A 57,671-nucleotide genomic window follows, 5' to 3' on the forward strand; every position below is an offset into this window, starting at 1 on the left:
ATTGCGTGAACGGACAATGGAACTACCTCGTCGATCCAAATGGGTTCGCTTGTTAAAATGTTTAACTAGTTTTTGAACCGTTACTTTCACTATTGCTCAAAGAACTCTTTTTCGACATCTGTTTTTCCTCTCAATTGAGAATACGAATTTGCAGGGCGTTGTAGTCGTGCCCGAATTCGACTTTGACCTTCCCGCCACACTTGATATTGATCACCGAGCCAATCGTAGCTTTACGCAATTCAAGGGCGGTTTTAATGTAGCCGTTGACCCACACCGACCAAATATCGTCGTTCTTCTCTTGGACAACGATCACGTCCTGCATGACGCCAGAAACGTTCGGTCTCGTTTCCATGGCTTTGATTATGCCGGTCAATTGTTCTCCATCCAGACAGCGCCAATAGGGCGGATAGCTTTCGGATGATAACGAATGCTGGAATCGGGCGATTTTGCCTTTCTCCTCATCACTCAGCGGCTTTTTCACCATCGCGTTTCTCCTCTAAAAATGATGCGCGAACGCAACAATAGGTCAAGGGATAGGTGACCGGCGAAGAAGTCGAGGTATGAGCAAGAGGATCACTAGCGCATCGCCTTGGGTGAGATGATAGAAGGAAGCGCGGCAGAGTCAAGAGCAAAACCGAAAGAAACTTGCATTGAGCACGAATCGGCAACCCAATCGCAAGCCACAGATTACGCGAATGATTTTAACTGGATTCATTAACTAGCGTTAACACCAGCGATACTTGAAATCGTTATTAAGAGATCTCCACTTCACCCTATTAGTTGGTCGTTAAGTGCATTATTCGACTGTATACTCCCGTGACATTTCGGCTCGTTTTTTTGATTCGTTATTTTGACCGGATCGACCGAAAGAACACGATAAGTGCTTGTCGAGGGTTGCCGACCCCGCCCGGACTGCCCTGCTAAGGGGCTTGAGCACGCCGTTGACCTCTATCTCGCACCAGCAGCACCAGGGCTTGGCGTAAGGTTCCAACGGTCGACTTCCCTGCTCAGTGCACGCCGTGCACTGGATCGGGCGTACTACCGACAGCCACAAAAAAAAGGACTCACGCTTGCGTGAGTCCAGCGACGAGCCTCATCTAAGGAGCAACTTCTCGGCGACCTTGAACAGCTCGTTCTTCAGATCGGCAATATCGTCGATCCGTACCGCGACGGGAAACAGCCGGCCTACATAGACACCGATGCCGACCCCGATACACTCGATTCCGGCTTGGGTGGCGCGGGTGACCAGATCCTTGGCACTAAGCACGTCGTTGGGCGCACCATCGGTCAAGGTCAGGAGCACTTTGCGGTCTTCGGACCGAGACAGCAGGTCCGCAGCCCCGAACCAAAGTGCTCCGGTCATGGGCGTGCCTCCCCTGGCGTCCTGCACGAAGGCACCGGCTCGGCTGGCGACCCGCTCTCCATGGCCGAGAATCGCCGTCACGTTCTGATCTTGACCCCGAAGACCAGGGAATGCCGAGACGGCCCGCGAAACATGATTGATTGGCTCCAACGCAAGAGCCAACGCCATTGCAGCATCCAGTGCGATTCGGTCTTGCCCGCCAGCCATCGAACCCGATAAGTCCACCAGCAGATGCAGCGCCGTGTTTGGTGCGACCTTGTCGTTCTTGGTCCTGAAGATACGCGGGTCACCGACACCGGCCCGATGCAGGCGCGCCGGGCTCAAGTCGCGACCGCGTTGCACGGTGCGATGACGAGTCAGAGTGCGGGCTTGGACCAGCCCCTGAAGACGGGCGGTTAGTTTTGAGGAGTGGATCTTGACGCGCTGTAGGGCGGTTCGACCCACGTGAGGATTACCGACATAGTGCTCCTTGGTCGGCAGCAGTGTCGGCGACGAAATGCTCTCGGCACTGAGAGTTTCGGCAACGGTCGCAAAGACATCTTCGGGAAGTTCCTCCTCGGTGGCGTTCAGTGCGGACTGAAGGGCATTCTTGATATCGGAACCTACAGGCTGAGCGTCTGAAGTTTGGCTCTCGGCGCCTTGAGCTGGATTCTCGGTGCTTTGAGCTGGATTCTCGGTGCTTTGCTGTTCGCCCCCGGAACCATCATCTATGTCCTCCCCTTGTGGATTGTCAGTGTCGGATTCCGTGCCATCAGCACCATCATCCGCGCCCTCCCCTTCTTGATTCTCAGCTTCGGATTCTTCGCCTTCGGAACCTTGAGCTGATTGCTCGTGCTCCTGATCGTCATCTTCTGAGTGCTTGTCGTCCTCTGATGTTGTCGGGTGGGGTGTTGGGTTCTGTGCCTCCTCCTCGACCAATGACACAATCTTCCGGGCCAGCGCCATGGAGTCAGTGGTACTCGCCAGCGTCGGGATCTCGGTCAGAAGTCCATGTAGCCGATGAACAAACCTCGTACCCAGCACTCGGCGCATCACTTTATCTGCTTGCTTCGCATGGGTGCGCAGTGCCTTCTGATGACGGTACCGATGTCGGCTCAGATGAAGGAGGCCGTTGCCGAAGATCTCGACGGGATCGGCTTGAGCGTTTACTGGAACCAACGTGTTGTCCGCAATCAGTGCGTCCATGACGCTGTCGAGAGTGGTACGCGTACCGGGATAAATCCTAATCATGGCATTCTCAATCCGGACATCTTCCAAGATGCCCTCGACGAATCGACCGAGCGGCTGAGTATGTCGGGACAGGGTAAAGTCCGTGAAGCGAACATGACCGGCCTCGTGGGCGAGATACCCGTAGGCGAGGCTTTTGGCGGTGTCGGCAACGGCGGGTATTTGGATGACCTTACCGTTGGTCTTCGCCTCGTTACCGCCGATCGCAATTTGCACTCCGAACTTGCGCCCGTAGGCTGCGGCAACGATGGGCAGTGCGTTGGTGAGTGTCGAGTTGCTGTTCATTTGATGCACCTTTTGTTAGGTGCGGAAGCTGACGACCCTTGCGGGGTCGAAAGACCCCCGCAAAGTCGAAGAATAGGACCCGGTTGTTGGCCAGGTCCAAGAGCGGCTAAAAGTAGAAGCTAGTATTTTCGGGTTTCACAAACGGCCGTTTCGACGGAATGATTGGATCCATATCGGCATCGGCATCGGCATCCTTTCCGAAATTGTCGACCGATGGCGGAAAATTCGCCGTAGCAATTGCTTCCGTTGTCGCATCCATCAGGCTAAGTTGCCCAGCGCCATGCAACGACATTAAGCTGGAATCAGACAGCAACAGCGCCAGACCCATGCCTTCGTTGAAGATCGGACCCTCAATGGCTCCTGATTCCGGCAAACGACGCGTCCAGTCATCCAGTGTTTTGACGATCGGAGCAATTCGAATATCGAGAAACGACAGACACGCCAATTTCTCTCGAATGCGGGCGAATGTCGCCAGTGACTTACGATGCAGCTTCTGCCGACCGGCAAAACTACCTTCCAAGTCCCGCGCCATCAGTTCGATCTCTCCGAAGAGGGAATCACCGAGACCGGCAACCTCTTCATGCAGCGTCCCTGCATTGTCGGAGGGGTTGATTTGGATCAGTTGAAACCCGAATTTCAGGCGATTGGCAACGGATTCGGCGGGCTCGATTGCCCGTCGTATCGGAGCTTCCCAAGCGGGCAAACTTTCGATCCATTGCGCAAGCGCCGAATCGTAGTTCTTGAGAAACACGTCGGATGCTTGGTCGTACTCGGCCTTGAGCCGATACAGTTCGGACGCCACCGCATCAGCTTCGTTGTTGGGAACGGCAAATCCGCTCAGAAACCGCGTGCCGACACCAAGACAGATCCGTTCGGCGTTTTGCTTGAGCCGGAAAAACGGCTTCAGCAGTTCCGGATCGCAAATGCGCTTTGATCCAAGCGTGATCAGCTCTTCCGGAGGCGTTTCGCCAGGCGAGAGATTGAGGTCTTCCGCACTCAGCTTTTTCCGTCCCGACCAGATTCGAACATCCAGTACAACGAGCGTAATCTGATCGGTAATGGTTGTTGTCGAGGTCGTCATGTGTGATCTCCGACCCTCACGACGCACGCGCCCGCCTTGCGGCGAACGTGGCGCCGCTCGGGTTTTGGTTGGTGGTGGTGGCTAGAAGTAGAATCCGCCGTCCTCGGAACCGAGGAGGTTCGAGAGGTCAACGGCTGGTTTGGTATTGCGGCGGTTGGAGGGAGTGAGCTTTACGTGCGCGCCCGACTCATCGAGCATGACGATGCCGACCTTGACATAGCCCTTGCGGACTTTCTGTAACGCACGCTCCCATGCTTCGCGCAGCGGCTTGACTTGCGCGTGACGAAGCTGGTTTTGCGGACCCCAACGAATCTCGGCGTCTCCGGTGCCGAGATCGCAGTAGGCCCACTCCTTGGCGGTTCCGTTCGGATGCGTGAATCGGTAGAGTTCAAACGCCTTCACGGTGTCGCCTCCCAGTAGTCGCCGAACACGTCGGCGGCAATTCGGTGGATGGCTTCACGTTGCTCCGGTTCTGCTCTGGCGGTCAGTGCTTGCTCCAGGGCGTAGTGAAAGACATTCGGCGCACCCTTGAACGTCAAACTCAGCGATGCCCAACGCACCAGCGTGCGAGTGCTCATGGTCACGGTCAGCTCGCCGGCCTCCCGGTCCGAGCCCAGAAAAAGGCGTCGAACTTCTTCGGCGACGTGAAGCATCTTCTCGACGATAGTCTCCGGCATGCTCGGCACAGCACTCAGAACGACCTGCTTCTCGATCACGGCATCCGGATAGCCGACGTGAATCACACGAAAGCGATCCATAAAGGCCAGATTCTGGCGAAGCACGCCTTGGTACAGACCGGAACCGTCACCGGAGCCGGCACTGTTGCCGGTGGCGAACACCCGAAACTGCGGATGCGGCTTGATGACCTCTCCACCGTTCTCGGCGATAACCAAGGGTTGACCTTCCAGAATATCGTTCAGGCCGGCCAGCTCGGACGGGTCCATCAGGTCCGACTCGTTGAGGATGAGTAGATGCCCGTCGCGTGCAGCGACGGACAACGGACCATGCACGAACTGCGTCGAGCCGTTGATCAGCACGAATTGACCGACAAGCGCACCGATCTCCATGCGTCCGTGACACGTCACCGACTGCACGGGCCAATTCAGCCGCGCGGCAACCTGGTTGATCAGGGAGGTCTTACCCGCACCGGTAGGACCGGTCAGAAACATCCCGTCACCACCGGCGTCGTGCAGGTAGGCCAGCACGTCGCGCAGCAGCTCGGGGCGAAACACATAGGGCTTGCGGACGGGAATCTGCGGATGGGTGTCGTCGGCGAAACCCTGGACCTCAAGTCCGGGGCGCGCGTTGACACCGAAGGTCGTCGCAACATCGTAGCGTTGTGTCTGAATCATCATGGTGGATGTCCAACAGTCGGGCGTTTACAAACGAAAATGCGCAAGTCAAAGCGACTGCGCCGTTCGATTCCGCAAACAGCGAAACTAATCAGACATCTACATATAAAAAGCCGAAATACGGAGTAAAAAAACGACTCTCTTGCGGGAGTCGTCAAGGGGGGTCGAGCGGTCTTCCTAAGCGGCTATGGATTGTTGCGCGGTCTTCTGTGACGCCTGAAATTGGTCACAAAACGCAGCACAGGGACAAAAGCGTTCACACCGAATGGATTCACCCGAACGCACCTGTAGCGCACTTCCAGGCGTTGCCTCAACCAGCGTTTCGGCCTCTTCACGCGTCGTAAACACACGAAGAGCCCGTGAGCGACCGGGTTTGACGACAGCATAGGTTGCGTCTTTTTCCCACCGCTCAGCCGGCGTACACTCCGGCAATGTTTGCTCGGTTTCCGCCTGTTGATGCAGTTTCACACGCGAGACAATGTAGTCCTCGGTGTCGACCAGATCCCAGACCGGAACCTCGATCCGGACAACCGGAATCGCTGGATAGGACGGATCACGCAGCGCTTGTGCCGATTGCCAGTCTCGCAACACGGCGATGATTTCCAGGCGATCGACGCGGTACCGATTCAGCGCGAGAAGATACCGCAGCACATTGAGTTGTTTCTCCCACTCCGGTTTTACACCGTTCAGAACGCCGTAGACCGACGTGACTTTGTAGTCCGAGAGCAACCCGATCGCGGTATCAAAGCGATCGAATTGGCCGGAGACGTTCCAGCCGTTGATGTCGACGGACATGCGTTGCTCCGTCAGAACGTCCTCGTTGTCGGTATTCCAGGCGAGGACCTGATGCAATGCCGATCCGAGCAAGGCCCAAAGCTGATCGGTGACATCGGCGGTCAGTTGTTCCCCGTAACGTTTCTGAAGTTGTACGATACGGGGAGAGTCGATCAAGCGCGTGACACTGATCGCGTTGCGCTTCGAATCGATGGGTTGGCGGACGTTCTCAAGAAAGCGCACCGCGTTGCGGAAGGTTTCCGGTAGCGCATGGACATTGGTGATGTTCATCGATGTGAGTCTCCGAAGGGTTCGGGATGCCCTTCCGTGGGCTGTGAAATTGACTTATCCGGCGCGATTCTCGATCGGACGCTGCTGCTCGGAGGCCCAGGCGTTCAGATTCTGCCAAAGCTGCGACGCTTGTTGAGCGGTCAGATCGGACAGCCGAGTGACACTCCATTTGCGTCGCGTCCAATTCAGGACGCGGGTTTCTTGAAGGTTTAACGCATGGATTCGCGTTTGCAGGCGTTGCACCTGCTCGACCGTGATGGTCGAAATGCTCGAAGAGGCGGCAGGTTTGATTGAACGAACGACGGATGCTTCGGCGGGCATGTCTTCGATGTCTTGAGTAAAGACTTCAGACAAACCACCGAGTCGCAGTACCGCGTCGATGTGAGCGGATTTCTCCGCCATCTTCAGCGCCTTGTTCAGGTCGCCGTAGTCCTTTTTCAGACTGCGTGCACCGACACCTTGCGCAAGGACGCGAGACGTCGTGTCGACGAGCTGGCAATGCACGACGACATACTCGGGTATGACGCCTTGCGCCAACAGCGAATCCAGATCCTGAAAGGTGAAGCGCCCGACAACGCCGAGCATTCCGGCAATCTTTTCGGCACCCGGTTTCCAAAGTGACTTCTTCGCGTTGCCGTTCTTCGTCGGAATAATTCCGAAATCGACACCCTCCGTAAGCGCCGAACGAATCCAGCTCAACAGCATGGCTCGATTGTTGGACCGCCGTTCGAGACCCTCCTTAAAAAGTTCGATTGGAAGATCCAGTGGCGATGCCAAGTCGACCGACTGTCCGACCTCGTTCTCGGACATCTGCGGTATAAGATTCAGCTCTTGTGACATAGCGATACTCCTTCATCCGTTATGATGGCATTGAGTTCAGTCGGAAATCGTGACAGCTCCGCTTGATCAAGGTCTAAGTCTTGCGTTTGATCGGCGAAAAGCGACAGTCGGAAACTTCCCGAGACGCTGTGAATCAGAATCTCACGGGCGTAGAACAGACGCTTGTTGTCTCGGCAGAAATAACTGCGAACGCAACCCAGATCGATGTTCTGAACATCGTGGACATTTAGACTGAGCATCAGAAGGACTCCTTCTCCGAAGCAGACGTTGAAGACACTGAGTTCTTCCAGCCAGGCAAATCGTCGATCATTGATCGATCTCTTGACTTGCCTTCTTCCTCTGGTTCCCGAGGATCGTCCAGAACAGCGTCGGATAATTCGGGTAATCGGTCATGCATATCCAGCCAGCACTTGATTCGAGACATAATTTGAATCTCCAACCAAAAAAGCCGCACGACACCGAAACGGCGTCAATGCGGCTTTCTTGAATAGCAGAAGGGATTGGGGTTTGGACGATAATGGTACCGTCCATTACTATATTTACATATTACTCGGCCAATTCCTGCGTGTGACAACAACGACGTGATGACATCGTGTAGATGTGATGGCCAATCATCTGATGCTGAGCATCGCAGAATAGTGCCAACAACTACGCCGGTGATGCGTTCAACACCCGTGCGATCGCTTCCACGTCTTCGAGTGCGGGGCGTCGGATGCCCTGCTCGTAGTTCGCCAGTCGACTCGGACTGATTGATCCATCTAAACGTGCACTGACATCCTCGCGCGTTAATCGGGCATGATCACGCGCTGTGCGAAGACGCTCACCCATCACTTGATCCCGCGATTGTACTTTGTGCATCGTCACATCCTCCCCGTGTATGTCGCGGTGACATCCACTTTCTAAATGTGTGCGTTGTGAAATCGATTATCTCGATCGATCAGCCCCTTGTCCCTAACCTGCTACAATCGCTTCAGCCATCTGCGGTCTTTGTCAGGTGGATGATTCGGCAACGTGCTCGTGTCTTCTGCACGTTGATCTGACATCGACGATGCATCCGTTCGTCTCGTCGGTTGACTGGGTCATGTCTGCCGGACTGAGCGACGTGGACCTTTCGTCTGACGGATCGACCGTTGGTGTTCGACTTGTCACGTTAGAACGGGCACAAGAAAGCCGCCCTTTGTGAGGGCGGCTGGTTGGGTGAGATTCGAGGATCGCTTACGCGGCTTCCTTCCGGTTCTCGTCCTTCAGTTCTTCCTTAAGAAGTGTTTCCAACAGGATAATGCGAACAGCTTTCGGATACTCATGCCATTTCGGCTTCATCGTCTCCTCCCAGAGGTGGTACAAGGCATCCCCCTGCTGTTTTTCCTTCTCTGAAAGGTTCGTCGAATCAAGACCACGCGAGCGCAGATCCGCCAGCTCTTCAAGCGCCTGTGTTGGGCTCGGAAGGCGGACAATTCCGTGCTTGGCCAGATCCGCCTGGTCAGTTGGCGTGTTTGCGTCCTCGGTCGTTGGAGCGATCGCCTCCGTGTGCTCCGCTGCTGGTGGATCTTGACGTTCCTCGGTCCCAAGCGCTGTTGGTTCGGCCTGATCCGTGTCTGGCCGATGCATCACGGCCGTCTGCTCCGTCCCTGTTACAGCACTGGCCGAAGCCTGGGCCGATCCGGTGGCAGTTGCTGTTGTCGCATCCGCTTCTGGTTCATTGGTCACCTGAGTGGATGAACCACCGTCATCCGGTGCCGTCGGTGGCACTGAATCACTTGTGGTTTCGGTGCTCGTCGTCGCAGTCGGCTGCTCCTGTTTGGCCGGCTGATCCAACGCTGGAATCAGCCCGATCCAAAACGCTCTGTCGTGCAGATCGACTTTATCCCCTGCATTGATCCGAGCTTGCACCTGCTGGACGGCGGTTAGAACGAGGTTCTTATCCTTGACACTCGCCAGGAGATTCAGCAGCGCGACACTGCCCGGCAAAAACGAACTGTAGTTCGGATTTGCCAGCGTCGGGTGTTCGGCAATTCGTTTGTACTTCTCGGCTTGGCGTGCACCGAATTGGATCTTGGTCTTGATCATCTTTGTAAAATTGCCATGACCCAAGGCTTCCTTGGCTTGGGAAAGTTGCGTTCCGATCTCGATGATGGCGCTGACACCCTTCGCGTGAGCCGTGTTGATCTTAGCGGCCCACATTTCGATCTTCGCCTCAGGTTCTTCGATCGTCTCGGTTGGAGACACTGACGCTTGCGCAGCCGTCGTCTCGTCTGGTGCGATCAGAGAGGGGACAGAACCGAAGCAAGAGCTGGTGTTCTCCGGCAATGCGGAGGACATCGCTTCGGCCAGGACAGACTTCTTACCTAAGTAGGGAGTAGACTCTTTGTTAAGCATGGAAAATATCTCACTGGCCGTTGATGCCCATCGGCCAAAAAAAAATGAGATACACTATAGAAAGGAGGGCAAACCTTTGATAATCCAGCCACCGCATGACGGTCACTGACGATATAAGGCTTATTTGTTAATTGGGTGACTTAGTTCCCGAGAAGGGTTGTCACCGCTTATATAATGCTCGGCTTGGCCGAGCCAGATGGGAAAGTGTGATTAGAGAATCACTACCATCAGTTTAGTCCGTCGTCTGTCGTTGTCAAGCCGACATTTGTTGTTTTGACGCAACTCCACCGCTTCGCGTTCCTGCGTCGGCAGTGTAGCCGAATCGGCGAAAGCGGGCCTCAAACCTGATGACTGTCGGCTGGCACATTGCGACGATCAGTGTACACACTGTCCTACCCGTCATATCACCTCGCATAAATTATGGATCATATGTCGGGACATAGCGCTTCGGAAAGGACAGCATGTTGAACTGAATCTTTTCTCTACCTCGCAACCAACACTCGGTCGGCTTCGGATGCACTGCATGTCAGAATCGCAAGTATCGCTCCGGTCGTTTTTTTGAACTTATATCGAAGGTTCAAAGATGGTTCGTCGCCCTGCGATGCCCGCAGAAGGTAACCTTTAGTTTCAAATCCGCCGTTCGATCACCATCGTCCTGGATCTTGCCAAAAGGAGTAGTCAATGAATCCACCAAGTATTCCTAACAGACTTCGCTTCCTGTTGGCAACCGCCCTACTCTTTTCAGTAACTGCTCCTTACGCCCAGCACAATGCTAACATGCAATCTCTGGATGATTGGCAAACGTTCTGCCCGACTATGATGACATTGAACAGCCACTGGAGATTCATTTCGGGCTACTAAAAGATCGCCCAGCCTTCATACCCGGCCCGACAGACAGCGTTTTATATCGGGAGTATGTCGAAGGAATGCCGTTACATAAATGGCACAGTATCATCGAACTCGGCAAGAGCCTGGCTTCGGGCTAAGCGATTTCGTACTGACGTCCCCAATGGGCATCGAGCAAACAGCAGTTATCGACTTCCTTAAATGGTGTACGGATGAACTGCGGTTGCGTCGGGCGGAACTGGTTCAGCTCGTTTTTGTGCCAGCCGCTAACTGTCGTCGGCCGTTTCAGAAGTAGCCGACCGGTCGATCGAGTTGAACCTGCTGCTGGTGCTTACCCCTGACCCTCGCGGCATTCTTGTGCACGTTGTGCACTTGGTGCACTTGGTGCACTGTCCACGGCAGTTTTCGGGTCGAAGCTAAAAGGATGCAAAGGTCCTGCGTCCTGCGCATAAACGATTCGCTCACGTTTGGCTTAGCTGGAAGCCGGGCTAACTAAATCCATCAGCTTGGCAAAATCGGTAACGACATCGTACTTCACCTTATCCTCGGTGATGCGCTGGCCGATCTCATCGAAGAACTTCCGCGCACAGGCGATCTTGGTCTGCTCGATCTCGCGCAATTTCATCGACGACATGCTACCCTTGGTCTCGGCGACGAAGTAGATGTGCCGCACGCTCCCGGCGCGGAATGAAATCGCCCAGTCCGGGTTATAGTCACCGACCGGTGTCGGAATCAGGAAGCCGCGGGGCAGTTTGGCGTAGACCACCACTTCGGTGCTGGTATCCAGCTCGTTGACAAAACCCCGCTCGACATTGGAATCGACGATGGCGTAGTCGTAGATATGGTGCTTCAGCTTGGCCGTGGCGCGGGAGAAATCCTGCCCGGTCTGGCTGGCTGTGAAGATGTCGACGTCATAGTGTTCGTCGACCTCGTCATAGGCCAAGCGCTCGATTACCATGGCGGCCTTCTGCTCGGTGATCAGCCGTGAGGCTTCGGCGATGAAGTGCTCCGGGTTCTGCGGGAACTGATGGAACACGGCGGGCTGGATACCGCTTAGAATATCAGCCACGGTCTGTCGAACGAGCTGGGTGTTTTCGGCGACCTTGCCCAAGAGGTCATAACTCACCCGCGAGTGGATGGAGTCGCCCTGTTCGGTCGTCGTTTCCGAGACCTTGAAGCCATCCCCTTTGCGCAACTGCTCGTCGGTTAGCCCATCCTGCTGCAGGCCTTTCTGCACGATGTACTGCAGTGGCGTGACTCGTAGCTGGCGATCGAGTGCGCTGATGCACTTGTCGACCAGCTCATCGGATTCGAAGTCAACGCGATAAACGGCCTTGCGGTTGATGCGTTGCCAGAGTTCCTGAAAGGCATGCTTCTCGAAGTTGGCGTTGAGCGGATTGGTCTTTGGTTTGCGACCATCCTCGGGTGTCGGCAGCTGCTTTTCGCTGAAGACACTGTCGATGAGCTCGAAGATCTGGTCGGCGTGGGGCTGTAGGTCAGCCGGTAGTGCTGCCAGAGTGCCCGCTGCCTTGGCCTCGTGATAGGCATCGGCAACGTGATCGGAATCGTCTGTATAGTCGTTCTTGACCAGATAGCGGTAGAGCTGTTTCGCCATTGCAGGGGTCAATTCGACCGGCCCCTGCTTGGTCTGCAGCACCTTGCCGGTGAAATAGGTTTCAGTGGCCTGCCGCGGGCGCGAGGATAGGGTCTCGACGATCTCCTGCTGCAAGCCCGCGACGAAGTCCTTGTAGCTTTCGCTGGCGACCACGGTCAGCACGTTGATGTCATGCACCAAGCCCGGGTGGTCCATGCGGTCGCCCTGCTGGTCAACGCTCAGCCGCAGCCCGCGCCCGACCTCTTGCCGGCGGGAGATGCTGTTGTCGCTGTGCTTGAGCATGCACATCACGAAGACGTTCGGGTTATCCCAGCCTTCGCGCAGTGCCGAGTGAGAGAAGATGAAGCGTACCCGTTTCTTGGCGCTGTCCTCCGGGCTGTCGTGCGGGCCAGGGAACGCCAGTAGGCTCTCCTTGTCCCTCAGGATCAGGTCGTAGGCGTCGACATCGTCGGAGTCGACGGATCGGGCACCAACCTCCGGGTCCTTGAGGCGTTTGGTCTTCTTATCGATCGCGAAATAGCCCTGATGGGTCTTGGCTGGGTCGATCTCGCCGAGGTACTTGCGGTAGTCCTCGTTGTCGATGGCCAGCTCGGACAGATACTCATCCTTGAGCAGCGCGTATTCCTCCTCGAAGACCCGGGCATACTCGCCTTTTTCGTCGGCCTGACCGTAGTCGCGGTACTTGATCACCTCGTCAATGAAGAACAGCGACAGCACCTTGATGCCCTGGGCGAAGAGCTGCTTCTCCTTGTCCAGATGGGCCTTGATCGTCTCGCGGATCTGAATGCGGCGAATGTCGCGCTCCGAGACATCACCGTTGGCCTCGCCCGCCGCCAGCACGACGCCATTGGTGAACTCGACGCTGTCGATGTTGTAGTCGATTTGACTGATGGTAAAGCCTTTGTACTGGTCCAGCCCACCGGACGCCACGAACAGGTCATCGCGGAAGCGCAGCCGGCGTAGCTGCCGCTTGATCTCGCCGGACTTCAGCTTGACCTCCAGCTCGATGCGCGCCACCGGTGCCTGCTTCGAGATGTCGATGCCTTCGAGGTAAAGATAGGCATTGGTCCCTGCGAGCCCGCGGGTCTGGATGCCGCGCACGGCGATCTTCTTGACCAGCTTCTGGTTGAATGCATCCAGCGCATCCAGCCGATGCACGCGGTGGTGTTGGGTGCGATGGGTGGCTGAGTAGCGCAGGATAAATAGCGGCTTGAACTGGGGCAGCGCCTCCAAGGTCGCCTTGCCTTCCATCTTCTGCGGCTCGTCGATGATCAGGATCGGCCGATTCGAGGCGATCACGTCGATCGGCTTGCGCGATTGGAAGTCGTCCAGCTCCAGATAGATGCGGCGGTTGTCGGCCCCGCGCGCGTTGAACGCCTGGATGTTGATGACCATCACGTTGATGCCAGCGTCTGAGGAGAAGCTCTCAAGCTGATGCGGATTCTTAGAGTTGTAGACGAAAAACCGCGCCTTCTTGCCGTAGCTCTCGGTGAAGTGCTCGGCGGTGATCTGCAGCGATTTATAGACCCCTTCGCGGATGGCGATCGAGGGCACCATGACGATGAACTTCGACCAGCCATAGCGCTGGTTCATCTCGAAGAGGGTCTTGATATAGCAGTAGGTCTTGCCGGTGCCGGTCTCCATCTCGACGTCGAGGTGAATCGGCGTGGCGGCGAACGCTTGCTTCCTGTACGCGGCCGTTGCTGGGACGCGGGCGCCCTTCTTGTCAAAGGCCATGAAGTCCGACAGCGACGATGAAACCGGCAGGTTCTGCCGGCGCTGGACCTTCTGGATGTTCTCGAGGATCTGCGCATCGCTCAACGTGAGATCGGCGTTCTTGAAGCCCTCATCGAAGGTGCTGACCTGCGCCGTGCGGCCAGGGTCGATGCGATAGGTCAGGCCAGCGGTCATCGGCTGGCCGGCGAAACAGTCCACGACTGACTCGACGGCGTTGGTCTGGTAGGGCTGGACCTTGAATTTAAGCTTCATGGCCAACCTCAGATCGATTTGACTTCAGTGGACGGCGAAAGCTGGCGGAAGATCTGTTCGACGTTGATCTTCACTGCATCCGAGACGAAACCCTTGTCGCGAAAGATAATGCGCAGGGGCTCATGGCCGGCCAGCTCCTTGACCAGATCCTCGGTTACGCCAGGCTCGAAGCAGGCGACCAGGGCGTTGTCGTCGACGAAGAAGACCATCTTGCCCTGAATGGTCTCGCGGCGGATGGGCAGGGTCAGGTCCACGCCCCAGTCGACCAACACCTGGAACAGCAGATCCTCTGCGGTGCGATCTTCCTTGACGTTGTCCACCATGTCGAGCAGATCCGCTTGTTTGACCTCGTCGGGGCGGTAGTACACGTCCTTCATGTTTGAGGTGTCAACCTTGAGAACGCGGAAGCCGACATCGCGGTTCCAGTCGGGGTGGCAGTCGCCTTCAATTACTTTCTTGCCGGCGCGACGAATACGTTCCTTCGAAATTTCTGCGACTGTGGCTGGACGATCGCGAGCTTCAAGGAAACGTATCGCGTTCTTGGTGATCTTTTTTGCGGCGCCGGTCGCAACCTTAAGGCTTTCCTCCAAGCTCTCCGCAATCTGAATCATGTGAAATGCGCAACGGCTTCCCTGTATGCGATTCAGTTCAAATACGGCGTGCGCCGTCGTCCCAGATCCACCGAAGAAATCAAGAACGATGTCGTTTCCTCTGACTTTCATTGCTTTAAAGAGTTCTGCAAGAAGGAACTCATCCTTTGGATTTGTGAAGACTTTTTCTCCAAAAAGCGTTCGAAGCCTTTTCGATGCAGCGCGGCCATCTAAAAAGCGCATGCTTGTAAGGCTAACCGTCTCTGTACTTTTCAGATAGGTTTTAAGGCAAGGTACCGTTGTCTCATCTTTGCCAAAGTGGACCCTGTCTTCCGAGATAAGCGAAAGAAGATGTTCCTTCGGGCAAGACCAGCCTCGCGATGGCTCTTTAACCGGTCGCTTGGTGATTGGGTGGTCGATCGAATACACATATTGGCCGTCGTTTGGGCCAGAAATGTCAGCTGGAAAATAAACCCCCCTGTCATCCATCCAGCTATAGTGTTTGCTGTCATAGATCGGGTTTGAGGGCGGGAATTCCTTATACCACTCTAGTGCAGCTTTGTGGATCGCATCCCACTCTTTTCCATACGTAGATAGAAATCCACCAAAAGCCTTATATATTTCATCAAGCCCAGCCTTTCTCTCGGTCCAGTCTCCTGGATTTGTTTCCTTATCCTTCACATAGACAACGAAGTACTCATGCTGGATCGAGATATAGGCTTGGTCATTCTTGCTGCTATTTTTCCATACAATTTCGCCGCAAAAGTTTTTGGCGCCAAATATTTCGTCACAGACTTTCTTTAGGTTTGCATGCTCTTTCTCATCAACGGAGATCACTATAATCCCCTCTTGGCACAAAAGGTTGCGAGAAATGAGAAGACGACTATAAATCATGCTAAGCCATTCAGAATGAAACCGACCTTCGGTTTCTCTGAGGGCGAGCAGCCTATTTCCGTCGTTATCGTGCTGCATTGAGCGCTTTAAGAACTCCGTGGATCCTTGCGCAAAATCGTCCTGATAAACGAAATCCCTACCGGTATTGTATGGGGGGTCAATGTAGATTAATTTAATCACACCTAGATAAGCTTCCTGAAGAAGCTTTAAGCCCTCAAGGTTATCACCCTCAATAAAGAGATTGCGTGAACTTTCGAAGTTAGAGCTTTCTTCGAGAGACGGTCGGAGAGTTTTTGCAATCGGAGCATTTGCGATGATAATGGCCTCTTTTTTGCTTGGCCAATCCAACCTATACCGTTCCTGTGGCCCATCTACAATGTGGTCGCTCAACTCCTGCTTGAGCTGATCGAAGTCCACCGACAAACGCAGCTTCCCCGTTGAGTCGTCGCGCGCCTCGGTCACGCAGCCGGGGAAAAGCTCGCGGACCTTCGCGATGTTTTCCTGGCTCAGATCGGGGCTGTGCATCTTCAGTTTGTCCATGCTTGTTCTCTCAATCGTTCGTCGCGGCGGTGTCGGTATGTCCCGCAGTTAACCGCTCAAGTTCTAGTTTCGCCGCGCGTAGCTCCGCATTGATCGCCACGCGCCTGTTGAATTGCTTCTCCCGCGATAGCCTCGCCTTGATTCCCTCGACTTCACGGGCCTTCGCCTCGATGGCTTCTGCCTGCGCAATGCGGGCCTCCAGCGACATAGGCTCAGCTTGCGTCTCGGGATTGGCATATCCTTGCGGCACCTCGGCCACGCCAGAAGTAGCGCCGGGCATCAACCGCGCAGTCTGTCTCTCGACCAACGGGCTCAGAAGCCGCTCATAGAGCGCGCCAAGATTCATCGCCACCGGCAGCGGCGCACGGGGCACCTTCTCAAGCAGCCAATCCGCTTCGAAGTAGTCGCCGACGACCCAACGCGCGCGGTCGGCTCCGCTTCTTCGTTTCCAGGCGGCGACCAGCTTGATGCGGCTGCCATGGCTCAGCTCAAAAATCAGCGGAAAGGGGATGGCCTTGTCGATTGCGCGCAGCAGATCCCGGTCGAGCACCGCCGTCTTCTGAGCAATGCGGAAGATCTGGATTTCTGCGACTGCGTCCGTGGCTGCGAGGTTGATGGTCTCAGGCGCAAGTTTGTGCGACCAGATGATCAGCTCGACCTCGCGCACGAAGCCCTCCTTGAGTGCCCGGCTGGCGCCGGCATGTTCGTAAATCTTGGCCTTCGGGATCACTCGACCGTAAGCGGCGGCATCCGGCCAGGCATACAGGGTCACGCGCTGCCCCCCTCAATCACGAGAAAAGCGATTAGCTCAAAATCATCCAGCCCCTGGATGGTGGTGGTCAGCGCTGTGGTGCGGCCACCGCCGAAGAGGCTGTCGATGTCCTGCTCCTCCTTGACCTCGATCATCGAGTGGATGGCCTGGCTGAGCAGCTCGGAGTAGCGCTCCATGCGACGGCCGTCCCCGGTACGTTCGTTGAACAGCCGGCACAGCGCCCTGACTGGCTCGGACTGGCCCTTGCAACTGGCGCGGATCAGGTCGAGCAGGCGCTTGACCTCGGTGTGGTCGGCGATGATCTCGCCATCGTCGCCGATGTAGACCAGATAGAACGGGTGCAGGCGGTTCTGCTGACTGACGTTGACGCTCTCGTGAATGTTCTTCAGCGCGAAGATGGCACCGGGATGCAGCCCCATCGGTGCCTGCGCGGGTACGATGGCGTGCAGGCCAAAGGGCAGCTGATCCAGCTCGCCATGGGCCTTGACGTACTGCAGCAGGTCCATGCGGAAGTCGTTCAGGCCCAGGTCGGTGATCGAGACGCCGGCCTTGGCGTCTTCGAGCTCGATGATCTCGTCTTGCATGCGCTTAAGCTGGTCCTTGCGGTAGGCGATGTCGTTGCTCTTGGCGGTCAGCACATTGTCGTCGCCGGTGGCGGTGACGTCGGCGATGACCATGCGGTTCTCGACCCGCTCCTTGAGGTTGATGTACTCATCGAGGCTGATGTCCGGCCAGTAGTTGATGAGCTGGATGCGGGCGTTGGGTGACCCGATGCGGTCGATGCGGCCGAAGCGCTGGATGATGCGGACCGGGTTCCAGTGGATGTCGTAGTTGATCAGGGTGTCGCAGTCCTGCAGGTTCTGCCCCTCGGAGATGCAATCGGTGCCGATCAGCAGATCCAGCTCGTGCGGCTCGTCGGGCAGGACCAACGCCTTCTCTTTGGACCGGGGCGAGAACAGGGTTAGCACAGATTGATAGTCGTAGGCGCCCTTGAGCGTGGTCTTGGGCGCGCCGGAGCCGGTGACGCGACCGCTGTGCAGACCCCGCTCGCGCTGCAGCCAGGGTGCGAGATGGTTGAAGAGATAGTTGGCGGTGTCGGCGAAGGCGGTGAATAGCAGCACCTTGCGGTTGCCGGTGTTGAGCGGCTGGTCGATCTTTGCGAGCAGGGCCTGTTTGAGATGCTGAAGTTTGCTGTCGTCCTCGGGTGCGACCTTGTCCATCGAGGCGAGTAGTTCGTCGATCAGAGCCAGATCGGCGCGCAGCTCGCGCTGCCAGGAGAGCCGGTCCATGTCGGCGAGGTGGATCTGGATCTTTTTGCCGACGGTGAAGTCGCCAAGGCCGTTGAGGTCGTCGTCGTCCGGGTCGAAGCCGGCGAGGTCTGCATCGAAAGCTGCGTCGATGCTCGTGCCGGGCTGAGCGCCGCCGGTGGTCTCGAATCGCTCGATGGCCTCGAGCGTGTCGCTGATCTTGCCGAGCAGGGCGCGCAGGGTGAGGCGAAAGGCCTCGACCGAGCTTTCCAGGCGCTTGAGCAGGTTGGTGGTCATCAGCGCTTGCAAGCTGCGCTCGCGATCGACCTGCCGCAGCCGACCGCGACCGCCCGACGTCTGGGTGTCGTAGAGCGCCTCGTAGTGAGCAAGCCGCGAGGGCAGGATGTAGCTGACCGGGGCGTAGACGGCGAGCTTGAGCGCAGTCAGTCGCTCAAAGATCGCATTCAGGTCCATCACATCGTGGCGCGCGGTGATCGGGCAGTGATGCGATTGGGGCTTGAGGCGCTCAGGAAAGGGGCCGATGTCGCGGGTGTCGTAGAAGGTCTCGATGTGGCGCCGCGAGCGGGCGATGGTGACCGCGTCGAGCAGCTCAAAGAAATCGAAGTCCAGGGTTTTAAGGATGCGGGCGGCGGTGCGCTTGTCCGGCGGTAGTTGCGACCAGCTGTTGAAGGCCTTCTGGGCTTGGCGAAAGATCTCCTCGACGCTGTTCTTGCTGCGCAGCTGTTGCGAAAGGGTCTCGGATTGGCCTTCATAGGCGAGCGCGAGCTGATTGCGCAGGTCGGTGAAGCGGTTGTTGACCGGAGTGGCGGAGAGCATCAGTACCTTGGTCTTGACGCCTTCGCGGATGACCTTGTTCATCAGCTTCTGGTAGCGGGTCTCGCGATCCTTGTAGACCTCGTTGTTGCGGAAGTTGTGTGATTCGTCGATGACGACGAGATCGTAGTTGCCCCAGTTCACCCGGTTCAGAGGGATGCCGAAGGACTCGCCGCGGGTGCGCGAGAGATCGGTATGGCAGAGGACGTCGTAGTTGAAGCGGTCCTTGGCGAAGAGGTTGGTCTTGAGATTGGTGTTGAAATTGCGCCAGTTGTCGGCGAGCTTCTTTGGGCAGAGCACCAACACTGCACGGTTGCGCAGCTCGTAGTATTTGATGACGGCGAGCGCAGTGAACGTTTTGCCGAGGCCGACACTGTCGGCCAGGATGCAGCCGTTATAGGTCTCGAGCTTGTTGATGATGCCGGTGGCGGCATCGCGCTGGAAGTTGAACAGCTTCTGCCAGACCAGGCTGTCCTGATAGCCGGTGCGATCATTGGGCAGCACGTCCTCGTCGATATCGTCGAGGAACTCGCGGAAGATGTTGTAGAGCATCAGGAAGTAGATGCGCTCCGGCGCATTCTCCTGATAGACCGATTCGATATGGCTGCAGATCGCGTCGGTGACGTCGGCGAGTTGCTCGGGGTCGCGCCAGATCTGCTCGAACAGCTGCAGGTAACTGTTGGTGTGCGCGGCTTCGTCGAAGCGGTTGACGAAGTTGGAGACCGCATCGCCCTTCTGATAACCGAGGTCGGCCAAGGTGAAGCCGTTCAGCGGCATGTAGGCTGCATTGCAGGCGTCGTTGCTGACGTGGGCAAACGCCTGCATCGGCGCCTGGGTGCGGTTGGACTTGAAGCAGGCCTTGCGGCGAATCCAATCCGCGCACTCGCGGGCGATGGCGCGCTGCGTGAGCTTGTTACGCAGGTGAATCTCGAATGCCGTGCCGTAGAGGCTGGTCTCGCGGCCGAGCTTCGGGATGAAGAACTCGCGTCGCTCCTTGCGGAGACGGTCGGTGACCTCGGCGGCGACAAAAGTAGGCGCGGTGAAGATGAACTGCAGGCTCTCAACCTTCGAGAACTCGGCCTTCAACGCCTCGAAGGCGTACAACGAGAAGCAGGAGGCGGCGATCTTCAATCGCGCGCCTGGCAGCAGTGTTTCCTTGAGGTCGTCACCGAGCAGCGTGTTGGTGTTGTCGAGGAGCTTCATCCTGGGAGCTTCAAATCGCGCTTGGACATGCGCAGGTCTTGCTCGGTGTCAAGAACGCACTGATTGAAGCTAGCGGTGGAGAGTGGCATCTCAAACGAATCGAACAAGAACTCGCTCATCCGCGCGCGACAGAAGCATGTGCCATTATGCGCGACCAGGGGATAGTCGCCGACGAAGTCCGCAATCTCGGACATGAGCGGCTTTGCGGGAGGTGCTTCGCGCACCATGGTTTTGCTGATTCCGGTGAGATACTCGATGAACGAGGGGATGCGCCGACCGGCGTTCATGAGGCTTTGGTACTGATCGACGATGCGACCATCGCGGATCAAGACTGCGGCGATCTCCGTCGCACGATCCCCGTAATCCGGCGACAGGCCGGTGGTCTCGAAGTCGATCACAACAACCGGTTCCATTCCTCCTCCTCGTTGCCCCTGATTTCCTTGCTGTTCAAGGATGTCGATCCGTTCCATGACATGGCGAAGGCGAACCGACCGGCACGAACGGTTCCAATAGTGCACGACTGTCCACGGAACACAAACGCTGTCGCAAGCATAGCACTGTCGGTCATACTCTACCCATGATGATGCCTGACCTTGGTCAACTACTCGACCCCGCAAGATTCCCCAACATGTCCCCGCAGATGGGCGCTATTTTGGGGTATCTGTTCGAGCGCGCCTACACGACGCCCGCGTTGGCCGAGTTGTCGGTAACGCCCGACGGTCACCTCGTCGGGAGGACCCAAGTTTCGGGCGACAACGGCCACACCCTCTACCTGGGCCGTGAAACCGATCTGCGCGCCAATCTTCGACGTCTCGGTATCGCTGCGGGGCTGAACCAGATGAGTGGACGGCGTTAGCAGAACGTGTGCGCGTGCGGATCGGACTTAACTTGGGCGACTTCGATCCTGAGGGGCGGATATAACATCGTTGGGGATGGACTGTGAAGATTCTCTGACGCCTTTACGGTTTCAGCCTTAAAGTGCAACTCACCCGGATCTTGTCGATTGGCGGCTCGACGCGCGTTGCGGTCGGTTCGGCAGCTCCCGTGGACGACGGTCCACGACATGTAGCGACCGTCCGAGTCGTCACCCGATATGTCGGCAGGCAGACACAAACCGGACGTTCGGTGAGCTGGCACAACCGCCAGCCATCGACGCGTCGTTCAGTCGACGCGTATCCGGACTTTCAGTCCGTGATGCAAACCCACCGGCTTTAGCAGGTGGTTGTTTAATATAGTAATTTTGATTGCCACTCTGCACAAATGAGGATTAGTTCACGCGACATGACATGCGGGCACCTGGCCGCTCCCGGCACGGAGGTCAACTCGCCATCGGCCTTCGGGTCATACTTGAAGGACCATGCCGTCAGGCTGCCTCAGGACTGCTCGCTAAAGCAGATGGTGGAGTGGGGCTGGATCTCTCCTATTCTCCGAGTTGCCCTCTCGCGTTCCGCGCTGGATTCCTGGAATAACTTCCCGGTGTCCCCAATGGTCGGCACGGAGTCGTGCCTTGCTGATGACCGCTGGACTCTGACGCTTTGGAGCAACGTGGTCACATCGCAGGTGGGGCTAAAGCCGGGAAATGGCGAACCGATGTGGTGGACACACTTCCTGGATGATCTGGGTGAGCCACTCACGCAAGAGGTCTTGAAACACGTCATAGACCCCGCGAACCCGATGCTGCGACCGCAGCCATTCCAGCAAACATCATCTGGACGGGAGATCGCTCCATGGATCGATTTCTTTGCCTACTGGCAGTCATACCAGGTGGCCGAGCTATTAGGGGCGGTCTCGTTTGTGATCCGAGCTACTCCGGAGTTCAACGAGAGAACTGCCGGCGGTGAGGAGTTCCGCCTAGCCCTCATTGATGCGCAGGTTAGGCGAGTGAAATCTAGGTGGCAAAAAAGGAGGTCAACGTACGAGTGGCTGTCACGGTTCCGAGTGATCTTGGCCGCGTGGTCCAGCACCAAACGCCCTTGGTCCGATGTCGAGACGGCGGCCCACGCGCTTGCTGCGAAGTACCGACTGACGGGCCCGCGGGTCGTCACGAAGATCCGCAATGTTCTCTTGGTTACCTGGCAAGACTGGGCCAACGTGGACGATGTCGCTCTTCCAGGCGGCTACAAACTACGGGCGCTTCTCAGGCAGGACATCGAGTACGCCCTGGTCTTGGCAGAGATCCTTTCGGGCTCTGAGGTTGATTTTCTGGCTCCCTTTTGGACCAACTCTGACCGCCGAAGCCGTCGATGGGCGCAACTGATCGACGCCTTGCCCTGGGAAGCTGAGCTTGCGAGGTATCACTTCCCGGACCTGGCGATGATGTACCTAGAGAGTCATGTTACTGTCGTCCCCTCTTCCTTCAGCCTTGATGCTGAGGAGATTCGCAGCGTTATCTCGGCTTACTGGAGCCGGTCTCGTCCGCTGAGGCGCTTCTGCTTGGCTTTCTACAGGCTCCACAAGGAGCTGAGCGACGAAGATCTTGGCGCAGAGCAGGGGGTAGTGCGATCGAACGAGCGGATCGAACAGCTTCTCCTAACTGTCCTGAATGCAGAGAAATTGTTGGTTTCGATCGCTCAAAATCGGAACGGAGGCAGCGGAGATCGCAAAACACGAAAAATCGCCAAGGACCAACTCAATTTCACCCTCGGCAAATTCCGACTGCACGGTAACGACGTCGGGCGAAAGTCGAGGGAGGCTGCAAAGAGGTTACTCGATGCGTATGCTGACCTATACGACCTTGGCAGTCGTGGAGATCGCATCTTCGTTTCAGCCGACGCTGTGGAATCAGGGTCAGTTCAAGCGGACTACTTCGTGGCGGCTTTTGTGAACTTCGTCATAGTCCGAAACTATGCGGCTCACCACGACAGTCTTGACAGTCAGCTTGTCTTCAGGAATGAGTGTGATGTAGGCGAACACCAAGGACGCGTCGCACTGCGCAGCGTGCTTTCCGTGGTGATTACTTGCCTACAGCTTGACCGCTGACGGAGGGCACTCAAAGGCATCACCAGAGTTCTCCGGGATCGTGGCGTCGGTTTCCTTCTCCGTGCAGCTACGAGCTGGCGTGGAGGGCGCGCTATTGGGACATTCCGTCAAGCCCCCCGAGTTTTATGCCGAATGACTGTTCTTCGAATCAAACCCGCCATTCGTTTGGAGATTCGGAACGTCTTCTTCGGCCGTCGAGATTCGCTCGCAGGGTCGACTGCGGCAGTCCGCAACGCGTCCACAACGATATCTTCACACCAAGCGCCGACCGATAGCTCTGACACAGTGTAGACGGTCCTGTAAATTAGACAAAAACCAGGAACCGCGTTACCGCAGATTAATACTTACGGTCAAGATACCATCAGTTACAGCAAACGAATCCTCGCTACAACAATAAAAAGCGAGACCGTTTTTCACGGTCTCGCGTAACACAAATTATCCTGTCAACGAACGACGCAACATCCGCCGCCAAGGCAACCACAGCGTAACCGCCAGGATCAACATGCCATACAGAACCGAGTGCGGAAGATGAACCAAGAGACGGGCAACCTTCTGGACCACCTCACCCTTGTACGCAATCTTCGTACCGCGAGCCGAATACTTGACGAATCGAGCCGGTCCCACGCGATCGAGCAGACGCAGCCCGTTCGGTCCATAGGTTGCCGCCAGCCGGACGGTCTCGGCAGACTGTGCACTTGGTGCACGTCGTGCACTGACCAGGAAGGTCTCGCCGCCCAGGCGAAACAAGGTACGGGTCGCACCTCCGAAGGTCTCGCCGGCCTGAGCTAACCGAAACAGAGATTCTGCGTTCCGGGTGCCACTCAACAAACTGAGACCTCCTCGAACAGTCGCCAAGCGCCGGACGTTTTCCAGAATCTCCGCAACAGAGTCGATACTGCCGGTTTTACGCACCGTCTTTGCGCCCGAGATCAACGACTCACTCAGCCACGCCGGTAGATGTCCAACCCGACAAGCCTGTTTCAACATCGTCACGGAAGATTTTATCATGCTGCTGACAACAACCGACGGCGCAGCAGCTCCGGCGGTGCCAACTGTCGCAACCGTGCTCGCCACTTGACCCGCCGTTGCAAACAGACCGATCGTGGACAACGCAACAATCACCTGGTCTACGGAATCTCCCCACACCCAATGTCCACCTTGAAGAACCAGATCACGAATGTCGCCGATCACCAGAAGATCCGACACGACACCTGAAATCTGACCAAGGGATTCGTCGCTGGTGCCTTCGAGTAACCCCTCCGTCACCTTCTCTGCTTGATATGCCAGACTCGCCCTCGTCGTCGCAATCTCCTCGTTCAGTGCCAGTGCTGTCGGATCACTCAGTACATACTCATAGTTTAGAAAGAACTCCAGATACTCCGCCGCTTCAGCAAACCGACCGTCCATCATCAGCGCTTTCGTCTCGGGTACCGGATCAATGCGTGTCAACGCCAGTAACGCCAGTTGCGAATGTTGCCAAATTACCAACACGACCAGCATACTCAGTAGCAGGGTAAACCAACGCAGAAACCGAAGCATCGCGTTCACCTCCGAATGATCTGAAAAAGAAAGCGTTCATGTAGAACGCCTTTGTAATAAGCCGCTGTTTGAACGGAGGAATCTTGGTTAGACCAGGCCCCGTTCGGCCAAACTGACGATGCTGCCGTCGCCGATGATCATGTGATCCAGCACACGTACATCGATAAGACTCAGCGCCTCACGAAGACGTTGTGTGATGCGAAGATCTGCTTGGGACGGTTCAGAAACACCGGAGGGATGGTTATGCGCGAAGATGACAGCAGCGGTATTGGTTGTCAGAACCTTTCGAACGACTTCACGGGGATGCACACTTGAGCCGTCGATGGTGCCCCGAAACAACTCTTCGTAACGAATGACACGGTGTCGGTTATCCAGATACATCACGGCGAAGACTTCATAGGGAAGTCCGTAGAGATGGAGTTTGAGATAGTCCCGTGTGGCTTCTGGGCTTGTCATCGCAACACCACGAACGCGGTAGGTGCGTTCCAGGCATTGAATGGCCCTTTCGACCAAGGATTGTTCTTCGGGAGATAAATCAGCGCGTCGAAGCGCTTGGGGTTCCAACGTGAGAGAACGCGGAATACGTTTCATCGTAGACCTCTTTGATTGAACGGCGAATGTTATGCAGAGTTATATCTACATATTCGCAGTCCGAAACCACAGAGCGCTGGCTTGAGACTTAAATAGTATTCCAGCGATTAGTTGGAACGCAGATTGGTATATTCCTCCGGCATAAAAAACCCGCCGAAGCGGGTTCTCATCAGAGCGGGATATTCTAAGCCAACCTATCCTCTTTACGGGTTGAGTCGGGACATTATCGTAGACGTAGCGGTAGGGCTATACATAGAGGTTTCACTGACGCCCCGGATTTGCTTTAGCAATCGAGTTTAAAGAAACCAAACAGTGCATCAATCGGCTCTCGCTAGTGTTTGGATTCGAGGTTCACAATCGGCTATCGCAGCCGTCAAACTGGATTGAGACAGAAGTTTCCCCAACGCTCAAGGTGCCCGCGAACGTCCCTACGCAGGTCGTCGGGAAATGTCGGGTCGTCTATGACGAAACGGCCAATGCGGCAATAACGATCACCTACATCCGGATCGTCCCGCAAGAAATAAGCGACCGTCATCTGATTCTTGATGCGAAAACTAGGGTCAGAGATATAATGTTCGTCAAGAATCCGCTTCGCCTCATCGACACGCTTGTCACGCAACAAAGCTGTCACGACATAACGGTGTATTGCCTCGTTGTCACAAGCATTTGCCGCCGTGACCAAGGCGTCTGCGGTAAGATTGCAGAAGTCGGGCGCGATCTCGCTCCTCTCCGTACTACCTGCACAAGCCAGCAGCGCAAAACAAGTGCCTGGTTGGGGATACTCGCGCTGATCAAGATACTCAAGCCAATCTCCCTCAAGTCTCTCTAGCTCCTCGGGCGCATCAGCATCAGTGCCAGACAGATAACGCACAAAAGTTTCGAGCAAGCGAGACTGATCATCGTCTCGAACCATCCTCAACATTGCGGCGGACGCCACCGCACTGTTAAAACGATCATTCGCGAGATCGTCGTCGATTAATTGCATATAGGCTTGTGTCAAGCGCTCTCCGGCAAGGTCATCTCGATCAACGTCAGCGATTGAAACATACGCGTAGTTGAGGATCTGAAGTACCGTGTTGAGATGCTCAGGCTTCTGTATCTGATCCGCAAATCCGATGAAGGTTTGGACAGCCTGACCGGCGAATCTCGGATCGTCGAGTGCTCGCTCGGCATAGACAACCATGCGATAGTAGCTGGACAGAGCATGCTGAATCCAAAAGCCCTGAAGCATTTCTGAATCCGTATGATCTTTTGACAAAAAATTTTCATAACGCGCTTGTGCACGGGTAAAGTCATTTTCCGCCGCACTCAGACTACCTCTATCTCCGGTGCCGAGATAAACATCGTACTGTTTCAAGCCGGACTGGAGGGCGTCGTCGAACTGTGCCTCTTGGAGCGCCAATCCGTAATCCTGTTTGAGATCGACCAAGAGCAGTGACTTAGAGAGACCTGCGAATCCAGCATCCATTACTGACCCGAGATGATCTATGCGGTTATCCATTCTTACGCTGAGTTCATCTATTTGACTGGACAACTCTTGACTACGACGGTCCAACATCTCCATTATGAGAGCTGCGCGATAGTTGACATTCTCGCCGAGAGTCTTAAGTTCCTCGTCGAGATGGGTTTGCATTCCCTGGATATGTGTATCGATCTTGTTGTCCAGATATGAATCCACCATGACGGCGCTGATAGCTGCTGTCGCAACCACGATCGCAGTCGGCGAAACCATCGCAGCCGCCATTGGAAGCGAACGACCTGCTATAAGAAGCGTCCCGCCCGCGAGTTTGCCCGCCGGACCCGCTTTCGATCCCAGGTTGGCACCGAAGTAACGGCGGATCTGTTGCATCAGTGGAGTCTTGCGAAGCTCGGAGGCAACGGGCCTTTTGACCGGCGGCCGAGGTGCCGTAGGATCGGCCGTGTGTCTGATACTGAGTTTGGAGTCGGGCGACGTGGAGGTTGAACTGCCGGCGACGTTAGGCATGCTGGGCACCTTCGCACCCGCAGGCGGCTTCGCATACTCTGTGGCGAGCCCCATGGCTTTATTCATATTTCCGGTGCTTTCCAATTCCTGGATCGCAGCCTTGTACGCATTCTCTGTGCACAGACGACCATTTCCACAGAGGTTCCTGACTTCATCCTTCACCAGTCGGCGAAATGGGCCGCTTTCCCGTAAGTATTTCCAATTTAGGTTGCGAATCTCGCGAGGCTGGCCAGAAGGGTTTCCAAACCCATCAAGGGGTTGCGCATCGACCGAAAAACGCCCGTCCTGTGACCGTACCCGTATCAGTTGATTGGTATAATTTTGGCTCGCTATATCCCGCTCTACTCGCCTTAATTGCTCATTCGCCTGCCGGTTGAGCGCTAAGAGTTCGCTCCGACGACGCTGGATCAGGTCATTCAGTGCAGTAGTATCTTTACCAACGGCTCGTTCCAATAGCCTTTCTTCAACAGGAGAAAGCGCTGGATTCAGATTACGGAGGTGCACTGCCAGCTTCTCAGTATCTTGCTTTCCGACGACCTCGCCACCTGTCAGGCCAGACAAGATGCGTTCCACATTTGCTTGCCGCTTCGTTGCCCGGTCGATCTGGACTAGGTTATAGCCGTGCGAACCCTGTGTGATCTGGTAAGTGTTTCCGCCGAGATGCTGGGGAGTGATGCCATGCTTCTTCAAAAGCGACTGTTCATCGACATTCAGTTTGAGCTTTTGCGTCTGTTGGCTTCCGCCGGCCTTGACCTCCGTAACGTGTAGCACTTCGCGGCCATCGACGCGATCGTAGTAGAGAAAATCCATCCCATGTCGGCCATGTTTGACTTCGACGATCGTGCGCTCATGACCGCCTGTAGCGTGGCGGGCCATGCCTTCACCAATCTCTCCCATCGATGTTTGCGGTGACGCAAAAGCCGCGGACGTTCCAACAACCATGGCGACGACTAGCCATATCTTGAGTGTATTCCCTCGCATCTCATTGCCCTCCTTAGAACTCCTGTACATCGCCCGGTGATGCAACTGCAAGTTGTCCGTCGCGCATGATCAAAGTTTGGCGATACTCACCGCCCTCACGAGATGTAATCTTGAGGATAGTGCCATTGTTTAGGCGTGCCTTCGAGACAAGAGCAGATGTCTTCGTTCTGATAAACCGAGGCTCGTCGACAGGCTCCACCCATGAGATCGGAAGCGCTGCACCGTCCAGGGACAGTTCACGGACCAAGAAATCGGTCGTAAGTTCCAATTGAGTGTTCACTACCGCGTCGTCGCCGGATTCTGAGCCCGATTCGCCTTCGAACCGCGCATTGATCGTAATAGTATTACCTTCACGAATAGTCGGCTCGACAGTAAACGTACCCGCATTGGGGTGAAGCATCCGCTTATCATCGGACAGAAAAATGACATAGGTACCGGGCTCCATGATGCGATTCTTCCCGTCGGACCGCAGCGCCAAAGGGCTTTCGAGCACGCCGCGGCGCGCGGGTAGTTGATGCCACTTCTGAAATCTGGGTTGGCCATTTCGAGTAGCCGCCTCAGCAAATATATTCAAAGCGACCTCGAAATCCTGCTTAACCTCCCGGCCAGCCAAGTGACATGCACCCAACATCACCTGAGAATCCGCATCTCCCTGCTCAGCAGCCTTGCTTAACCACTTTACGGCTTGAGTATCATCTTGTTCGACTCCGCGACCCTCGCCATACATGATCCCGAGTAAGCGCTGGGCATCCGAACTACCCTCCTCCGCTGCTTCAGCGTACCAGAGCGCCGCCCTACCGTCGCTCTGACGGACTCCGGAACCGGCTTCATACATCGTCCCGAGAAGGTACTTAGCGAAGGTATTCCCCTGTTTAGCCGATTCGTTATACAACCTAGCTGCCTTAGAAAGATCCTGTGGGACTCCGGAACCGGCCGCGTACATGATCCCGAGAAGGTATTGGCCGACTGGGTTCCCTTGTTCAGCGGCCTTACGGTACCACTGTACGGCTTGAGACTCGTCCCGAGGAACTCCTTTACCGTTTTGGTATGCGAGGCCAAGGGCGACTTGTCCGAGAGCATCTCCGTTCTCAGCCTTAGCGCGGGTTTCCCGTAATTCAAACGCTGCCTCTACAGATCCCGAAGTTACCTCCGAATATACGGTAGCCGATAACATACAAACCACTAAGATAAACGAAACTTTTCTTCCCCCGCACGCCATCTTCTGATAAACGGTACGGTAGTCTTTTGAAGTAGGCATCTTTGGCTGTCCATGGATGCAATCACGATATGCACCCGATTGGTTCGATAATCAGTAGCAAGCGATCTATTTCTCTAAACAGATCGAAGCACCCTGGTGTCTATTTGCATTTTTGAACTTTTACTCGCCGACAATTGCGGTGCCTTCGGAAAACAATAACCGCAACTGAGCGATACGTGCTGCTGATGATTATTATTTCTCCAGGCGGTTTGGCTTGTCCTGGCGTCATGAGGTTCGTTACCTCCGGAACATGTGCGGAGAATGTAGCACCTGATTCTCTGGCAACTGTCGAGTGCGTCACACGTTTGCACCCTACTACCGTCCCACTCCCAGCTCGTCAATCTCTATCTAACGACCCTGTTCGATCGACACCCGCACGGGCCACAAACCGGCTGAGGAACACCTCACGTCAGCCCAGTCCCAAGGCCCACCTACGTCCGCCGTTGAAAAGCCCCCGTAGGAATCCCCGTACAAGGAGAAACGCAGGCTCTAAACATGAAGACAGCCTCGACGGCCTCGCGAATCGGCCTAAACATGTCAAAAAGTGTACTAACGAAACTCTTGCTGGCATCCTTAGGACACATTATGCTTTGCTCTCGATGCCCGAACAAACAAGGAGAGTCATCATATGAACAGAGAGTTATCGAGATCGGAACAGATTGGTCAGCGTCTCACATCAACACGGATTCGCAACGGATGGAGTATCGAGGAACTCGCACTGCACACAAACGGCACAATATCCAAATCGCGCATCTCAAATTTCGAAGCCGGTCTTCGTCGTCCGGATATCGAGATTGCCGAGATTCTCGCCACGACCTTCGGTGATGTCTCGGCGGCATGGTTGTTGAAGTTGGAGAAAAGTCCGGACTCTTCAGCACAACGCCCGAAAGACGAACCCACCAAGATCGCTGGTCAGGGATCGGTGCGGGGTTTTCTGTAGTGTAGCCATCGTGAGCGGTCGACTTAATGTCGTGCCGCTCCTGATCGACGTAGATTCTTTGGTGCTTCTCGGGTCGAACGGCGAATATTCAGGCGCACCCACCATTCCCTTAGACACGTCGACCGACAGTGGCGTCAACGAGATCAGTCACGTTCACCGGAACCTTCTCAGGCTCAGCAACAGTCAGCGCGTTCTTCTCGACTGCGAAGTGGTCAATTTTCCGGTCCCAAGTGATCAGGTATTCCCACGGAAGTGTAGACTCAAGATGAGTAATTAGCGGATATGGCATCTGGACGGCCGAGTCAGAAGGCGTCGAGAATCGTCCAAATTTACTCCGAAAGTCCTCTTCGTACTTTCTTGGAATGAATATCCACGGCCTTACCGCCCATTCGGAAGGCACACTAGAATCACGACGAATGGAATCAGCGACTTCTTGCCAACAACTGCGCCAATCGGCCAGGCGAGATATCAGTGCGTAGGCATTTGAGGAGTACGTGATTTCACACAAATAGATGCTCTTCTCCTTCAGATCTACTGCTACCGAATCACAGTACCAGTGTCTCCCTTTTTTAAGTTTACCCTCATCCAACGATATCAGGTATTGTGGATTCACGAAAATGGAGCGCTTTGCTCGAAGGTACTCAATTACGACGCCCTGAAAGTAATCCATACGATTCCCCCAGCAACGATTGTGGGCACGTTTTCCTTCCTGAGAATCTTGAAACTGACTCTGCCTCGTTCAGCCTCGATAGTTGCATGACACAACATTGGATCGTGTTCCTTCAGTCATGTGGTCCTATAGCAACTCCTTTGCTCCAATAACTTGCTGGATCGCTACCTTTTGGATAATCATGACAGAGGCTCTGGCGTGCACTCGGCAAAGCAATAAGTCTCGCCTCGACATTACCGTCTGCCGAAATGAAATCCTGTGCCTCTACTCGGGTGAGGGGAATCACGGTCCAATGCTGAGGATCTTCACCAGCAACCCAATCGATTCTCTCAGTGAAAACTGATAAGTACTGTTGTGCACACTGAGTGCAGGAACGAATCTTGATCATGAAATGCGACTCATCCACGAGTTCAACATCTGTTTTCATGCTCGTGAGCGCTTCCCAAGCGGACTCTGCGGACGAAGGCCAGCAGGCGATACAACCAAAAGCATTGGTTTCTTTATTCACGATACTACTCTCTGTTCGCCCAAGTTATTCTCGCCGGAAGTATCAACTCGTTACTTTATTCGCCAGATTGACACTCGCCTGTTTGGCTGTCTCACGATCGACCTGTTCCTGCTGCTGTACTTCCTGCAACCCACGTTGCCTTTGCTGAATCTCTCCGGGCGACAGGTTCGGGTCCGTATGGTCTTTGAGCACCGGCTTTATATATCGAAAATCGTCGATCTGACTCGGCTGCGCCCTCAAAGGTTACGCCCTTTGATTGAGGCCAGAAAGACGGTTTCGTGCTGGATGCACTGCTTGCGGCAAATGAATGGCGTCGCTGTCTTGCTTCGCATTATCTTGCGGACCTGAGATCGCGCCGTTGTTTTCCCTAACCGGGATGTGCTGCTCCCGTGCGTAAAAAGAACGTAGCGTGTTGACGGATTGTTTATTGCTTTTTGGAGCGCGTCTATTGTTCTCTCAGAGACGTTGGCCATCTTTTCGTAATACGGAATCGGCGGCCCTAGCTCCCTCGGTTCGCGGTAATCATGGTGAAAATCTACCACGACAACACCAGGCAGGCTTTGATACGCTGACCAACTGCCCTGTCCTTTGATAAACATTCACCTATCCTGCTTGCTCAGCATCCAGAATGTCGACGTGCATCTTCGGGTAATCGAAGGGATCGTTAACCGACCGTGGCTCAGCTCTCTTAGTTCTGGTTCGAAAACCCGTCGGGCAATTCTCTGAAAGCACAGCAAAAATTCGCAATGTTCAACATCGCGGTCTGCGTGTGCTTGGCTGGATCGTAGGTAAATTCAGATGGCCCGTCAGGCGGACGGAAGGTCGTTGCGACCTGGGGAAAGGGTGGGAAATCGGAAGACTGCGCGAATCGGGACACTGATCTGGTTCCATGTGCATCCTGTACACCCACTACACCATGCGATGTCCGGCTCGGCGATTACCAACGGGAGTTGCCGAAACCGGATGTCCTTGGTCGATGCCTCATGATCGACGAGGTGGCCACTGTTGGGCAGCAACAGGGCCACGTCACCTTAGCGTAGGTGAAGATACTTCCGTGTCAACGTTTGGAGTGTGCAAACGGTCGCAAAACTGATCTACCGCAAGACGTGGCTCGGGATCGTCAAAGTTGGGTTTTTGAAGTCATTGTTTCTCAATACTTTCCGTAGTTCTGACTTGGGTACACCAGTTTGCCCATTCCTCCATCATCTTGCGCCGCTTCTCGAACAGATCGCCCCGACGGTAAGCCGCTTCAACTCTGCTCTCGATCGCATGCGCTAGCGCCATCTCGCAGACGTCCCTTGGAAAACTGGAGACCTCCCCCGCCCAATCTCTGAAGCTGCTTCGGAACCCATGAGGCACGTAGGCTCCTCTTGTGCCACCAACGCCATAGTCCATGCCACGCATAAGTTGCAACAAGGCCATGTTGCTGATCGGCTTTTCGTTTTTAGCGCCTGGGAACAGATATGGGTTTCCTTCTACCCTCGGGAGCGCCTTCAAAACAAGCAACGCAGCTTCGGTCAGTGGTACGCGGTGTTCACGTTCCATTTTCATCCGCACGGGGGGAATGGTCCAGACGCCGCTATCCTGGTCAATCTCCGACCATGTGGCGCGGATCACCTCACCGGTTCGACAAGCGGTGAGGATCAGCAATCTTAGGGCCAGAGCGGACACCCCTGGTTTGGCGTACAACTCCGTCATAAATTCAGGCACATCCGTGTATGGCATTGCGGGGTAGTGGGTCACCCGTTTCACTTTGCGCGGACTCGGCAATAGCGTGTCGAGGTGGCCCTTCCAGCGAGCTGGGTTTTCGCCGGTGCGAAATTTTCGAGCTGTCGCCCAGTCTAGAACACGCTCGATTCGACCTTGCACCCGCGAGGCTGTCTCGGTTTTCGTTGTCCAGATCGGTTGAAGAACCTTCAGAACATCCTCAGTGACGATTTGGTTGATTGTCTTGGTACCGATGAGAGGGTACACAAATGTACCGAGAGACTGATTCCACTGGTAAAGATGTTTCTCGTTTCGCCAACCTGGGCTGTGCGCTGCGATGTACTGCTCCGCGGACGCTTCGAAGGTCGGTAACCCGGTTGGCTTTCTGGCACGTGTAACGACTGGGTCCAAGCCCTGCGCAACGGCCTTGCGGCTTTCCTGTGCCTTGTCTCTTGCATCCGATAGCGAAACTGTCGGATATGACCCGAGACCCAACTCTCGACGCTTGCCATCCACCGTAACCCGTAGAACCCATTTCCGCCCTCCACTTGGAGAGACAACCAGACGCAGACCGTCCCCGTCTTCGTGCTTGCCCGGTCCCGCTGTCTGTACCTTGCGCGCTGTCAGTTTGCCCATGTTGCCTCTACCATTGCCTGGAGGCTTAGAATCAAGCGGCGGCAGTCCCCCACTTGGTCCCCCATTTAGACAAGGATTATAGCGAAACCTAGCGAACGCTGGCGACTTATCTATGAATATTTTTCCGGTACTTATGATCTTTAACGGCCAACTGCGGAAGCCATATTGGTGGACCTCGGCTCCACCAAATAGCCCTTCCATGTTATCCGCAGATATCGAGGAGCCCGCCTAAGTGCGGGTTTTTCTTTGCCTGGAGTCTGTTTCTGCCGGGCGCTTCGGAGATCAGCGCCGGCGACAGCGTGGACGATGCGGTGCGTCAAGCCGCCGAGGCGCTGGCCTTCCACGTCGCCGGACTCGAGGAGGACGGCACACCGATTCCGCCGCCCCGCACCCTGGAGGCCATTCAAGCCGCCGGCGAGGACTGGATCGAGCGGGAGGGTGCGATAGTCGCCCTAGTCCCGCTGCTGCCCTCGCCCGAGATCGACCAGCGCGTCAACGTCAATCTGCCCAAGCGCCTGTTGGCCGAGATCGACGCGGTCTCGCGCAGCCGATCCACCTTTTTGGAACAGGCCGCCCGCGACAGCCTGCATCGCCAATCCTGATTCTGGAAGCGCATCGGCTGCGACACTTGTTGAAATCTTCTAGTCAAGTAGACTCAGGATCGCACCGATCATTGCTCCCCGAGAATAGCCGCACCAGGGCCGTTTGTGTCTCTGCCGTCAGGCGTGCGAGCTCGGGGAGATCGGAGGTCAGACCATCCAGGTCGCCGCGGCGTCCGGCCTGCTCCATCTTTAGCGCCAATTCCCCCAGCCGGCAGGCGCCGAAGGTCAAGGCGCTTCCCTTGAGCGCATGTGCCTCGTGGCAGGCGGCGGCCGAGTCGCGGGCGGAGACCGCGGCTTCGATCCGACATCGCCGCCGCTCCGACTCTGTTCGGAACAGGCCCAGAAGGTCCGTCACGGACTCCCGCCCCAAATCATCGTCCAGTCGCGAAAGCACCGCGAGATCGAGCAGCGACGTGTCGGCGGGTGTTGCGAGCGAGCCGGCAGCATCTTTATCCACGGGCTGCGTGACCTCCTCGTTCATGCGCGTGCGCCGAACATGGCGGCGCCCGGATCGCGAGCACGGCCGGCTCGGGACGCCGCATCGGGACGGGCTGCCGATTGCTCCGGGGCGAACGTGATCACCGGAGACGGGATGACGCCCGGGTGGTCGAATGTGGTCGAGGGCCGTGCTTCGGCAATAGACATCGCGGCGTGCCTCCATCGCAACTGGGGCGAGAACCTGTGCGCGGCAACGCGAGCCCCGGTGTCGGGGAGACGCATGGACGCGCACGCCTTCGGGCGATGATACGCCATTCGACACCGCGCTCGCCTTTCGGTATCGGGCCCTCTCGACAATTCCGAATCTGCCGCCCGCCGCGATGACCCGGGCAGCAGACCCCGCATCCGGACCGCCGAGGAGCCTGGTTTGAAATCGCCCGCAGCCGGCATGGAACCTCGGGCGGTCGGTCCAGCGCTCGGTATAATGCCGGCCGACGCCGATGCAGCACCCGGAAATCGACGTGCACGGCGCTTGAATCGAGCCCCCTTGACCTCATCGACAAGGAGCGATCGAGCAGTCGGGTGACGAGCGGCCCGAAAACCGGCCCGTGACCATGATCGCGGCGCGGGAGGCGCGATCGGAAATAACGATCCGATCGATACAAACAATCCATTTTTCTTATCACAAAGAGCCCGCTATTCTGCATTCCATCGACGCAGATCAGCCACCCTCAACCGTATCACTCAACCTTGGAGATTGACCCCATGTTCGAGAATCGCATCGGAAGCCGTGTCCCGCAGGTCACCTTTCACACCCGTCAGGGCCACGAATGGGTCGACGTGACCACCGACGACGTCTTCAAGGGCAAGACAGTCGTCGTCTTCTCCTTGCCGGGCGCCTTCACACCGACCTGCTCATCCTCGCATGTGCCGCGTTACAACCAGCTGGTTCCGACCTTCAAAGAGCACGGCGTCGACGAGGTCGTCTGTATGTCGGTGAACGACACCTTCGTCATGAACGAATGGAAGAAGGCCCAGCATGCCGACAACGTCACCTTCATCCCGGACGGCAACGGCGAGTTCACGGATGGGATGGGGATGCTGGTCGACAAGGACGATCTGGGCTTCGGCAAGCGGTCCTGGCGTTACTCGATGCTCGTGCGCGACGGCGTCGTCGAGCAGATGTTCATCGAGCCCGAGGTCGAAGGCGACCCCTACGGTGTCTCCGACGCCGATACCATGCTCGCCTATTTGGCACCGGAAGCGGCCAAGCCGCTCGACGTCACCGTCATGACCCGCGACGGATGCCCCTTCTGCGTCAAGGCGAAAGAGGCCCTGCGCAACGCCGGGATCGACTACGAAGAGCTGGTGCTGAACCGTGACTACACCGAGCAGACCCTGCGCGCCGTCGCCAACGCCGCAACCGTGCCGCAGGTCTTCGTCAACGGCAAGCTGATCGGTGGATCGGAGGCCGTCGAGGCTTGGCTGAAGGAGCATCAAGCCGCTTAAGGCCGACTCGGCGAGATCGACGGGCGATCCGGCTGCGGCCGGGTCGCCCGATCCCAGAGGGATTCGAAGACAGGACCGGGAGTCAAGAAAATGAGTCAGCATTTCGACCTGATCGCCATCGGAGGCGGGAGCGGCGGCTTGGCCGTGGCCGAGAAAGCCGCGCAGCTCGGACGCCGCGTCGCCGTGGTCGAGACAGGAAAGCTCGGCGGCACCTGCGTGAACGCCGGCTGTGTCCCCAAGAAGGTCATGTGGTACGGCGCCAACCTCGCGGCGGCTGTCGCCGACGCTCCGGGTTACGGCATCAAGGTCCAATCCGAGGGAATCGACTGGTCCACGCTTGTCGCCGGACGCAACCGCTACGTCGCCGATATCAACGGCTACTGGGACGGCTACGTCGAGCGCCAAGGCATTACACGCATTCAAGGTCAGGCGCGTTTCGTCGACGCCCGGACCATCGCTGTCGGGGACGATCACTACAGCGCGGATCACATCGTCATCGCGACCGGCGGTCGCCCGATCGTACCGCGGATGCCGGGTGCCGAGCTTGGCATCACCTCGGACGGTTTCTTCGCGTTGGAGTCTCAACCCAAGCGCGTCGCCATCATCGGCGGTGGTTACATCGGCGTGGAGCTCGCCGGGGTCTTACGCGCTCTCGGGACCGAGGTCACCATCGTGGCACTCGAGGATCGCGTGCTGTTTCTCTTCGACCCCATGATCAGCGAAACCCTCGCCGAAAACATGGGCGCGGACGGGATCCAAATGCGGCTCGAATTCGAGGTTGCTGCGCTCGAGAAAAACGCCGACGGCCTCGCACTGGTCGCACGCGACGGGGAGCGCCTGGGCGGTTTCGACACCCTCCTCTGGGCAGTCGGGCGTACGCCGAACACGCGCGAGCTGAATCTGGAGGCCGCAGGCGTCACGATGCAGCCCAACGGCATCATCCCGGTTGATGCCTATCAGAATACGAACGTCTCGGGCATCTATGCCATCGGCGACGTGATCGGTCGCGAGCCCTTGACCCCGGTCGCCATCGCCGCCGGACGTCGCTTGGCCGAGCGTCTGTTCGGCGGCAAGCCGGATTTGAAGCTCGACTACGACAATGTCCCGACCGTCGTCTTCGCTCATCCGCCGATCGGCAAGGTGGGCTTGACCGAGCCCGAGGCGCGCGAGCATTTCGGCGACACCCTGACGATCTACGAGACCAGCTTCACCCCGATGCGCTACGCACTGAACGCGCACGGACCCAAGACCGCCATGAAGCTGGTCTGCGTCGGTCCCGAGGAGCGGGTCGTCGGCATCCACGCGATCGGCGACGGTGTCGACGAGATGATGCAGGGCTTCGGCGTAGCGGTGAAGATGGGTGCGACCAAGGCCGATCTGGATTCCACCGTGGCGATCCACCCCAGTAGCGCCGAGGAACTGGTCACCCTCAAGGAGCCAGTCAGACGTCCGGGACAGGGCTTCTGATCCTAGATCCGGCAATCAGAACCGCAAAGGCGCAAAGGGCGCAAAGGAAAACAAGACGTTGCAATGCGAACGACGTTCACCCTTTCGGTGAAGAGCATCATTGAAGCAAGGCATTGAACGCCTCTACGTTCTTTGTGCTCTTTGTGTTCTTTGCGGTTCAACGACTCTTTTTAGGCTGATCGCGAGGGCTCCGGTCGAGCGATCCCGACCCTCGAAATGGCGGTTGATTGCGAGCAGCGCAGTCACGGCAGGACAACTCCTCGACCGCGCGAAACGCGGAGATCGCCACCGGGCCTGCCCGCGTGCTCGCGCAAGCTGCGAGATTTCTCGCCCCTCGTCCTAAGCCGGTACCCGCCGGCGCCGTACGCGGATAGACTAGCGACGTCTGTCGGTTTCACCGGCCCATCCAATACGCCCCGTTGCAAGGCACGTCTTTGACTTCCCTCCCCGCACCCTTGCTGGACCGCCGCCTGTCTGTCGCACCCATGTTGGACTGGACGGATCGGCACTGCCGGTATTTTCTGCGCCTCATCAGCCGGCACACCCTGCTCTACACCGAGATGGTGACCACGGGTGCGCTGATTCACGGGGAGCGGGAGCGCTTTCTCGCCTTCGATGCGGCAGAGCACCCGGTCGCGCTGCAGCTCGGCGGATCGGACCCGCGGGACATGACGCACTGCGCACGGATGGGCGCCGATCGGGGCTACGACGAGATCAACATCAATGTCGGTTGTCCGTCGGATCGGGTCCAGAACGGGCGGTTCGGCGCCTGCTTGATGGCCGAGCCGAGTCTGGTCGCGGACTGCGTGGCGGCGATGAAGGATGCCGTCGCGGTGCCGGTGACCGTCAAGACCCGCATCGGGATCGACGATCGCGACAGCTACGACGAGCTCTTGGACTTTGCCGGCACGGTGACCGAGGCCGGCTGCGATGCGCTCGTCGTGCACGCGCGCAAGGCCTGGCTCGCCGGGCTGAGTCCGAAGGAGAACCGCGACATCCCGCCTCTGCGCTACGAGGTCGTCGAGCGGCTCAAGCGCGATCTGCCGCATCAGACCATCGCGATCAACGGGGGCATCAAGACCCTGGACGAGACCGCAGGGTTTCTCAAGACGCTCGACGGTGTGATGATCGGGCGCGAGGCCTATCACAACCCCTGGATTCTCGCCGAGGCCGACCGGACGATCTTCGGGGATGCCCGTCGGGCGCCGACACGCAACGAGATCCTCGACGCCTTCCTGCCCTATGTGGAGCGCGAGCTTGCGGGAGGCACACCCTTGAGCGCCATGAGCCGGCACATCCTCGGTCTCTTCCAAGGCCAACCCGGCGCGCGCGCGTGGCGACGCCATCTGAGCGAGCAGGCACACCGTCCGGGCGCGGGGGTCGAGGTCCTGACCGCGAAGCTGCCGCCCGAGCCGCGGCCTTAGTCGACGGATCTACCGCGAGGCGCCATGGACTGGGTCAGCCTCTCCCTGCTCTGCGCCTTCTCCCTGGCGAGTGCGGACGCCGCGACCAAGGCCTGGCTGCAAGGCTTCTCGGCCCGCGAGCTGGTCGTGGTGCGCTTCGGTGTCGCCGGGCTCCTGATGACACCGCTGCTGGTCGGCATGCCGCCGCTGCTGGACCTGCCGCCTGCTTTTTGGGGGTGGATCGCGGCCCTCATCCCGCTCGAGATCGCCGCGATGCTGCTCTACATGGCGGCGATCCGCGATCATCCGCTCTCGCTCACCCTGCCCTACTTGGCCTTCACCCCGGTGTTCGTCATCGCCGTGGCGTGGGTGCTGCTCGGCGAGGAGGTCAGCCCGCACGGCGCGGCGGGGGTCGGGTTGGTGGTGGCCGGCGCCTGGCTGCTCAACAGTCGGCATGCCAAACGCGGCGACTGGCGAAGCTGGACACGTCCGTTCGCGGCGATCGTCGAGGAGCCCGGCTCGCGGATGATGCTGGCGGTGGCCGCCATCTATGCCCTGACCGCCACCCTGGGCAAAGGCGCTATGCGACACATGGACCCGGAGTTTTTCGGGGCCTTCTACTTCGCCCTGCTCGGCGCGGCCGTTTGCCTTCTGATCCTGTTGCCGCGTCCTCGGCTTCTCCTCGAGCTGGCCCGCCGACCGCTGCCGGTGCTGCTCGTCGGCGTCCTGATGGGGTTGATGGTCTACACGCACTTCCTTGCCGTGCAGCAGGTCGAGGTGGCTTACATGATCGCCGTGAAACGCACCAGCCTGCTCTTCGGCATCCTCTACGGCGTCCTGGTCTTTCGCGAGACCGGGCTCTCGACCCGTCTGCCGGGCGGCGTGCTGATGCTCGCCGGTGTGGCGCTCATTGCTCGGTAGGCGCGCTCACCGAAACGAAGGCCGCCTCGATGCGTTCGAGCAACGCGTCCAACGAGGGTGTTCGGCTGGTGTCGATGAAGACCGCGTGGGCACGCTCGTCGGATGCCAAGGGCTCGAGCGCCAGCCGTTGGCGCTCGAGAACCCGCACGTCGGCGTCCGAGACATCCTGTTTCTCGGCACGCCGGGAAATGATGCGGCGACGCAGCACATCCAGGGGGGCATCGAGCGCCAGGATCGCGACCGGGATGCGCTGCCGCCGAGCCAAGTCCCAAAACAGTGCTCGCCGCGCCGCGCGGATGAAGGTCGCATCGACCAAGACGTCGTAACCGCAGCCGAGGATCGTCTCTGCCAGACGCAGCAGACGGGCGTAGGTCCATTCGGTCGCGGTCGGAAAATAGATCCCGGCATCGAGCGACGCACGGGTGGACACGGTCTCGGAGATGCCGAAGAGACGCTTGCGCTCGATGTCCGAGCGCAAATGGATCAAGGGGAGTGCCTCGCGAAGCAGTCTCGCCATGTAGCTCTTTCCGGATCCGGACAGTCCGCATGCAATCAACAGGCGCGGCGATCGGGTGCAGGTGTAGGACTCGGCAAGCTCCAGATAACGGATGCAGGTCGAGCGATCGCGGGCCTCTTGTGCCGGATCCAGATCCGCCTGCCCGAGACGAATGGCCATGACCTTCGCCCGAACCAGCGCGCGATAGACCTTGTGAAGATCCAGCAGGGACAACAGCTCGTAGTCGCCGCTGCGCTCCAGATAGCGGTTCAAAAAGCGCCGCGCCAGCGGCTCCGCGCCGGATTCATCCAGGTCCATGATCAGGAAAGCGATCTCGCTCGCCGTGTCGATCCAGCGCAGGAAGGGGTTGAACTCGATCGCGTCGAAGATGCGGATCTGACCGTCGACCAAGGCGATGTTGCCCCGATGCATGTCTCCGTGACACTCGCGCACGAAGCCGTCGCGCCGCCGCCGTTCGATCATTGGAGTTAGGGCTTGCCAGCGCGCGCGTGTCCAGGCGTCGAGGCGATCCAGACGCTCGCGGGGATCCGGCAGCAGGGCCCGGGCGCGAATCTGCACCAGATTCTCGACCATGGGCGCAAGCACGGCCTCGGGAGTGCCGAAAGGACTCTCGGGATCGGCGACCGGGATCCGGGCGTGAAACTCGGCAATCTCCACGGCCAAGCGATCGATCAGCTCCCCGGAGAGCTCCTGACGGTCGAGCAATGCCTCTTGCGGGAAACGGTGCATCTGCACGGCATACTCCTGCACCGGACCGGTTCCGCCGATACGCGGCGCGTTTGCGGTGCCGGTGACGGCAACCACGCCCAGATAGAGATCCGGCGCGAGACGCCGATTCAGCCGCAGCTCCTCCTCGCAACAGCGGCGACGGCGTTCCAGCGTGGAGAAGTCGAGAAAACCCAGATCGATCGGCTTCTTGAGCTTGTAGGCAAACGCACCCGCGAGAAAAACATGCGAGATGTGCGTCTCGATGTGCTCGACCGGATCGGCAGGGTGCGGATAGGCCTCCGGTCGCATCAGCGCTTGCATCAGGCACGGGAAGGCGTCGATGTCCACGGGGCAGCTACCCTTATCCGTCCGGTACAAAACCTTACGTCAATCGACCTTGAACTGAGTATAAGCGTTCTTTAATATCCCGAAGGATATTCGCCCTTCCCCAACCCGCAATCCGAACCTTTGGAGATGTTCATGTCTATCGAGCGCATCGTCTTTGCCGTCGCCGGCGCCTTCATCCTGATCTCGCTCCTGCTCGCACACTACGTCAGCCCCTACTGGATGTGGTTCACCGCCTTCGTCGGCCTGAATCTCTTCCAGTCGGCCTTCACCGGATTTTGCCCGTTGGCGCTGATCCTGAAGAAGATGGGCAAGAAGACCGGTCCCGCCTTCTGAGCCCCCACTGAACCGCGTCCGGAGCGATCAACATCGCTTCGTCCTTTGCCTTGACCTCGTGCCACACGGCAGCCTCGGCGAGACGCGGTTCAGAAAAACACAAGATATTCATCACTTGAATCGCGTCGGCGCGGACCGCGCATGAACCTTGGGCGTTGCGGCAAAACGCCGCGGTCGCCTGTCGAAACGGACGCGATTCAATCGGTAACTGGCTGCGCCCAGAGATCATGCTCGCCCGCATCCGTGATCTCGACCTCGATGAAATCCCCCGGATCCAGCTCCCACGCACCCGCGATGATCACCTCGCCGTCGATCTCGGGTGCGTCGGCGTAGCTGCGGGCGATCACCTCGTCCTCTCCGACCTCGTCGACCAGCACGGTCAGCCGCTGACCGATGCGCTCGGCGAGCTTCGACCGGCTGATCTCCGCCTGCACGGCCATGAAGCGCTCGACCCGCTCGAGCTTGACCGGCTCCGGGACAGGATCGGGCAGCGCGTTGGCCGTCGCGCCCTCGACCGGCGAATAGGGGAAACAGCCCACACGGTCCAGTTGCGCTGCGCGCAGGAAGTCGAGCAGCTCCTCGAACTCGGCCTCGGTCTCGCCCGGAAAACCGACGATGAAGGTGCTGCGCATGACCAGATCCGGGCACTGCTCGCGCCAGCGCGAGAGCCGATCGAGCACCTTCTCGGTCGCCGCCGGACGGCGCATCGCCCTTAGGATCGGCTCGCTGCCGTGCTGCAGCGGCATGTCGAGATAGGGCAGGATCAGCCCCTCCGCCATCAGCGGGATCAGCGCGTCCACATGCGGATAGGGATAGACATAGTGCAGCCGGACCCAGGCTGGCAGCTCGCCGAGCGCGCGCGCCAGGTTGAGCGTGTCGGTCTTGATCGGCCGACCCCTCCAAAAATCGGGCCGATAGCGTAGATCCAACCCGTAGGCGCTGGTGTCTTGCGAGATGACCAAGAGCTCGCGCACCCCCGACTCCACCAGCCGCTCGGCCTCCGCGAGCACCTCGCCGATCGGGCGGCTCGCCAGATCGCCGCGCAGGCTCGGGATGATGCAGAAGCTGCACCGATGGTTGCAGCCCTCCGAGATCTTCAGGTAGGCAAAATGCCGCGGCGTGAGCTTCACGCCCTGCGGCGGCACCAGACTGACGAAGGGATCATGCGGCGCCGGCAGCTGCGCGTGCACCGCCGCCATCACCTCGTCGAGTGCATGCGGACCGGTGACCGCGAGGACCTCCGGATGGGCCTTGCGAACGATCTCGGCACGCGCACCCAGACAACCCGTCACGATGACGCGACCGTTGGCATGCAGCGCCTCGCCGATCGCATCCAGCGACTCCTCGACCGCATCGTCGATAAAGCCGCAGGTGTTGACGATGACCAGATCGGCATCCTCGTAGCTCGGCGGGATGCCGTAACCCTCCGCACGCAGCTGCGTGAGGATCCGCTCCGAATCCACCGTCGCCTTGGGACAGCCGAGGCTCACGAATCCGATCTTGGGGGTTTGGGTCATCGACATAGGGTCAACCGAGATCTATTAACGTTCAAAAAAACGACAATCGGCGAGCAGTCGCTCGGAGGACACTGCGAGGGCCTTGGCCCGCACGGCCAAGGTCCGCACAGCGGATCCTCCGGGGCTCGGCGCGGTTCAACACGAAGATCAGGGCGCGATCGTCTGCCTCGGCCTGCATCCCGTGCACCTGCTCGACGGGTGCGCCACGGCGACAGAGGTTGCCCGACGACAAGCGACTGGGAAATCTCTTCCGTCGCGCGATCGACGAACGCCGGCACCGACATCCGGGTCTCCGCAAGGGCCAGGACCCTCTCCCGGTGGTACGCCATGTTACGCGTCCCGTCGGCGGAAGCGAAACGGACCTAAACCGCGTCCCCGCCAAGAGTCCGCGGGTGTTGTCACTGGCTTTACTTCAAGCAGATTCTCAGATTGAAACGCGCGGACCGTGCCGGATGATCCCACCGTCGCCATTCCGCCGAGCACCTCCGCTGGCCTCGTTCGGCTTGATGCTTCCCTTCTGCCCGGAATCGGCCACAATCCGTCGCACGTCAAGTCAAACCGAGTGACTCCTCAACACGCGTTGCGGACGCTGTCGGTCACGCTCCGGACACCTGTTGACGACCCGGATCTACCCGTCACGCAAGCCACGCGAGCGCCCGCTGTGGTGAGGTCAGCAGACGGCCGTCTCGGTTCGTTTGGTCCTACGGGCATAAAGAAAGACCGACCCAGCGACCCCTCGATGTTTAGGATCGGTTGCTCTGATCGAACGCGTCCAAGCGGGGAAAGAGTTTCCGCAATACCCTCTCCGGCAATAGGAGTCGGTCGGATCGGCCCGGAAGGGCCGTAAAGCCGAAGTGCCGATAGAATGCCGCCGCCGATGGATCCTTGGCGTCGACCAACAGCGCAGCAACCGCCAGAACACGGCTGGCTTGAATGACCTTTTTGCAGGCGTCGGACAGCATGATCGAACCGAGTCCTCGGCCCTTGAAGGTCTCGTCGACGGCTAAGCGCCCGAGCAACGCCACCGGCACCGGATAGCGGGGAAGCTTGCGTGCCAACGCCAAGGGTAAGTCCTCCACACTCACGCTTCCTGCGCTCAAGGAGAAGAATCCTGCCGGCCGGCGTGGTTCATCCCGAGGCGTGGCGACAAACACCCGCGCCACACCTCGGCGCACATCCTGCGAGGCATAACGCCGCAAATAGACGTCTAGATCCTGTTGAGGGCAGTGAAAGGCGTCCTTCTCGACCGCGTCATCGAGCGGCCGGATGAGATAGCTCACGAACGCTCGACCTGTTCGGCATGACGTTCCACCGCGCGCTGCAAGGCGGTATTGGGTCCATCGGGGGCATCGAGCGCGGCCAAGAACGCCTGGAAGTCCTCGACTCGTAGGGTGATCGATTCCTGCTGCTGCACGATTCGCTCGGCCGCCGCAATGGCCCGGGAGAGGACGAACTCGGACAGGTTGACTCGCGCGTAGCCGGCCGCTTTGTCAAGCAGCTGTCGGGTACGCTCGTCGCAGCGAATATGCAGGCGGCTGTCTTTGTTGGCGGTCTGGCTCATCGTGGACTCCGGAGTCGGAAGGCAGTAAAGTGTGCGCCGTACGTACGCACATGGCAAGCCGGCGGCGTGCATCGTCATTGCGCTGATCGGGATGGGAATCGCAAGAGGTTCTCCGGCGAAGACACGAAGACACGACGTGGTCCTCTCGCCCGATCAGCGGTCACGGGGCTCAGGTATCGTGACGGCGTGGAATCTAGCCGAAGCTGATGCTCAGCCGACGCGCTCCTAAGGCAGCAAAACGCGCGTTGCGGACGCTGGCGCGCATGCTCCGGATAAGCCGGTTAAGATCCGATCCGGTCAGCTGCGCTCACCCCACGAGCGACCGCCGCAGCGTCGTGAGCAGACGGACATGTTCGGTTCGTCTTGCCTTACGGGCAAAATCTGGCAGATCAGGGGACTCCCGGCTGCCGGAGTAACGGAGCATCAAGCATGAGCTTGGTGTTCCGGTTCGACCGACAGCCGCATGCCCATTGTTTTCAGCACGGCAAGCAACGTTTTCAGTGTCGGGTTGCCCTTGGGTGACAGGGAGCGGTACAACGACTCCCGGCTGATGCCGGCCTCGGCCGCCACCGCCCCCAAGCCGCCATGGGCTTCCGCCACGGTGCGGAGCGCCAAGAGACCGGCGGCTCGCTCGTCGGGATCGTCGAGCGACTCCATCGCTGCTTTCAGGTACGCGACCGCCAGTTCCCGGTCGGCGCGCAGTTCGGCGATCTCGCGCTCATGGTGTGAGACCACGCCTTTCAATTGATTCATGTTTGTCTCCGTTTCCACTCTGACCACAGCGTCTTGGCGCGCTTGATGTCCGATACCTGGGAACTCTTGTCTCCGCCGCACAAGAGCAGGACAACCGATGCTCCGTAGCGGCCACAGTACACGCGGTATCCGGCACCGACGTGCACACGCAACTCGATGACACCTTCACCGACCGGCTCGCTGTCGCCGAAGTTACCCGACTGCACTTGCCGCAAACGAACGCGAATCCGTGCTTGTGCCACCCTATCGCGCACGCCGTCCAACCATTCCGTGAATGGTTCGCGGCCGTCCTCGCGCTGATACCGAAAGAGCTCTATCATGGACACAAGTGTAACTTAAAAGCTACTTCTGCGCAGTGCAAAAAGACCTTGGAGCGCAAGACGGGGCCGGCATGCGCCCGGGCTGCGGCGATCCGCGCGGCCCAGGCTGCCGGATGGGGTACCTTTCGGTTTCATCTCGCTACGCATTGGCCCAAGGCAGCATCTGATCTGTGCTTGATGCACGACTGCGTCCTAACGTCGACTTCACAATGGTCTTCAGCCACTCGGAGTCGTCCATTAACGGACCGTTTTGGATCGCAACCAGCCCAACCGCAGCGTGAGCGCCAGCGTCCGCAGTGCGTCCGGAACGGTCGCTCAGGTCGAGGCGCCGGGCAGCAGGTCTGGGTCGAAAACGGCCCCTTCCACCAACTCTCGGCCGGCGCCGCAGTGCGGAAACATCGCGAAAAGTTAAGTTACCCCCCTTCAGAGCCGAGGGCTTATCTCACTGAGTCAGGTGAGCGAAACTTAGAAAGCCGTGACGAGAGTATGTTGGAAACAACACGCGGGACGCGCTCGCCGTTGGACTCGCTCGGAACTCAGCCCCTTGCTCGGGACGCGGTTCAACGCAGGAGCAAGGTCGGTATCTTGGCCGATCGCAGCAGGTCCGAGGTCTTGCTGCCGAACAAGAGGCTACGCAGCGGCGAATGACTGTAGGCGCCCATGATCAGCATGTCGATCTCATGCTCGCGGACATGTCCGGCGATGATGCCCTCCGCGTCGCCCGGGATCAGCGCGGACTCGACCTCGAATCCACCGCTCTCGAGTGTCGTCTTGGCCCATTCCAACTGGCGTGGACCGTCCTTGCGGCTCTTTCCGGACATCAACAGATGGATGGGCAACCCCCGAAACAGCGGGCTGGATGCGATCATCTCCACCCCGCGGCGGGTCATGGTGCCGCCGTCGAAGGCGATCATCGCCCGCCGCGGCTCTTGGAAACCCTGGGTGACGGCCAGGATCGGCTGCTTGAGGGCACGCACCATGCGCTCGACATTGCGGCCCAGGTCGCGCTGTGTCGTCTCCGCCGACTCGCCGCGCCGTCCGAGGACGAACAGACGCACGCTCGGCTGCTGCTCGACGAGCACCTCCTCCAGGTCGCCGTAGCGTTGACGCACATCCGGCGACGGCACCCCCGCCGCCATGGCGCGCTCGCGCAAACGATTGAGGAAAAGCCGACCCTGCTCGCGCACCTCCTTGCTGCGTGCGGCGTCCTCCTCGGACAGCTCGGTCAGAAGGTGTTGATGCGCGTTCACACCGATGGCCCCGCTCCGGTCTTTACCGGTGGAGATCTCGGTCTGACGATGGATGATGTGCAGCAACTCCATCGGTGCCCCCGTCCGACGCGCAGCCCAAGCCGCTGCATCGGTCACATTGTCGGCGAAGTGCGAATGATCGACGCACGCCAACACCTTTTTTTCGTTTTGCATGGAGAATTCCCCTGTTCAAACGCCCCCGTGACACAGTGCGTCGGTCTCGCACGGGCTTCAGGCTCCTGACTGACGACGGCTCGACGAGACCCGGTTATTCCATCTGAACCGCGCCGCGCCGACACCGTCTGTGTGAAACGAGGCCGATCACATCCGGCAACCCGTCATGTGACTCCGAGCGCGGTTCAGTGCCCCATCAGCTGCTCGACGGCATCCGGTTTGTCGTGCACCGCAAAACGATCCACCAGCGTTGCGCTTGCCTCGTTGAGGCCCACGACCTCGACCTCGGTACCCTCGCGGCGGAATTTGAGAACCACCTTGTCCAGGGCACTCACCGCAGTGATGTCCCAGAAATGCGCCCGACTGACGTCGATGCGCACCTTCTCGATCACCTCTTTGAAATCGAAGGAGGCGACGAAGCGATCGGCCGAGGCGAAGAACACCTGCCCCGTCACGACATAGACGCGCAAACGCCCTTCGTGCAGTGCCATCGAGCCGATATGCAGGATCTGTCCGACCCGATGGGCGAAGAAAAACCCGGAGAGCAGCACGCCGACCAGGACGCCTTTCGCCAGATCGTGGGTAGCCACCACGACGATCACGGTCGCGATCATGACGACGTTGGCGTTGAGCGGATGCTCGCGCAGGTTGCGGATCGATGCCCAGTTGAAGGTACCGATGGAGACCATGATCATCACGGCCACCAGGGCGGCCATCGGAATCATCGCGACCACGTCGCCCGCGAACACCACCATCAAGAGCAGAAAGACACCGGCGACGAGCGTGGAGAGACGTCCGCGACCGCCCGATTTCACGTTGATCACCGATTGCCCGATCATGCCGCAGCCGGCCATCCCGCCGATGAATCCGGAACCGATGTTGGCGACGCCCTGACCGACACACTCGCGGTTCTTGTCGCTGTTGGAGTCGGTCAGGTCATCGACGATCGAGGCGGTCATCATGGACTCGAGAAGACCGACCGCGGCGAGCGTTGCCGAAACCGGGAAGATGATCTGCAGCGTCTCCCAGGTCAGCGGGATGTCGGGAAACAGGAAGATCGGCAGACTATCGGGCATTTGGCCCATGTCGCCGACGGTGCGGATGTCCAGATCCAACGCGATCGAGACCCCCGTCAAGATCACGATGGTCACCAACGGGGACGGAACGACCTTCGTGAGATACGGGAAGAGGTAGATGATGCCGAGACCCGCGGCCACCATCGCGTACACCTCCCAGCTCATCCCGATCAGCTCGGGCAGTTGAGCCATGAAGATGAGGATGGCCAGCGCATTGACGAAGCCGGTGATGACCGAGCGCGACACGAAACGCATCAGGTTTCCGAGACGCAGGGCACCGGCGAGGATCTGCAGGATGCCGGTCAGGATGGTCGCGGCCAGCAGATACTGCAGTCCGTGCTCCTTCACCAAGACCACCATCAGCAACGCCATCGCCCCGGTGGCCGCCGAGATCATGCCCGGACGGCCGCCGACGAACGCGGTGACGGTGGCGATCGCAAAGGAGGCGTAAAGACCCACTTTGGGATCGACGCCGGCGATGATCGAGAAGGCGATGGCTTCCGGGATCAGGGCGAGCGCGACCACGAGGCCGGCGAGAAGATCGTTTCGAACATTGGAGAGCCAGTCCTGGCGCAAGGATTTCATGGTTTCAATTCCGTTTCTGATGCCTGTCGGGACGGCCGAAGAGGACGAAACAACAGGTGGCCGAGCGGCTGCTCGCGAACCGAGGAAGAGGTCGGCGTCGGATCGGATCCTGGAATCGGTCTGCAGCACGGCTCGAGCCGATGCGGGCGGCGGCCACACGAACCGTCGGAGACGTCGACTCGGAGAGGGATGGGGCTACACCGGGAAGGCTCTCGTTGGCTGTAAAGACGGCTTTCGCCGAACGCGGCGGCCGAAAAGCCTGATATCGGCGACCAAGAGCGCCGAGATGCTATCGGAACGACGCGCATCGATCAATGACCCCGGACGCCCCCTCCGGCGATCGGTCCGGCGACGCGACCCAAACCGGAATCGGTCCGGATGAAACCTCGACACGCCTTGATCACACCTCCGAACTAGGTGAGGATACTCAGGATTGAGAACCCCGATACTGAGCCCGCCTGCTCCCGCAAGGGGCGCCCCGCCGAGACAAATCAACAGGTGCCGGATGAGAGGATGTAAGCTCTGCCGATACAGGACGGTCTGCAACGATCTCCCCGGGGTCTGCATTCTGCTCATCTATGTCGCGATCTTCGTGGTGGTGACCGCGCTCGGCTACCTGTTCGTGACGCAGGAGCTGCTGCAATGACGAGCGTGGGCAAAGTCGTACATCGCCGAGGGTCGATCGCGGCCGGCGGCTGGACGCTGGTGGCTGGAGGCATTTCGGAACGATGAAACATCCTGTCGTGCTCGTCGGTGTCGGCGAGATGGGCGGCGTCTTCGCGCGCGGCCTTCTCAAGCTCGGCCATCCCGTCTTCCCCGTGCTGCGCGGGGCGTCGCTCACTGCGGCCGCCGCCCAGCTGCCCGAGCCGCAGCTCGTATTGATCGCGGTCGGAGAGGCCGACCTGGCCGCGACCCTAGGCGCCGTTCCGCCGCCATGGCGAGGGCGTCTCGGCCTGCTCCAGAACGAGCTGCTGCCGAGCGACTGGACCGACTGCGTCGAGCCGACCGTGATCTCGGTCTGGTTCGAGAAGAAGCCGGGGCGGGACCACAAAGTCATCATCCCCTCCCCCGTGTATGGTCCTCGGGCGGATCTGCTCGCCGATGCCCTGGCGACCCTGGCGATCCCCGCTCGACGCTTGAGCAGCGCCGACGAGCTCGTCTTCGAGCTGGTCCTCAAGAATCTCTTCATCCTGACGACCAACATCGCAGGGCTGCGCACGGGCGGAACGGTCGAGACCCTGTGGTCGCGGCATCGCGCCTTTGCCGAGGAGGTCGGCCATGAGGTGATCGATCTTCAGGAGGCCATGACCGGGCGTCGATTCGATCGCGATGCGCTCTTCAATGCGCTCGGCGTCGCCTTCGCGGGTGATCCCGAGCACGCCTGCATGGGTCGCAGCGCACCGGCACGCCTCGCCCGAGCGATCCGCAACGGCGAGACCTATGGCCTGGAGTTGCCGGTCCTGCACGCGATCGCCGCCGAGCAGGCATGAGCCGCGCCGTGACCGACGCCACCCCGCCCGAGAGCCCGCCTGCAAACGGGGCCGTGAACGAGACCGAGAGCGTGACGGGCGCGCTCCTCGCCCCCGGTCGCGCCGTCGAGCTGCATCTTGAGGTCCGATTCCAGGACGGCTTCGTCGCACTCTCCACCTTCGACGCCGACCCGATCGCCTGCACCATCGGCGACGGCACCCTGACACCGGCGTTCGAGTCGACACTCCTCGGTCTTGCCCCCGGCAGCGAGACCTATGTCGTCGCCCATGGCTCCGAGCTCTTCTCGCCCTATGACGAGGCCAATATCCACTGGATGGAGCGCGACGATTTCCCGCCCGACATCGCGCCCGTACCCGGCCTGGTCGTCGCCTTCGAGACGCCCGGCGGGCACGAAACCAGCGGGGTCGTCCTGGCCGCAGAGGCCGATCGCGTGCAGGTCGACTTCAACCACCCGTTCGCCGGGCGTTCCTTGACCATCCGCGTTCGGCTCTTGTCCGTGGCCGAATCCGAGCCCCCGCTCGAGCGTGCCCCCGGGACGTGAATTTTCCCGATCGATCCCCTATCCTCTGGACACTATGAACATCCTCCTCGCCAATCCCCGTGGGTTCTGTGCCGGTGTCGACCGCGCCATCGAGATCGTCGATCGCGTGCTCGAGCTCTACGGAGCGCCCGTCTATGTCCGGCATGAGGTGGTCCATAACCGCTTCGTCGTCGACGGTCTCAAAGAGCGCGGCGCCGTCTTCGTGGAGGAGGTGGACGAGGTCCCGGACGGGGCGACACTCATCTTCAGCGCACACGGCGTCGCCCAAGAGGTCCGGCGCGCGGCGGAAGGGCGCAACCTGCGTGTCTTCGACGCGACCTGTCCGCTCGTGACAAAGGTTCATCTGGAGGTCGCGCGGCACTGCAAGAACGGGATCGAGGTGATCCTGATCGGTCATGCCGGCCATCCCGAGGTCGAGGGCACCATGGGCCAGTGTCTGAGCGACGGCGGGGCGATGCATCTCGTGGAGTCGGTCGCCGACGTCGCCGGGCTCGAGATCAAGGACCCGTCGCGGGTGGCCTATGTGACCCAAACCACACTGTCGGTCGACGACACGAGCGGGATCATCGACGCACTGCGTGAACGCTTCCCCGAGATCCAAGGGCCGAAGAAGAGCGACATCTGCTACGCGACCCAGAACCGACAGGACGCGGTCCGCGATCTCGCCGCACGCTGCGATCTGCTGCTGGTTGTGGGCTCGGCCAACAGCTCCAACTCCAACCGGCTGCGCGAGCTGGCGGAGAAGCAGGGCTGCACCGCCTATCTGATCGACGGTCCCGAGGACATCCGCCGCGACTGGCTGAGCGCCGCGCCGCGGGTCGGGCTCACCGCCGGGGCCTCCGCCCCCGAGGTGCTGGTCGAGCAGGTCATCGCCCAGCTCCAGGCTTGGGGCGTCGCCGGGGTCGAAGAGCAGGACGGCATCCGCGAGCAGGTCGTCTTCCCCCTGCCGCGCGAGCTCGGCGCGAGGGCGGCATCATGAGCGATGTCCTCGTCGTCGGCGGCGGCATCATCGGTCTCCTGACCGCACGGGAGCTGGCCGAGGCCGGGGCCGATGTCACCTTGATCGAGATGGGCGAGACCGGCCGCGAGTCATCCTGGGCCGGCGGCGGCATCATCTCGCCGATCTACCCCTGGCGTTATCCGGAAGCGGTGACGGCACTCGCGACCTGGAGCCAGCACGCCTATCCGGAGCTGGCCGAGGCGCTGCTTCGGGAAACCGGGATCGATCCCGAGCTGACCCCGAGCGGCATGCTGGTGCTGGATATGGAGGAGCACTCGCTCGCCGTGTCCTGGGCCGAGCGCCATGGCCATCCGATCGAAGCGGTCGAAGGCGCACACCTGCACGAGATCGAGCCTCAGCTCGGAACCGGTCTCACCCGCGGACTCCTGCTGCCGCGCATCGCGCAGGTGCGCACGCCGCGCCTGACCAAGGCGGCTCGCCGCTCGGTGGAAGAACGCATCCAGCTGCGCGAAAACGAAGAGGTCTTGGAGCTTCTCGTCGACAGCGGTCAGGTCACCGGGGTACGGACCCCGGACGGCGCCATCCAGGCACGCCGGGTCGTCATCTGCACCGGCGCCTGGACCGCCAGGCTGCTCGAGCAACTCGGCGAAACACCGGACATCGCGCCGGTACGCGGTCAGATGATCCTCTTCTACGGCAAGCCCGGTCAGATCAACCACATCACCCTGCACCGCGAGCAGTACCTCATTCCGCGGCGCGACGGACGGATGTTGTTCGGGAGCACACTCGAGCACACCGGATTCGTCAAAACGACGACCGCCGAGGTCAAAGAGGCGCTCTACCGTGCGGCCTTCGAGATGTTCCCCGTTCTGAAACGCACCCCCATCGAAGACCATTGGGCGGGGTTGCGACCCAGCTCGCCGAGCGGCATCCCCTTTATCGGGGCCTATCCGGGTGTGGATGGCCTCTTTATCAATGCCGGACACTTCCGTAACGGCTTGGTCACCGGCCCCGCCTCTGCGCGCCTCGCGACCGATCTGATCCTGGGGCGCACCCCGATCCTGGACCCGGCCCCTTACGCGGTGGATGCCGCGCGCTGACCGGCTTACTCTGCTATAGCACAACAGGTATCTCAGCTTCGCTGCGCCTCGCTACCGCAGGGAACAACGCACCAACTTACCGGTGACCGGATTGCGCCTGCCGCCCGAGCAGCAAAGAGCTATACTCAGCCCTTTATTTAGCTCCATGGCAAGGGCACCATAATCATGCGTCCATCAACCCAGATCAAGCCGATCAGTCTTCTCAAGACGCAAACCGCCCAAGTCATCCGTCGCGTATGCGAGGATCGTGAGCCCCTAATCATCACTCAAAACGGCGAAGCCAAGGCCGTGATCCTGGATATCCAGTCCTATGAAGACCAGCAAGACACGGTTGCTTTGCTGAAGATACTCGCCCTAGGCAGTCGGCAGATCGCCGCAGGGGAGGTCAAACCGGCAGGCGAGGTGTTCGAGAGACTCCGCAAGCTCGAACGGTGATCATGTGCACAACAGGATCGTGAGACGTGTCCTCGGGATCGAGACCTCCTGCGACGAAACCGGCATCGCCGTCTACGACGGCGAGCGCGGTCTCGTCGCGCAAGCCGTCTACAGTCAGATCGAGATCCATGCCCAATACGGCGGTGTCGTCCCTGAACTGGCCTCGCGCGATCACGTGCGCAAGACACTGCCGCTGATCCGGCAGGTGCTTGAAGAATCGGGGCTCGATCCCGCGTCGATCGACGGCGTGGCCTACACCGCCGGGCCCGGCCTGGTCGGGGCACTCCTGGTCGGCGCGGCCTTGGGGCGAAGCCTCGCCTGGGCCTGGGGCGTGCCGGCCGTCGGCGTCCATCACATGGAGGGGCATCTGCTCGCGCCCCTGCTCGAAGACCCGGCGCCCGCCTTCCCCTTCGTAGCACTCCTGGTCTCGGGCGGACACACTCAACTGGTCGACGTGACCGGGGTGGGCCGCTACCGCATCCTGGGCGAATCGCTCGACGACGCCGCCGGGGAGGCATTCGACAAGACCGCGAAGATCCTCGATCTGCCCTACCCCGGCGGACCGGAGCTCGCCAAGCTCGCCGAGCGCGGCAACCCCGAGCGTTTCCGTTTCCCGCGCCCCATGACCGACCGACCGGGCCTCGACTTCAGCTTCAGCGGACTCAAGACCTTCGCACTCAATACCGTTCGCGAGACCCTTCCCGAGGCGCTCGACCCGGACCAGGCCCGAGCCGACATCGCCCGCGCCTTCGAGGAGGCCGTCGTCGACACCTTAGTGATCAAATGTCGCCGCGCCCTGCAGGAGACCGGCCATCGACGCCTGATCCTCGCCGGAGGCGTCAGCGCCAACCGCAGACTGCGCGAGCGCATGAACGCCGCCGTCACCGCCGCGGGCGGGGAAACCTTCTACCCCAGACCCTCTCTCTGTACCGACAACGGGGCAATGATCGCCTACGCCGGCTGGCAGCGCCTGCGCGCGGGCCATGTCGAACCACTCGCCTTCAAGCCCCGGGCACGTTGGCCGATGGAAGAGCTGACCCCCGCCTAAGGTCTACCGAGCCACCTCCGGGATCCTCTCGCCAACAGGGTCGCTCCATCCGTACCTGAAACGCAAAGCGGCCCAGTAAAGACGTCCACGTAAAGCCCCTATTCGATCGACGAATATCCTTATTGAAACAACATTGATTTCGGCCACGACTGAACCGGCACCGAACCGATGCAGAATCGCGTGAATCCCATTCACGAAACAAGGAATACGACTCGGCGCATCGACTGACCGATAGAGCCGTCATCGAGACCGACAAACAGATAGTGTGCAAACCAAACAGGCATTATGATACGGCGCCTTCTAATCATTCATCCTAACCGGAGGACATGTCGATGCCATTGATGACACGTGCGCTCGCCGAGCTGATCGGCACCTTTTGGCTTGTACTCGGCGGCTGCGGAGCCGCCGTCTTCGCCGCTGGCGTTCCCGATGTCGGAATCGGCTATTTGGGCGTCTCTTTCGCCTTTGGCCTGACCGTCTTGACGATGGCCTATGCCATCGGTCATATCTCCGGCTGCCATCTGAACCCCGCCGTCTCGCTGGGACTCGCCGTGGGCGGCCGCTTCCCCTTCTCCGATCTTCCGGTCTATGTCATCGCCCAGGTCCTCGGGGCCATCGCCGCAGCCTTCCTGATTTGGTTCATCGCCTCGGACATGGGGATGCACAAAGAGGGGCAAGCAACCTTCACGCTCGCCGCCAACAGCCTGGCCGTCAACGGCTACGACAGCCTCTCACCGCAGGGCTACGGCATGATCGCCGGACTGGTGACCGAGATCGTCATGACCGCGATGTTCCTCTTCATTATCCTGGGCGCGACCGACAAGCGCGGCATCGGCACCCATGCGGGTCTCGCCATCGGCCTGGCGCTCACGCTGATCCATCTGATCTCGATCCCGATCACCAACACCTCGGTCAACCCGGCGCGCAGCACCGGACCGGCTTTGGCGCTGCTCACCGGCGGAGAAGGTCAGGCGGCGAGCCAGCTCTGGCTGTTCTGGGTAGGTCCGCTGGTCGGCGCGGCAATCGCTGGCGTGGTGTATCGTCTTTTCGAGCAAAAACATACGGCTTGACGCGAGCAATCACGTTGGGACGCGACGCCCCTCGCGCTCGCGACCGACCGCCGACCGCTCGATCGGTACCGATCGAGCGGTCGGCGCAATTCGCCTCGAAGGCTTCGAGGAGCGGACCTCGGCCGCCGATCGGACCAACGGCAGCAGAAGACCGCGTGCAGCCTGACCTCGCCACTCCTTTGCGGCTTCGATCCCCGCCTGTAGGATGAGTCGTCATCCAGAGGCCGAGAGACAGCATGCAGCAGGAACCGCTACCGATCCCCTTGACCGACCTACGCCGTCGCGTCAACGTCGCACGTCATCTGATTCGAGCCGTCTTGACGGAGTTGGTCGGCCCGGTAGAGCTCGCGTTTGACTTCTACCGCGAGTGGAATGGATGCTGGCGCGTACGCGTCGAGATCAAGGACCCGATCAACGGACGACTGGAGTTCACCCTGATGGACACCCCGGGCGGCGGAATGCTCGCACTGCCCCGCCCTCTACCCGAACGCTGGCGCCTGGAGACCGGAATCCCGGCAACCGACGGCACACGCTGGACCCTGGATACGCAAGGGCACCTCCGGCCCTTCGTGCCGCCGAATGCAAAATCGCCATAGCCAGCCTATGGAGTCCGGTGCGCGCCGTCGATCGGCGACGCCTTTTCGCGAGGATTCTGCTCCAGTCTTGCGGCTTGCGCTGCCGGTCGCCTGGATCGCACTTCGGACGCACGGAGCCTGTGGCGCGAGGCGCTCGGAGAAGAGTGATGACTACCCTAGCGTTGCCGGATTCCGTTAGGATTGGCCGAGGAGAAGAATCGGCTATCGGCCTCGTCGTCACAACCAGCCCGAGGGGATCACGCTCATGAAAGGCGTTGTATTCGTTGAGTTTCTCGAAATGGTCGAGGCCCAGTTCTCCCCCGAGATGGCGGATGACATCATCGACGCCAGTGATCTTCCCTCGGGCGGTGCCTACACGAGCGTCGGCACCTATAGTCATGGCGAGATGGTTGCTCTGGTCGGAGCCCTGTCCGAGCGCACGGGCACCCCGGCACCAACCTTGATTCGGGCGTTCGGAGAGTTCTTGTTCGAGCGGTTTCACGTCCATCACGGTGACTTCTTCCACGGTATCGACGATAGCCTGGATTTTCTCGAGCGGATCGAGGACGTGATCCATGTTCAGGTGCGCAAGCTCTATCCGAATGCGGAGCTGCCTCGCTTCGAGATCGAGCGACCGGACCCGGATCACCTGCGTATGCTCTATCGCTCCGACCGGCACATGGGCGATTTGGCCGAGGGCCTGATTCGTCAGTGCATCGCGCACTTCGGGACGCCCGTCGTCATCGAGCGACATGATCTGGACGACAAGGGCGGGCTCGTGCGCTTCGAGTTAAGCCGCGTCCAGAGCGAGATGCTCACTTTCGAGTGAGCTCGACGTTTCGTGCATCCATGACCCTTAGCGGGGACGCGGTTTAAAAGTTTTATATTTTTTAAAACGTTAAACCGCGCCGACTCCAACGGTCGTCAAGTCTGCCGGGGTCGATCCCATCCAAAAACATCGCATAGCGCGCTGGGCGCGGTTTAAGCTGACCATGACCGAGACGCAAACAGATCCGGATCGGCTGCTGCGGCGCGCCGAACGCGAGCGACGTGCCC

General features: G+C 59.1%; 52 protein-coding genes (1 of these 52 running past the window's edge). 20 read left to right on the forward strand and 32 right to left on the reverse strand.

What is annotated here, in order from left to right; translation table 11 throughout:
• Positions 1-130: 130 nt before the first annotated feature.
• The 14 genes from THIMADRAFT_RS26825 to THIMADRAFT_RS28075 all read right to left on the reverse strand — a co-directional run bounded on the left by THIMADRAFT_RS26825 (position 131) and on the right by THIMADRAFT_RS28075 (position 20,589).
• The gene (locus THIMADRAFT_RS26825) at positions 131-484 is read right to left on the reverse strand and encodes a hypothetical protein (protein ID WP_007195070.1); all 354 of its coding nucleotides are present in this window, start codon (positions 482-484) and stop codon (positions 131-133) included.
• 609 nt (positions 485-1,093) lie between these two features.
• Positions 1,094-2,875, reverse strand: coding sequence for a VWA domain-containing protein (locus tag THIMADRAFT_RS20740; RefSeq protein ID WP_007195071.1), 1,782 nt, complete (start codon positions 2,873-2,875; stop codon positions 1,094-1,096).
• Positions 2,876-2,981: 106 nt separating this feature from the next.
• Complete coding sequence (locus tag THIMADRAFT_RS20745) at positions 2,982-3,956, reverse strand: DUF3150 domain-containing protein (protein ID WP_007195072.1); 975 nt, start codon at positions 3,954-3,956, stop codon at positions 2,982-2,984.
• Positions 3,957-4,037: 81 nt separating this feature from the next.
• On the reverse strand, positions 4,038-4,358 hold the full coding sequence (locus tag THIMADRAFT_RS20750; RefSeq protein WP_007195073.1) for a hypothetical protein: 321 nt from the start codon (positions 4,356-4,358) through the stop codon (positions 4,038-4,040).
• Complete coding sequence (locus THIMADRAFT_RS20755; RefSeq protein ID WP_040733398.1) at positions 4,355-5,308, reverse strand: AAA family ATPase; 954 nt, start codon at positions 5,306-5,308, stop codon at positions 4,355-4,357. Before THIMADRAFT_RS20755 ends, THIMADRAFT_RS20750 begins: the two co-directional genes overlap by 4 nt.
• A gap of 177 nt (positions 5,309-5,485) precedes the next feature.
• Positions 5,486-6,373 carry a hypothetical protein gene (locus THIMADRAFT_RS20760; RefSeq protein WP_007195075.1) on the reverse strand — a complete coding sequence of 296 codons (888 nt, stop codon included), beginning with the start codon at positions 6,371-6,373 and terminating at the stop codon, positions 5,486-5,488.
• A gap of 54 nt (positions 6,374-6,427) precedes the next feature.
• Positions 6,428-7,213, reverse strand: a complete 786-nt coding sequence (locus THIMADRAFT_RS20765) for a hypothetical protein (RefSeq protein WP_007195076.1) — start codon at positions 7,211-7,213, stop codon at positions 6,428-6,430.
• A gap of 648 nt (positions 7,214-7,861) precedes the next feature.
• Complete coding sequence (locus tag THIMADRAFT_RS28650; RefSeq protein ID WP_007195078.1) at positions 7,862-8,071, reverse strand: helix-turn-helix domain-containing protein; 210 nt, start codon at positions 8,069-8,071, stop codon at positions 7,862-7,864.
• Between the two features lie 357 nt (positions 8,072-8,428).
• Positions 8,429-9,589, reverse strand: a complete 1,161-nt coding sequence (locus tag THIMADRAFT_RS20770) for a DUF3102 domain-containing protein (RefSeq protein WP_007195079.1) — start codon at positions 9,587-9,589, stop codon at positions 8,429-8,431.
• Between the two features lie 1,318 nt (positions 9,590-10,907).
• A complete protein-coding gene (locus THIMADRAFT_RS20775) occupies positions 10,908-14,039 on the reverse strand; it encodes a type III restriction-modification system endonuclease (RefSeq protein WP_007195081.1) in 3,132 nt (1,043 codons plus the stop codon).
• An 8-nt stretch (positions 14,040-14,047) separates the two neighbouring features.
• Positions 14,048-16,063, reverse strand: a complete 2,016-nt coding sequence (locus tag THIMADRAFT_RS20780; RefSeq protein ID WP_007195082.1) for a site-specific DNA-methyltransferase — start codon at positions 16,061-16,063, stop codon at positions 14,048-14,050.
• 10 nt (positions 16,064-16,073) lie between these two features.
• Positions 16,074-16,835, reverse strand: coding sequence for a DUF4391 domain-containing protein (locus THIMADRAFT_RS20785; RefSeq protein ID WP_007195083.1), 762 nt, complete (start codon positions 16,833-16,835; stop codon positions 16,074-16,076).
• Positions 16,832-20,119: a helicase-related protein gene (locus THIMADRAFT_RS20790; protein WP_007195084.1), complete on the reverse strand. Its 3,288-nt coding sequence runs from the start codon at positions 20,117-20,119 to the stop codon at positions 16,832-16,834. Before THIMADRAFT_RS20790 ends, THIMADRAFT_RS20785 begins: the two co-directional genes overlap by 4 nt.
• Positions 20,116-20,589, reverse strand: coding sequence for a 3'-5' exonuclease (locus THIMADRAFT_RS28075; protein ID WP_233490314.1), 474 nt, complete (start codon positions 20,587-20,589; stop codon positions 20,116-20,118). Before THIMADRAFT_RS28075 ends, THIMADRAFT_RS20790 begins: the two co-directional genes overlap by 4 nt.
• Positions 20,590-20,747: 158 nt before the next feature.
• On the opposite strand from THIMADRAFT_RS28075, the gene THIMADRAFT_RS20800 reads away from it, so the two are divergent.
• Positions 20,748-20,975: a hypothetical protein gene (locus THIMADRAFT_RS20800; protein ID WP_007195086.1), complete on the forward strand. Its 228-nt coding sequence runs from the start codon at positions 20,748-20,750 to the stop codon at positions 20,973-20,975.
• 629 nt (positions 20,976-21,604) lie between these two features.
• Entirely contained in the window at positions 21,605-23,098 is a 1,494-nt protein-coding gene (locus THIMADRAFT_RS20805; RefSeq protein ID WP_139052933.1) for a hypothetical protein, read from the forward strand.
• Between the two features lie 435 nt (positions 23,099-23,533).
• Here THIMADRAFT_RS20805 and THIMADRAFT_RS20810 read toward each other — a convergent pair whose 3' ends face one another.
• The 4 genes from THIMADRAFT_RS20810 to THIMADRAFT_RS25035 all read right to left on the reverse strand — a co-directional run bounded on the left by THIMADRAFT_RS20810 (position 23,534) and on the right by THIMADRAFT_RS25035 (position 29,451).
• The gene (locus tag THIMADRAFT_RS20810) at positions 23,534-24,637 is read right to left on the reverse strand and encodes a hypothetical protein (protein WP_007195088.1); all 1,104 of its coding nucleotides are present in this window, start codon (positions 24,635-24,637) and stop codon (positions 23,534-23,536) included.
• Positions 24,638-24,724: 87 nt separating this feature from the next.
• Positions 24,725-25,228, reverse strand: coding sequence for a RadC family protein (radC, locus tag THIMADRAFT_RS20815; protein WP_007195089.1), 504 nt, complete (start codon positions 25,226-25,228; stop codon positions 24,725-24,727).
• A gap of 373 nt (positions 25,229-25,601) precedes the next feature.
• Complete coding sequence (locus THIMADRAFT_RS20820; protein ID WP_007195090.1) at positions 25,602-28,193, reverse strand: hypothetical protein; 2,592 nt, start codon at positions 28,191-28,193, stop codon at positions 25,602-25,604.
• Between the two features lie 13 nt (positions 28,194-28,206).
• On the reverse strand, positions 28,207-29,451 hold the full coding sequence (locus THIMADRAFT_RS25035) for a tetratricopeptide repeat protein (protein WP_007195091.1): 1,245 nt from the start codon (positions 29,449-29,451) through the stop codon (positions 28,207-28,209).
• Positions 29,452-30,079: 628 nt separating this feature from the next.
• On the opposite strand from THIMADRAFT_RS25035, the gene THIMADRAFT_RS20830 reads away from it, so the two are divergent.
• Complete coding sequence (locus tag THIMADRAFT_RS20830) at positions 30,080-30,391, forward strand: helix-turn-helix domain-containing protein (protein ID WP_007195092.1); 312 nt, start codon at positions 30,080-30,082, stop codon at positions 30,389-30,391.
• 109 nt (positions 30,392-30,500) lie between these two features.
• Here THIMADRAFT_RS20830 and THIMADRAFT_RS26830 read toward each other — a convergent pair whose 3' ends face one another.
• The 4 genes from THIMADRAFT_RS26830 to THIMADRAFT_RS20840 form a co-directional block, all read right to left on the reverse strand.
• Positions 30,501-31,061 carry a hypothetical protein gene (locus THIMADRAFT_RS26830; RefSeq protein ID WP_007195093.1) on the reverse strand — a complete coding sequence of 187 codons (561 nt, stop codon included), beginning with the start codon at positions 31,059-31,061 and terminating at the stop codon, positions 30,501-30,503.
• 112 nt (positions 31,062-31,173) lie between these two features.
• Positions 31,174-31,569, reverse strand: coding sequence for a hypothetical protein (locus THIMADRAFT_RS26835; RefSeq protein ID WP_139052934.1), 396 nt, complete (start codon positions 31,567-31,569; stop codon positions 31,174-31,176).
• 236 nt (positions 31,570-31,805) lie between these two features.
• Complete coding sequence (locus THIMADRAFT_RS26840; protein WP_139052935.1) at positions 31,806-32,168, reverse strand: hypothetical protein; 363 nt, start codon at positions 32,166-32,168, stop codon at positions 31,806-31,808.
• A gap of 541 nt (positions 32,169-32,709) precedes the next feature.
• Positions 32,710-33,912 (reverse strand): tyrosine-type recombinase/integrase, encoded by a 1,203-nt coding sequence (locus tag THIMADRAFT_RS20840; RefSeq protein ID WP_007195094.1) that lies wholly within the window; start codon positions 33,910-33,912, stop codon positions 32,710-32,712.
• Between the two features lie 263 nt (positions 33,913-34,175).
• Here THIMADRAFT_RS20840 and THIMADRAFT_RS20845 point away from each other — a divergent pair, with 263 nt between their 5' ends.
• Positions 34,176-34,514: a type II toxin-antitoxin system HicB family antitoxin gene (locus THIMADRAFT_RS20845; protein ID WP_267878415.1), complete on the forward strand. Its 339-nt coding sequence runs from the start codon at positions 34,176-34,178 to the stop codon at positions 34,512-34,514.
• A gap of 43 nt (positions 34,515-34,557) precedes the next feature.
• Here THIMADRAFT_RS20845 and THIMADRAFT_RS25040 read toward each other — a convergent pair whose 3' ends face one another.
• Positions 34,558-34,995 (reverse strand): Hpt domain-containing protein, encoded by a 438-nt coding sequence (locus THIMADRAFT_RS25040; protein ID WP_007195096.1) that lies wholly within the window; start codon positions 34,993-34,995, stop codon positions 34,558-34,560.
• Positions 34,992-35,159 (reverse strand): hypothetical protein, encoded by a 168-nt coding sequence (locus THIMADRAFT_RS27190; protein WP_007195097.1) that lies wholly within the window; start codon positions 35,157-35,159, stop codon positions 34,992-34,994. Before THIMADRAFT_RS27190 ends, THIMADRAFT_RS25040 begins: the two co-directional genes overlap by 4 nt.
• Positions 35,160-35,717: 558 nt before the next feature.
• Here THIMADRAFT_RS27190 and THIMADRAFT_RS20855 point away from each other — a divergent pair.
• The 4 genes from THIMADRAFT_RS20855 to THIMADRAFT_RS20870 all read left to right on the forward strand — a co-directional run bounded on the left by THIMADRAFT_RS20855 (position 35,718) and on the right by THIMADRAFT_RS20870 (position 40,252).
• Positions 35,718-36,461 (forward strand): glutathione peroxidase, encoded by a 744-nt coding sequence (locus tag THIMADRAFT_RS20855; protein WP_007195098.1) that lies wholly within the window; start codon positions 35,718-35,720, stop codon positions 36,459-36,461.
• A 90-nt stretch (positions 36,462-36,551) separates the two neighbouring features.
• Positions 36,552-37,928 carry a glutathione-disulfide reductase gene (gorA, locus tag THIMADRAFT_RS20860; RefSeq protein WP_007195099.1) on the forward strand — a complete coding sequence of 459 codons (1,377 nt, stop codon included), beginning with the start codon at positions 36,552-36,554 and terminating at the stop codon, positions 37,926-37,928.
• A 434-nt stretch (positions 37,929-38,362) separates the two neighbouring features.
• On the forward strand, positions 38,363-39,352 hold the full coding sequence (gene dusA / locus THIMADRAFT_RS20865) for a tRNA dihydrouridine(20/20a) synthase DusA (RefSeq protein WP_267878414.1): 990 nt from the start codon (positions 38,363-38,365) through the stop codon (positions 39,350-39,352).
• A gap of 24 nt (positions 39,353-39,376) precedes the next feature.
• Positions 39,377-40,252, forward strand: coding sequence for a DMT family transporter (locus THIMADRAFT_RS20870; protein WP_007195101.1), 876 nt, complete (start codon positions 39,377-39,379; stop codon positions 40,250-40,252).
• Here the strand turns inward: THIMADRAFT_RS20870 and THIMADRAFT_RS20875 are convergent.
• Positions 40,239-41,825, reverse strand: a complete 1,587-nt coding sequence (locus THIMADRAFT_RS20875; protein WP_007195102.1) for a bifunctional aminoglycoside phosphotransferase/ATP-binding protein — start codon at positions 41,823-41,825, stop codon at positions 40,239-40,241. The genes THIMADRAFT_RS20870 and THIMADRAFT_RS20875 overlap by 14 nt on opposite strands.
• Positions 41,826-41,957: 132 nt before the next feature.
• Between THIMADRAFT_RS20875 and THIMADRAFT_RS20880 the strand changes: the two genes are divergently transcribed.
• Positions 41,958-42,158 (forward strand): YgaP family membrane protein, encoded by a 201-nt coding sequence (locus THIMADRAFT_RS20880; RefSeq protein ID WP_007195103.1) that lies wholly within the window; start codon positions 41,958-41,960, stop codon positions 42,156-42,158.
• Between the two features lie 197 nt (positions 42,159-42,355).
• On the opposite strand, the gene rimO is transcribed toward THIMADRAFT_RS20880, so the two are convergent.
• The 7 genes from rimO to THIMADRAFT_RS20915 all read right to left on the reverse strand — a co-directional run bounded on the left by rimO (position 42,356) and on the right by THIMADRAFT_RS20915 (position 49,394).
• Positions 42,356-43,681 carry a 30S ribosomal protein S12 methylthiotransferase RimO gene (gene rimO / locus THIMADRAFT_RS20885; RefSeq protein ID WP_007195104.1) on the reverse strand — a complete coding sequence of 442 codons (1,326 nt, stop codon included), beginning with the start codon at positions 43,679-43,681 and terminating at the stop codon, positions 42,356-42,358.
• Positions 43,682-44,418: 737 nt separating this feature from the next.
• Positions 44,419-44,955 (reverse strand): GNAT family N-acetyltransferase, encoded by a 537-nt coding sequence (locus tag THIMADRAFT_RS20890; protein ID WP_007195105.1) that lies wholly within the window; start codon positions 44,953-44,955, stop codon positions 44,419-44,421.
• Positions 44,952-45,236: a type II toxin-antitoxin system TacA family antitoxin gene (locus tag THIMADRAFT_RS20895; RefSeq protein WP_007195106.1), complete on the reverse strand. Its 285-nt coding sequence runs from the start codon at positions 45,234-45,236 to the stop codon at positions 44,952-44,954. Before THIMADRAFT_RS20895 ends, THIMADRAFT_RS20890 begins: the two co-directional genes overlap by 4 nt.
• Positions 45,237-45,659: 423 nt before the next feature.
• A complete protein-coding gene (locus tag THIMADRAFT_RS20900) occupies positions 45,660-45,989 on the reverse strand; it encodes an addiction module antidote protein (protein WP_007195107.1) in 330 nt (109 codons plus the stop codon).
• Positions 45,986-46,309, reverse strand: coding sequence for a type II toxin-antitoxin system RelE/ParE family toxin (locus tag THIMADRAFT_RS20905; protein ID WP_007195108.1), 324 nt, complete (start codon positions 46,307-46,309; stop codon positions 45,986-45,988). The genes THIMADRAFT_RS20900 and THIMADRAFT_RS20905 overlap by 4 nt, the downstream gene beginning before the upstream one ends.
• Positions 46,310-46,869: 560 nt before the next feature.
• Positions 46,870-47,733 carry a universal stress protein gene (locus THIMADRAFT_RS20910; RefSeq protein WP_007195109.1) on the reverse strand — a complete coding sequence of 288 codons (864 nt, stop codon included), beginning with the start codon at positions 47,731-47,733 and terminating at the stop codon, positions 46,870-46,872.
• Between the two features lie 185 nt (positions 47,734-47,918).
• Positions 47,919-49,394, reverse strand: coding sequence for a SulP family inorganic anion transporter (locus THIMADRAFT_RS20915; protein ID WP_007195110.1), 1,476 nt, complete (start codon positions 49,392-49,394; stop codon positions 47,919-47,921).
• Positions 49,395-49,899: 505 nt separating this feature from the next.
• On the opposite strand from THIMADRAFT_RS20915, the gene THIMADRAFT_RS27545 reads away from it, so the two are divergent.
• The 11 genes from THIMADRAFT_RS27545 to THIMADRAFT_RS20965 form a co-directional block, all read left to right on the forward strand.
• Positions 49,900-50,040 carry a hypothetical protein gene (locus THIMADRAFT_RS27545; RefSeq protein WP_007195111.1) on the forward strand — a complete coding sequence of 47 codons (141 nt, stop codon included), beginning with the start codon at positions 49,900-49,902 and terminating at the stop codon, positions 50,038-50,040.
• Positions 50,041-50,122: 82 nt separating this feature from the next.
• Entirely contained in the window at positions 50,123-50,884 is a 762-nt protein-coding gene (locus THIMADRAFT_RS20920) for a hypothetical protein (protein ID WP_007195112.1), read from the forward strand.
• Positions 50,881-51,426 (forward strand): FKBP-type peptidyl-prolyl cis-trans isomerase, encoded by a 546-nt coding sequence (locus THIMADRAFT_RS20925; protein WP_007195113.1) that lies wholly within the window; start codon positions 50,881-50,883, stop codon positions 51,424-51,426. The genes THIMADRAFT_RS20920 and THIMADRAFT_RS20925 overlap by 4 nt, the downstream gene beginning before the upstream one ends.
• A 34-nt stretch (positions 51,427-51,460) precedes the next feature.
• Complete coding sequence (ispH, locus tag THIMADRAFT_RS20930; RefSeq protein ID WP_007195114.1) at positions 51,461-52,405, forward strand: 4-hydroxy-3-methylbut-2-enyl diphosphate reductase; 945 nt, start codon at positions 51,461-51,463, stop codon at positions 52,403-52,405.
• Positions 52,402-53,487 carry a glycine oxidase ThiO gene (gene thiO / locus THIMADRAFT_RS20935; protein WP_007195115.1) on the forward strand — a complete coding sequence of 362 codons (1,086 nt, stop codon included), beginning with the start codon at positions 52,402-52,404 and terminating at the stop codon, positions 53,485-53,487. The genes ispH and thiO overlap by 4 nt, the downstream gene beginning before the upstream one ends.
• Positions 53,488-53,652: 165 nt before the next feature.
• Positions 53,653-53,922, forward strand: coding sequence for a type II toxin-antitoxin system Phd/YefM family antitoxin (locus THIMADRAFT_RS20940; protein ID WP_007195116.1), 270 nt, complete (start codon positions 53,653-53,655; stop codon positions 53,920-53,922).
• Positions 53,923-53,941: 19 nt separating this feature from the next.
• Positions 53,942-54,970 (forward strand): tRNA (adenosine(37)-N6)-threonylcarbamoyltransferase complex transferase subunit TsaD, encoded by a 1,029-nt coding sequence (gene tsaD, locus THIMADRAFT_RS20945; RefSeq protein WP_007195117.1) that lies wholly within the window; start codon positions 53,942-53,944, stop codon positions 54,968-54,970.
• A 332-nt stretch (positions 54,971-55,302) separates the two neighbouring features.
• Positions 55,303-56,040 carry an aquaporin Z gene (gene aqpZ / locus THIMADRAFT_RS20950; protein ID WP_007195118.1) on the forward strand — a complete coding sequence of 246 codons (738 nt, stop codon included), beginning with the start codon at positions 55,303-55,305 and terminating at the stop codon, positions 56,038-56,040.
• Between the two features lie 236 nt (positions 56,041-56,276).
• Positions 56,277-56,636 carry a hypothetical protein gene (locus THIMADRAFT_RS20955; protein WP_007195119.1) on the forward strand — a complete coding sequence of 120 codons (360 nt, stop codon included), beginning with the start codon at positions 56,277-56,279 and terminating at the stop codon, positions 56,634-56,636.
• A 244-nt stretch (positions 56,637-56,880) separates the two neighbouring features.
• Positions 56,881-57,444, forward strand: coding sequence for a heme NO-binding domain-containing protein (locus THIMADRAFT_RS20960; protein ID WP_007195120.1), 564 nt, complete (start codon positions 56,881-56,883; stop codon positions 57,442-57,444).
• 163 nt (positions 57,445-57,607) lie between these two features.
• Positions 57,608-57,671 carry the start of an ATP-binding protein gene (locus THIMADRAFT_RS20965; RefSeq protein ID WP_007195121.1) on the forward strand. 1,298 nt of this gene lie beyond the right edge of the window, so 64 of the gene's 1,362 nt are visible here — the first part of the coding sequence; it begins with the start codon at positions 57,608-57,610; its stop codon lies beyond the right edge, outside the window.

It is taken from the genome of Thiocapsa marina 5811 (assembly GCF_000223985.1).
Classification (GTDB): Bacteria; Pseudomonadota; Gammaproteobacteria; order Chromatiales; family Chromatiaceae; genus Thiocapsa; species Thiocapsa marina.

Bases quoted from the DNA above. Each gene is read 5' to 3' on its own strand.
- THIMADRAFT_RS20870 (WP_007195101.1), top strand. From the start codon at position 39,377: ATGGACTGGGTCAGCCTCTCCCTGCTCTGCGCCTTCTCCCTGGCGAGT.
- THIMADRAFT_RS20760 (WP_007195075.1), bottom strand. From the start codon at position 6,373: ATGAACATCACCAATGTCCATGCGCTACCGGAAACCTTCCGCAACGCG.
- gorA (WP_007195099.1), top strand. From the start codon at position 36,552: ATGAGTCAGCATTTCGACCTGATCGCCATCGGAGGCGGGAGCGGCGGC.
- aqpZ (WP_007195118.1), top strand. From the start codon at position 55,303: ATGCCATTGATGACACGTGCGCTCGCCGAGCTGATCGGCACCTTTTGG.
- THIMADRAFT_RS20805 (WP_139052933.1), top strand. From the start codon at position 21,605: ATGGTCGGCACGGAGTCGTGCCTTGCTGATGACCGCTGGACTCTGACG.
- ispH (WP_007195114.1), top strand. From the start codon at position 51,461: ATGAACATCCTCCTCGCCAATCCCCGTGGGTTCTGTGCCGGTGTCGAC.
- THIMADRAFT_RS20765 (WP_007195076.1), bottom strand. From the start codon at position 7,213: ATGTCACAAGAGCTGAATCTTATACCGCAGATGTCCGAGAACGAGGTC.
- THIMADRAFT_RS20745 (WP_007195072.1), bottom strand. From the start codon at position 3,956: ATGACGACCTCGACAACAACCATTACCGATCAGATTACGCTCGTTGTA.
- THIMADRAFT_RS20770 (WP_007195079.1), bottom strand. From the start codon at position 9,589: ATGCTTAACAAAGAGTCTACTCCCTACTTAGGTAAGAAGTCTGTCCTG.
- THIMADRAFT_RS20755 (WP_040733398.1), bottom strand. From the start codon at position 5,308: ATGATTCAGACACAACGCTACGATGTTGCGACGACCTTCGGTGTCAAC.
- THIMADRAFT_RS20790 (WP_007195084.1), bottom strand. From the start codon at position 20,119: ATGAAGCTCCTCGACAACACCAACACGCTGCTCGGTGACGACCTCAAG.
- THIMADRAFT_RS20920 (WP_007195112.1), top strand. From the start codon at position 50,123: ATGAAACATCCTGTCGTGCTCGTCGGTGTCGGCGAGATGGGCGGCGTC.
- THIMADRAFT_RS20855 (WP_007195098.1), top strand. From the start codon at position 35,718: ATGTTCGAGAATCGCATCGGAAGCCGTGTCCCGCAGGTCACCTTTCAC.
- THIMADRAFT_RS20840 (WP_007195094.1), bottom strand. From the start codon at position 33,912: ATGGGCAAACTGACAGCGCGCAAGGTACAGACAGCGGGACCGGGCAAG.
- THIMADRAFT_RS27190 (WP_007195097.1), bottom strand. From the start codon at position 35,159: ATGTCTATTGCCGAAGCACGGCCCTCGACCACATTCGACCACCCGGGC.
- THIMADRAFT_RS28650 (WP_007195078.1), bottom strand. From the start codon at position 8,071: ATGCACAAAGTACAATCGCGGGATCAAGTGATGGGTGAGCGTCTTCGC.
- THIMADRAFT_RS26825 (WP_007195070.1), bottom strand. From the start codon at position 484: ATGGTGAAAAAGCCGCTGAGTGATGAGGAGAAAGGCAAAATCGCCCGA.
- THIMADRAFT_RS20820 (WP_007195090.1), bottom strand. From the start codon at position 28,193: ATGCGAGGGAATACACTCAAGATATGGCTAGTCGTCGCCATGGTTGTT.
- THIMADRAFT_RS20895 (WP_007195106.1), bottom strand. From the start codon at position 45,236: ATGAGCCAGACCGCCAACAAAGACAGCCGCCTGCATATTCGCTGCGAC.
- THIMADRAFT_RS25040 (WP_007195096.1), bottom strand. From the start codon at position 34,995: ATGAACGAGGAGGTCACGCAGCCCGTGGATAAAGATGCTGCCGGCTCG.
- THIMADRAFT_RS26830 (WP_007195093.1), bottom strand. From the start codon at position 31,061: ATGGATTACTTTCAGGGCGTCGTAATTGAGTACCTTCGAGCAAAGCGC.
- THIMADRAFT_RS20940 (WP_007195116.1), top strand. From the start codon at position 53,653: ATGCGTCCATCAACCCAGATCAAGCCGATCAGTCTTCTCAAGACGCAA.
- THIMADRAFT_RS20925 (WP_007195113.1), top strand. From the start codon at position 50,881: ATGAGCCGCGCCGTGACCGACGCCACCCCGCCCGAGAGCCCGCCTGCA.
- THIMADRAFT_RS20780 (WP_007195082.1), bottom strand. From the start codon at position 16,063: ATGGACAAACTGAAGATGCACAGCCCCGATCTGAGCCAGGAAAACATC.
- THIMADRAFT_RS20960 (WP_007195120.1), top strand. From the start codon at position 56,881: ATGAAAGGCGTTGTATTCGTTGAGTTTCTCGAAATGGTCGAGGCCCAG.
- THIMADRAFT_RS20810 (WP_007195088.1), bottom strand. From the start codon at position 24,637: ATGCTTCGGTTTCTGCGTTGGTTTACCCTGCTACTGAGTATGCTGGTC.
- THIMADRAFT_RS26840 (WP_139052935.1), bottom strand. From the start codon at position 32,168: ATGTTTATCAAAGGACAGGGCAGTTGGTCAGCGTATCAAAGCCTGCCT.
- THIMADRAFT_RS27545 (WP_007195111.1), top strand. From the start codon at position 49,900: ATGAGAGGATGTAAGCTCTGCCGATACAGGACGGTCTGCAACGATCTC.
- THIMADRAFT_RS20880 (WP_007195103.1), top strand. From the start codon at position 41,958: ATGTCTATCGAGCGCATCGTCTTTGCCGTCGCCGGCGCCTTCATCCTG.
- THIMADRAFT_RS20740 (WP_007195071.1), bottom strand. From the start codon at position 2,875: ATGAACAGCAACTCGACACTCACCAACGCACTGCCCATCGTTGCCGCA.
- THIMADRAFT_RS20915 (WP_007195110.1), bottom strand. From the start codon at position 49,394: ATGAAATCCTTGCGCCAGGACTGGCTCTCCAATGTTCGAAACGATCTT.
- rimO (WP_007195104.1), bottom strand. From the start codon at position 43,681: ATGTCGATGACCCAAACCCCCAAGATCGGATTCGTGAGCCTCGGCTGT.
- THIMADRAFT_RS20905 (WP_007195108.1), bottom strand. From the start codon at position 46,309: ATGATAGAGCTCTTTCGGTATCAGCGCGAGGACGGCCGCGAACCATTC.
- THIMADRAFT_RS20910 (WP_007195109.1), bottom strand. From the start codon at position 47,733: ATGCAAAACGAAAAAAAGGTGTTGGCGTGCGTCGATCATTCGCACTTC.
- THIMADRAFT_RS20900 (WP_007195107.1), bottom strand. From the start codon at position 45,989: ATGAATCAATTGAAAGGCGTGGTCTCACACCATGAGCGCGAGATCGCC.
- THIMADRAFT_RS25035 (WP_007195091.1), bottom strand. From the start codon at position 29,451: ATGCCTACTTCAAAAGACTACCGTACCGTTTATCAGAAGATGGCGTGC.
- THIMADRAFT_RS20955 (WP_007195119.1), top strand. From the start codon at position 56,277: ATGCAGCAGGAACCGCTACCGATCCCCTTGACCGACCTACGCCGTCGC.
- THIMADRAFT_RS20775 (WP_007195081.1), bottom strand. From the start codon at position 14,039: ATGAAGCTTAAATTCAAGGTCCAGCCCTACCAGACCAACGCCGTCGAG.
- THIMADRAFT_RS20830 (WP_007195092.1), top strand. From the start codon at position 30,080: ATGAACAGAGAGTTATCGAGATCGGAACAGATTGGTCAGCGTCTCACA.
- radC (WP_007195089.1), bottom strand. From the start codon at position 25,228: ATGAAACGTATTCCGCGTTCTCTCACGTTGGAACCCCAAGCGCTTCGA.
- THIMADRAFT_RS20800 (WP_007195086.1), top strand. From the start codon at position 20,748: ATGTCCCCGCAGATGGGCGCTATTTTGGGGTATCTGTTCGAGCGCGCC.
- thiO (WP_007195115.1), top strand. From the start codon at position 52,402: ATGAGCGATGTCCTCGTCGTCGGCGGCGGCATCATCGGTCTCCTGACC.
- THIMADRAFT_RS28075 (WP_233490314.1), bottom strand. From the start codon at position 20,589: ATGGAACGGATCGACATCCTTGAACAGCAAGGAAATCAGGGGCAACGA.